Origin of the sequence: Micromonospora sp. NPDC051296 (assembly GCF_040682255.1) — a bacterium.
GTDB classification, from domain to species: domain Bacteria; phylum Actinomycetota; class Actinomycetes; order Mycobacteriales; family Micromonosporaceae; genus Micromonospora; species Micromonospora craterilacus.
The window spans coordinates 1-43,768 of sequence record NZ_JBFBAO010000011.1 but is presented as its reverse complement, the minus strand read 5'-3'; the positions used below and the strand labels follow the sequence as shown (position 1 = coordinate 43,768).

The 43,768-nt window shown below is 72.3% G+C and carries 38 protein-coding genes and 1 pseudogene; 21 read left to right on the top strand and 18 right to left on the bottom strand.

Going from position 1 to position 43,768, the window contains the following annotated elements:
- From AB0M52_RS02485 to AB0M52_RS02475, 3 genes are all read left to right on the top strand, one after another.
- On the top strand, nt 1–1,157 hold a 1,157-nt coding region (locus AB0M52_RS02485), incomplete at its 5' end, for a glycoside hydrolase family 19 protein (protein WP_363947841.1).
- A gap of 20 nt (nt 1,158–1,177) precedes the next feature.
- Complete coding sequence (locus AB0M52_RS02480; protein WP_363947838.1) at nt 1,178–1,639, top strand: DUF4913 domain-containing protein; 462 nt, start codon at nt 1,178–1,180, stop codon at nt 1,637–1,639.
- Between the two features lie 137 nt (nt 1,640–1,776).
- Entirely contained in the window at nt 1,777–2,328 is a 552-nt protein-coding gene (locus tag AB0M52_RS02475; protein WP_363947835.1) for a sigma-70 family RNA polymerase sigma factor, read from the top strand.
- On the opposite strand, the gene AB0M52_RS02470 is transcribed toward AB0M52_RS02475, so the two are convergent.
- From AB0M52_RS02470 to AB0M52_RS02455, 4 genes are all read right to left on the bottom strand, one after another.
- The gene (locus tag AB0M52_RS02470; protein WP_363947832.1) at nt 2,274–2,828 is read right to left on the bottom strand and encodes a response regulator; all 555 of its coding nucleotides are present in this window, start codon (nt 2,826–2,828) and stop codon (nt 2,274–2,276) included. The genes AB0M52_RS02475 and AB0M52_RS02470 overlap by 55 nt on opposite strands.
- 104 nt (nt 2,829–2,932) lie before the next feature.
- Nucleotides 2,933–3,601: a response regulator transcription factor gene (locus AB0M52_RS02465; protein WP_363947830.1), complete on the bottom strand. Its 669-nt coding sequence runs from the start codon at nt 3,599–3,601 to the stop codon at nt 2,933–2,935.
- A gap of 2 nt (nt 3,602–3,603) precedes the next feature.
- Nucleotides 3,604–4,806 (bottom strand): histidine kinase, encoded by a 1,203-nt coding sequence (locus tag AB0M52_RS02460; RefSeq protein ID WP_363947827.1) that lies wholly within the window; start codon nt 4,804–4,806, stop codon nt 3,604–3,606.
- Nucleotides 4,807–4,816: 10 nt separating this feature from the next.
- Nucleotides 4,817–5,608 (bottom strand): hypothetical protein, encoded by a 792-nt coding sequence (locus AB0M52_RS02455; RefSeq protein ID WP_363947824.1) that lies wholly within the window; start codon nt 5,606–5,608, stop codon nt 4,817–4,819.
- Nucleotides 5,609–5,848: 240 nt separating this feature from the next.
- Here AB0M52_RS02455 and AB0M52_RS02450 point away from each other — a divergent pair, with 240 nt between their 5' ends.
- The 3 genes and pseudogenes from AB0M52_RS02450 to polA form a co-directional block, all read left to right on the top strand.
- Nucleotides 5,849–7,087 carry a glycosyltransferase 87 family protein gene (locus tag AB0M52_RS02450; protein ID WP_363947821.1) on the top strand — a complete coding sequence of 413 codons (1,239 nt, stop codon included), beginning with the start codon at nt 5,849–5,851 and terminating at the stop codon, nt 7,085–7,087.
- On the top strand, nt 7,084–8,121 hold the full coding sequence (locus AB0M52_RS02445) for a glycosyltransferase family 2 protein (RefSeq protein WP_363947819.1): 1,038 nt from the start codon (nt 7,084–7,086) through the stop codon (nt 8,119–8,121). The genes AB0M52_RS02450 and AB0M52_RS02445 overlap by 4 nt, the downstream gene beginning before the upstream one ends.
- A 242-nt stretch (nt 8,122–8,363) precedes the next feature.
- Nucleotides 8,364–10,151: pseudogene (gene polA, locus AB0M52_RS02440) on the top strand (DNA polymerase I); the annotation flags it as partial.
- Between the two features lie 40 nt (nt 10,152–10,191).
- Here polA and AB0M52_RS02435 read toward each other — a convergent pair.
- The 3 genes from AB0M52_RS02435 to AB0M52_RS02425 all read right to left on the bottom strand — a co-directional run bounded on the left by AB0M52_RS02435 (nt 10,192) and on the right by AB0M52_RS02425 (nt 11,736).
- Entirely contained in the window at nt 10,192–10,623 is a 432-nt protein-coding gene (locus AB0M52_RS02435) for a DUF3140 domain-containing protein (RefSeq protein WP_363947817.1), read from the bottom strand.
- Nucleotides 10,610–10,828: a DUF2945 domain-containing protein gene (locus AB0M52_RS02430; RefSeq protein ID WP_363947814.1), complete on the bottom strand. Its 219-nt coding sequence runs from the start codon at nt 10,826–10,828 to the stop codon at nt 10,610–10,612. The genes AB0M52_RS02435 and AB0M52_RS02430 overlap by 14 nt, the downstream gene beginning before the upstream one ends.
- 104 nt (nt 10,829–10,932) lie before the next feature.
- Nucleotides 10,933–11,736 carry a class I SAM-dependent methyltransferase gene (locus AB0M52_RS02425; RefSeq protein WP_363947812.1) on the bottom strand — a complete coding sequence of 268 codons (804 nt, stop codon included), beginning with the start codon at nt 11,734–11,736 and terminating at the stop codon, nt 10,933–10,935.
- A 357-nt stretch (nt 11,737–12,093) separates the two neighbouring features.
- Here AB0M52_RS02425 and rpsA point away from each other — a divergent pair, with 357 nt between their 5' ends.
- Together rpsA and coaE are read left to right on the top strand one after the other, a co-directional pair.
- A complete protein-coding gene (rpsA, locus tag AB0M52_RS02420) occupies nt 12,094–13,581 on the top strand; it encodes a 30S ribosomal protein S1 (protein WP_363947809.1) in 1,488 nt (495 codons plus the stop codon).
- A gap of 265 nt (nt 13,582–13,846) precedes the next feature.
- Nucleotides 13,847–15,028, top strand: a complete 1,182-nt coding sequence (gene coaE / locus AB0M52_RS02415; RefSeq protein WP_363947806.1) for a dephospho-CoA kinase — start codon at nt 13,847–13,849, stop codon at nt 15,026–15,028.
- 61 nt (nt 15,029–15,089) lie between these two features.
- Here the strand turns inward: coaE and AB0M52_RS02410 are convergent, their stop codons facing one another.
- The gene (locus AB0M52_RS02410) at nt 15,090–16,790 is read right to left on the bottom strand and encodes a hypothetical protein (RefSeq protein WP_363947803.1); all 1,701 of its coding nucleotides are present in this window, start codon (nt 16,788–16,790) and stop codon (nt 15,090–15,092) included.
- A gap of 305 nt (nt 16,791–17,095) precedes the next feature.
- Here AB0M52_RS02410 and uvrB point away from each other — a divergent pair, with 305 nt between their 5' ends.
- Nucleotides 17,096–19,204: an excinuclease ABC subunit UvrB gene (gene uvrB, locus AB0M52_RS02405; RefSeq protein ID WP_363947800.1), complete on the top strand. Its 2,109-nt coding sequence runs from the start codon at nt 17,096–17,098 to the stop codon at nt 19,202–19,204.
- A gap of 98 nt (nt 19,205–19,302) precedes the next feature.
- A complete protein-coding gene (locus AB0M52_RS02400) occupies nt 19,303–20,157 on the top strand; it encodes a helix-turn-helix transcriptional regulator (protein WP_363947797.1) in 855 nt (284 codons plus the stop codon).
- 101 nt (nt 20,158–20,258) lie between these two features.
- Here AB0M52_RS02400 and AB0M52_RS02395 read toward each other — a convergent pair whose 3' ends face one another.
- Entirely contained in the window at nt 20,259–20,552 is a 294-nt protein-coding gene (locus tag AB0M52_RS02395; RefSeq protein ID WP_363947794.1) for an antibiotic biosynthesis monooxygenase family protein, read from the bottom strand.
- A 235-nt stretch (nt 20,553–20,787) separates the two neighbouring features.
- Between AB0M52_RS02395 and AB0M52_RS02390 the strand changes: the two genes are divergently transcribed.
- Entirely contained in the window at nt 20,788–21,783 is a 996-nt protein-coding gene (locus AB0M52_RS02390; RefSeq protein WP_363947791.1) for a TerC family protein, read from the top strand.
- Between the two features lie 33 nt (nt 21,784–21,816).
- Here the strand turns inward: AB0M52_RS02390 and AB0M52_RS02385 are convergent, their stop codons facing one another.
- Complete coding sequence (locus AB0M52_RS02385) at nt 21,817–22,758, bottom strand: NlpC/P60 family protein (RefSeq protein WP_363947788.1); 942 nt, start codon at nt 22,756–22,758, stop codon at nt 21,817–21,819.
- Nucleotides 22,759–22,792: 34 nt separating this feature from the next.
- Nucleotides 22,793–23,890, bottom strand: a complete 1,098-nt coding sequence (locus tag AB0M52_RS02380) for a dipeptide epimerase (protein ID WP_363947786.1) — start codon at nt 23,888–23,890, stop codon at nt 22,793–22,795.
- A 42-nt stretch (nt 23,891–23,932) separates the two neighbouring features.
- Here AB0M52_RS02380 and AB0M52_RS02375 point away from each other — a divergent pair, with 42 nt between their 5' ends.
- Nucleotides 23,933–24,730 (top strand): tyrosine-protein phosphatase, encoded by a 798-nt coding sequence (locus AB0M52_RS02375; RefSeq protein ID WP_363947783.1) that lies wholly within the window; start codon nt 23,933–23,935, stop codon nt 24,728–24,730.
- On the opposite strand, the gene AB0M52_RS02370 is transcribed toward AB0M52_RS02375, so the two are convergent.
- Together AB0M52_RS02370 and typA are read right to left on the bottom strand one after the other, a co-directional pair.
- Nucleotides 24,684–25,583 (bottom strand): serine hydrolase, encoded by a 900-nt coding sequence (locus tag AB0M52_RS02370; RefSeq protein WP_363947780.1) that lies wholly within the window; start codon nt 25,581–25,583, stop codon nt 24,684–24,686. The two genes, AB0M52_RS02375 and AB0M52_RS02370, sit on opposite strands and share 47 nt — an antisense overlap.
- Before the next feature lie 8 nt (nt 25,584–25,591).
- Nucleotides 25,592–27,460 (bottom strand): translational GTPase TypA, encoded by a 1,869-nt coding sequence (typA, locus tag AB0M52_RS02365; protein WP_363947777.1) that lies wholly within the window; start codon nt 27,458–27,460, stop codon nt 25,592–25,594.
- 124 nt (nt 27,461–27,584) lie between these two features.
- Between typA and AB0M52_RS02360 the strand changes: the two genes are divergently transcribed.
- Nucleotides 27,585–28,940 carry a DedA family protein gene (locus AB0M52_RS02360; RefSeq protein ID WP_363947774.1) on the top strand — a complete coding sequence of 452 codons (1,356 nt, stop codon included), beginning with the start codon at nt 27,585–27,587 and terminating at the stop codon, nt 28,938–28,940.
- Between the two features lie 91 nt (nt 28,941–29,031).
- Entirely contained in the window at nt 29,032–29,940 is a 909-nt protein-coding gene (locus tag AB0M52_RS02355) for a lytic transglycosylase domain-containing protein (protein WP_363947772.1), read from the top strand.
- Here the strand turns inward: AB0M52_RS02355 and AB0M52_RS02350 are convergent.
- Entirely contained in the window at nt 29,934–32,015 is a 2,082-nt protein-coding gene (locus AB0M52_RS02350; protein WP_363947770.1) for an MMPL family transporter, read from the bottom strand. The genes AB0M52_RS02355 and AB0M52_RS02350 overlap by 7 nt on opposite strands.
- Before the next feature lie 186 nt (nt 32,016–32,201).
- On the opposite strand from AB0M52_RS02350, the gene AB0M52_RS02345 reads away from it, so the two are divergent.
- The 3 genes from AB0M52_RS02345 to AB0M52_RS02335 all read left to right on the top strand — a co-directional run bounded on the left by AB0M52_RS02345 (nt 32,202) and on the right by AB0M52_RS02335 (nt 35,442).
- On the top strand, nt 32,202–32,714 hold the full coding sequence (locus tag AB0M52_RS02345) for a MarR family transcriptional regulator (protein ID WP_363947844.1): 513 nt from the start codon (nt 32,202–32,204) through the stop codon (nt 32,712–32,714).
- Between the two features lie 7 nt (nt 32,715–32,721).
- Complete coding sequence (locus AB0M52_RS02340; RefSeq protein WP_363947767.1) at nt 32,722–34,389, top strand: CocE/NonD family hydrolase; 1,668 nt, start codon at nt 32,722–32,724, stop codon at nt 34,387–34,389.
- A gap of 162 nt (nt 34,390–34,551) precedes the next feature.
- Entirely contained in the window at nt 34,552–35,442 is an 891-nt protein-coding gene (locus tag AB0M52_RS02335; RefSeq protein ID WP_363947764.1) for a hypothetical protein, read from the top strand.
- Nucleotides 35,443–35,510: 68 nt separating this feature from the next.
- Here AB0M52_RS02335 and AB0M52_RS02330 read toward each other — a convergent pair whose 3' ends face one another.
- Nucleotides 35,511–35,714, bottom strand: a complete 204-nt coding sequence (locus AB0M52_RS02330) for a cold-shock protein (RefSeq protein WP_111219891.1) — start codon at nt 35,712–35,714, stop codon at nt 35,511–35,513.
- 238 nt (nt 35,715–35,952) lie between these two features.
- Between AB0M52_RS02330 and AB0M52_RS02325 the strand changes: the two genes are divergently transcribed.
- Complete coding sequence (locus AB0M52_RS02325; RefSeq protein ID WP_363947760.1) at nt 35,953–36,561, top strand: VTT domain-containing protein; 609 nt, start codon at nt 35,953–35,955, stop codon at nt 36,559–36,561.
- Nucleotides 36,562–36,579: 18 nt separating this feature from the next.
- Here AB0M52_RS02325 and AB0M52_RS02320 read toward each other — a convergent pair whose 3' ends face one another.
- Nucleotides 36,580–37,233 carry an MBL fold metallo-hydrolase gene (locus AB0M52_RS02320; RefSeq protein ID WP_363947758.1) on the bottom strand — a complete coding sequence of 218 codons (654 nt, stop codon included), beginning with the start codon at nt 37,231–37,233 and terminating at the stop codon, nt 36,580–36,582.
- Between the two features lie 6 nt (nt 37,234–37,239).
- Nucleotides 37,240–37,956 carry a maleylpyruvate isomerase family mycothiol-dependent enzyme gene (locus AB0M52_RS02315; RefSeq protein WP_363947755.1) on the bottom strand — a complete coding sequence of 239 codons (717 nt, stop codon included), beginning with the start codon at nt 37,954–37,956 and terminating at the stop codon, nt 37,240–37,242.
- A gap of 169 nt (nt 37,957–38,125) precedes the next feature.
- On the opposite strand from AB0M52_RS02315, the gene rsgA reads away from it, so the two are divergent.
- The 3 genes from rsgA to AB0M52_RS02300 all read left to right on the top strand — a co-directional run bounded on the left by rsgA (nt 38,126) and on the right by AB0M52_RS02300 (nt 42,846).
- The gene (gene rsgA / locus AB0M52_RS02310; RefSeq protein WP_363947753.1) at nt 38,126–39,151 is read left to right on the top strand and encodes a ribosome small subunit-dependent GTPase A; all 1,026 of its coding nucleotides are present in this window, start codon (nt 38,126–38,128) and stop codon (nt 39,149–39,151) included.
- A 108-nt stretch (nt 39,152–39,259) separates the two neighbouring features.
- Nucleotides 39,260–42,199 carry an excinuclease ABC subunit UvrA gene (gene uvrA, locus AB0M52_RS02305; RefSeq protein ID WP_363947750.1) on the top strand — a complete coding sequence of 980 codons (2,940 nt, stop codon included), beginning with the start codon at nt 39,260–39,262 and terminating at the stop codon, nt 42,197–42,199.
- Nucleotides 42,200–42,363: 164 nt separating this feature from the next.
- Nucleotides 42,364–42,846, top strand: coding sequence for a Rieske (2Fe-2S) protein (locus AB0M52_RS02300; RefSeq protein WP_363947748.1), 483 nt, complete (start codon nt 42,364–42,366; stop codon nt 42,844–42,846).
- Between the two features lie 60 nt (nt 42,847–42,906).
- Here AB0M52_RS02300 and AB0M52_RS02295 read toward each other — a convergent pair.
- Nucleotides 42,907–43,768 (bottom strand): discoidin domain-containing protein (locus AB0M52_RS02295; RefSeq protein ID WP_363947745.1); only part of this gene is annotated, 862 nt, incomplete at its 5' end.

The window sequence follows — 43,768 nt, the reverse complement described above, 5'->3', positions numbered from 1 at the left end:
CGCCGATCAGGGCCGCCGCCAAGAAGTGCGACCTGCTCACCCCGGTGATCATCGCGGCGCAGATCGAGTACGCGTCCGGCTTCGACGCGGACAAGGAGGGCCCGCAGGGCCGCAAGGGGCTCTCCCAGCTGACGCCCGAGGTGTTCGACGAGTACGGCGAGGACGACGACGACAGCGGCGAAGCCTCCGTGCTCGACGCCGAGGATTCGATCCACGCCCACGCCCGGTACTTCTGCCATTTGGCTGACGAGACCAGGCGGTTACTGAAGGCGAACGAAGTGGTCGGCGACCACCTCACCCTGACCCTGATGGCCTGGGATGTCGGCCTGGAGACCGTCAAGGCCCAGGGCGGCATGCCCGTCCTCGCCCTGGGCAGCTACCCGTTCCAGATCCGCGGGCTCTTCGCGCAGTTCACCACCGACGGCTCGGATTCGGAGTCCGACCCCGACGGCTCGGAGCCGGAGCCCGACGCCGACTCCGCCACCGCCCTGCCCGTGCAGGACGACTCGGACAATGCTCCGGACGCCGACGGGACGGCGCTGCTCAGCGGGTCGGACTTCGCCGCGATGTTCCCCAGCCGGAATTCCTTCTACAGCTACGCCGGGCTGACCGACGCGATGGGTAAGTTCCCCGCCTTCGCCGGCACCGGCGACGAGCAGACCCGCAAGCGGGAGTTGGCCGCCTTCCTGGCCAACATCGACCACGAGTCCGGTGGCCTGGTGCACGTCGAGGAGATCAACCGGGCCGCGTGGGGCAACTACTGCGACACCGGCCAGCCCTACGGATGCCCCGCCGGCCAGACCGCCTACCACGGCCGCGGGCCGATCCAGCTCAGCTGGAACACCAACTACAAGGCCGCCGGCGACGCGCTCGGTCTGGACCTGCTCAACGAACCCGACCTGGTGAAGACCGATGCCTCGGTCGCCTGGCAGACCGCGCTCTGGTTCTGGATGACCCAGAGCGGTGCCGGCACGATGACCGCGCACGACGCGATCACCGGCGGCGGGGGATTCGGCGAGACCATCCGGACCATCAACGGCGCCCTGGAATGCGGCGGCCGGAACACCGCCCAGGTGCAGGCTCGGGTCGACGCGTACCAACGGTTCGCCGCCACCCTGGGCGTCGATCCCGGCGACGAGAGCAGCCTGAGGTGTTAGTACGAAGTGGAGTGACCACGATGACGCAGGCGACCCCCATGGACGTTCCGGAGCTGGCCCAGATGGCGACTCCGCCAGCCCCGGGCGACGATCCGCAGCCCGCGCAGCAGGCCAGACCCTTCTTCATCCTCTACCTCGACGGGCCGGAGTACGTCGAGGAACTGCGCCGTCTCTCGTCCTGGGTGGAAGACCTCCTGCTTCCGGTGTACGGCGGGGAGGTCACCTCCTCATCACCCTGGTGTCCCCGCTGGCGGGAACACCCGGAGGCGATCGCCTACCTGCACGGGCTCTGGCTCGCCTGGCAGGAGCGGACCGGCCCGCAGGCGCAGGCGTCCGACCCGGCGACGTGGCACCAGAGCTACCTCTGGCCGACCATGGAGGCGCTGCGCAACCCCAACGGTCCGTTCGCGGGCTGCAAGCCCGGGTCACACCGCCCGAAGGAGCGTCCGAAGGTCGAAGAGGACGACTTCCGGGACTGGTGACCGACTCCGCTGATCGACGTCCACCCGGGACGGACTCTGGGCCGTCCTGGGCCCTTCGCCTCAGGCGTCCCGACCTCACCGGTGGCTAGCGTTCGAGGCACCGCGTAGATCGCCGAGGCCGGAGGAGGCGTACAGCCGTGGACACCGATGTGTGCCCGACCCGACCGATCGGGACCGACACCGACGGCGCATGTCGGATGCGGGCGATCTTCACCGCGAACGCCCAACCGCTGTTCCACTTCCTGCTGCGGCTGACCCGTGGACAGCGTGAACTCGCCGAAGATCTGCTGCAGGAGACCATGCTGCGGGCCTGGCGTCGGCTGGGGGAACTGCCGGTGGAGGCGGACACCGTCCGCCGGTGGATGTTCATCGTGGCCCGGCATCTGGCGATCGACGCCGCTCGGGCCCGTGCCGCCCGACCGGCGGAGGTCTACGGGGTGGACGTGGGGTGGATGCCATCCCCGGACAACGCGTTTGACGGAGTCGTGGACCGGTACGCACTGGCCGACGCGCTCTGCCGGCTTACCTCTGAGCACCGGGCCGTGCTGGTCGAGCTCTACTACGGTGGCGCCTCGGTCGCCGAGGCGGCCAACCGGATCGGGATCCCGGAGGGGACGGTGCGGTCGCGGTCGTTCTACGCCCTGCGGGCCGCGCGGGGATTCCTCGACAACGCCGACGAGCTGGTGTGATGGCCCCTGGCAGGCGGGTCCAGGGTGACTGCTGCGCCCGCCCGGTTCCGCAGCTGCCAGCTGGCGGCGGCCACCGCCACCGGCGACAGCCAGCCCAGCCCGGCGGCGACCGCGCGGACGGCGCCGAGTAGGTCGGCGGCGTCGAACTGGCCGTACACCAGACAGCCACGCACCGGCCTGCGGAGCAGCGACGTGATCGCCCGGGGGGCGGTGGCCCCGGTCAGGATGATCACCCGCGACCGTCGGGCCAGCGTGGCGACCAGATCCTGACCGTCCGGCGTGGTGACCTGGTCGTCCAGCAGGGTGACGGCGGGGTGTAGCCGGTGTGCCAGGGCCATCGCCTCGCCGCCATCACCGGCGACAGCGACGACCCGCATCCGTTCGCCGGAGTCGAGCACCGCGCGCAGGGCGGCCCGCTCGGACTCGTCGGGATGGGCGATCAGCGCAGTGACCACCACGGGCCGGCCGTCGGTCTGTTCGCCGGCGTCGCTGATGCTCATGACAACCCCATCCGGGCGGTGATGCCGGGCGGAAGAGCCCGTCGCCAGTACGACGACCGCTCGGGCCGTGATGTTCAGCCGGTGGCGCGCCGGATGGGGGAACGTCAGGCGGACCCCTGCCGTGCCGTCCACCGCACCACCGCTTCGGTGCGGTTGCTGGCCTGCAGCTTGGCAAAGATGTGCGCGAGATGGTTCTTGACCGTCTTCTCGGTCAGCAGCAGCCGGCGGGCGATCGCCGCGTTCGAATGTCCGGCAGACAGCAACGCCATCACGTCCTGCTCGCGCCGGGTCAGGCCGAACCCTTCGCGCCTCGCCCGGAGGTCCTCCGCCCGGTCCGCGCCCTCCTGCTCGCGGGCTGCCTGCTCGCGCAGCACCGAGATGGTGACCGATGCGCTACGCGGTGACAGCCAGCCCTGGCCGGCCGCCACGGCCCGGACCGCACGCAGCAGCTCCGCCGGTTCGAACTCACCGTGGACCAGGTAGCCGCGGGCGCCGCCGCGCAGCATCCCGGCGATCAGCTCGTCGGCGTCGTCACTGGTCAGGACGAGGACACGAGAGCACTCCGCGAGCTGGCTGACCACGCTGAGCCCGTCGGCGATCGGCATCCGGTGGTCCAGCAGGGTCACGTCCGGACGCACCCGCCGTGCCGTGGCCACCGCGGTCCGCCCGTCGGGTGCCTCACCGACCACGGTCACGTCCTCGGCGCTGGCGAGGTATCCGCGCAGGGCCATCCGTACGATGGGATTGTCGTCGACGATCATGACCTCGATCACGGCTACCACCCACCGGATCGGTTCGTGGCAGCGTCGGTGACAGCCGAGAGCGGAACCTGGGCCACCACTGCGGTGCCCGCCCGGCTGCCGGAGTCGAGCCGCAGCGTGCCGCCGACCGCCTGGGCCCGTTCGGTCATCCCGATGATGCCGAAGCTGCCCGCATTGGAGAGCGCGGTCAGTTCGCCGGGAAGGGCGAAGCCCACACCGTCGTCCTGGATGGTCATCACCACATCTCCCTTCCGTTCGTGCAGGCCGACCTGGACCAGTGTCGCGTTCGCGTGCCGGGCCACGTTCTCCAACGCCTCGTTGAGGATCTGGGCCAGCTCGTACCGGACCGCCGGTGTCGGCTCGACGGCGGTGACGGCGAGGCGTACCGGTATGCCGGTCCGCTCGGACCAGATCCGGCACGCCTGCCGTAGGTACTCCGGGAGCGGCCGGTCCAGCGCGTCGCGGCGCAGCGCGGAGAGCAGCTCGTGGGCCTCCCGGATTGCGGTGTCGGCCCCGGCGGAGACGGTGCTGGCGAGCTCCTCGGCCAGGTCGGGCTGGCGGCGCAGCAGGCTGGGGAGCGCGACGGCGGCGAACGACACCCCGCGCAGCGTCTTCGCGACCGAGTCGTGCAGCTCGCGTGCCAACCGCGCCCGCTCCGAGGCCGCCGCCGAGTGGTGGGCGGCGGCCACCGCCGCGACCGAGGCGTCGAGGTATCGGGCCAGGGCCGCGGTCACGACGGCGGCACCGTACCCGCTAACGATGTCGATCATCGGAAACGCGAGTACGAACGGGGCGGCCATGGAGTCTGCCGCGTCCGTCCCCTCGGCGCGCAGCAGCTGCGCCGCCACGGCCAGCCCGAGCCCCGCGTTGACGATCCACAGTGGTAGCGCACGGGTGCCCAGCAGGGCGCCGGTGAGAGCGGCGAAGCCGGCGGCGTAGCAGAAGAAGGCCACGCCGCCGCGGCTGAGCACCAGAACGGTGATCATGAGGGCGGCGTCGACGGCCAGGAAGCACAGCCGCCACCGGATGACGGCCGGCCAACGGCTCAGCACGGTGACCTGCACGGTCGTGGCGACGGTGATGACGACGAGGGTGCCGACCGTCTGCCAGCTGTCGTCGACGACACGGATGCCGACGCCGACCGCCGCCAAGGTCAGCGCCAACCTGCCGAGCAGGATGGCTCGGCACAGGGCGACGTACGCGACGAAGCGGCTCATCCGGGAGCGGTCAGCTGATGGTGATCTTGTCGATGTCGGGGGGTGGGCCGGTGTCGTTGTAGAAGGCGAAGCTGACCCGCCCGGCCGGGACGACGTCGGTGTACTGGAAGGTGTGGGGGGTGTCCCAGCCGGTCCCGGTGAGGCGGTGGGTGGTCGGTGCGGCACCGTTGATGGAGATCTTGAGGTCGCGTTCCCCGTTGAGCTCGTAGGTGACGGTGATGGTGCGACGACCGGCGGTTGGCGTGGTGAGGTAGGCGGTGAGCCTGCCCAGGTAGCGGACGCGGGCACCGCCCTCGCAGGCGGGGCAGGTGACGACGCTGGCGCCTTCGCCGAGCAGGTTGCCGGGGTCCTCGGCCTGCACACTGACCGGGCGGAACGACGGCGTCGGAGTGGAGCGGCCCGTCGTGGCGGACGGCGACGGCACCGGGGCCGCCGCCGTCTCGGCCGGCCGGCTCGGCACCGGTCCCGAGGTCGGTCCGGCGCTCTGCGCGGTCGGGTCCGACGCCGGTCCGGCGCCTTCCGCGGTCGGGCCCGACGCCCGGGAGGCGACGGGGGAGGGCGACGCGGTGACCGTTGGGGCGCTCGTCGCCGCGGGTGCGGCGGCTCCGCCCTGAGGTCCGTCGGGCCGCTGCTCGTCGGGGGTCAGCAGCGGTGGGATCGCGATCGCGGCCAGTGCGATCGCGCCGGCCAGTGTGCTGATTCCCACCCAGTTCGCGGTGCGGGTCGAGCGGTCCGGATCTGGTGCACCGCCGAGGACGCGTGAGGTCGGATCGGCGGCGTCGGACACTGCTTCGTTGGGCACCGTTCAATCCCCCACGGAGTGCCATGAGCCCTGCACGTAACGCGCCCACCGTACACAGGGGAATGAGCACCGACAACGCCGGACCGGCCCTATCCGGGACGGAATGGGCGGCTTTGCTGCTACGGGTGCACACCGAGGCCGCCCGCGTCGGCGCTGGCCGTGGGTAATCCAGATCAGTTACAGAAAGCGTTGACACATCGATTGTTACCGTCTTCCCGCCGACGTTCGAAGGGGGAATTGGTGACGATCCTCTCGCCGGCGGCGGGCCCTCGGTCGGATCGCCGGTCCGGTGTGGCGCTGCCCGCCACCGCGCTGCTGGTGCTGCCGGTGCTGGTGGCCACCGCCGCCGTCGTCGTGCACCGGAGCACCGGCCGGTTCTGGGGCGACCTCGCCGTCTACCGGGCGGCCGCGATCGCCGCCGCCGGTGGCGACGGAAAGCTCTACGACATCGCCCACCGTGGTGTGGACGGCATCGTGCTGGGCTTCACGTACCCGCCGTTCGCCGCGCTGCTGCTGCAACCGCTGGCCCACGTCGACGCGTCAACCGCGATCGGGCTCTGGACGCTGGCCTCGGTCGTCGCGCTGGCGGCCGTGGTCCGCGCGTCGCTGCGGGCCGCCGGCGCGGGTGCCGGCGCGGGTACCGTTCTGCTGGGCACGGTCGCGGTGCTGCCGGTCTTCCCGGTGGCGGGTCACCTTCAGGTCGGCCAGGTGGGCCTGTTCCTGATGCTGATCGTGTTGCTGGACCTGACCGGTGCACCCCGCAGCCGGTGGCGCGGTCTCGGTATCGGCATCGCCGCCGGGATCAAGCTCACCCCGCTGATCTTCGTGGTGTACCTGCTCTGCCTGCGCCGGTGGCGAGCGGCGGGGGTGGCCCTGGCCGGATTCACGGCCACCGTCGGGCTCGGCTTCGCCTGGCGGCCGGTCGACTCGGTCCGGTTCTGGGGCGGTGGCGTGTTCGACACCGCCCGCGTCACCGGCGATCCCCGTACGGTGCTGAACCAGTCGCTGCACGGCGCGCTGGCCCGCCTCGGCGACACCGCCGACGTACGGGCCGTCTGGCTGCCGCTGGCGGTGCTCACCGCAGTGGCCGGGATCGTGGTCGCGGTCCGGTGCGTACGGGCCGGTGACCAGTTCCTCGGCGTGCTGGCCTGTGCGACGACCGGCCTGCTCGTCTCGCCGGTCTCCTGGCACCACCACTGGGTGTGGTGCGTACCGGCGCTGGTGCTGCTGGTGGTGCGCGGCCGGCGGGCCGGCAACCGGGTCTCGGTCGTGGCCGGCGGGCTGCTCTGGGCCGGCTTCGTGGCCAGCGCCGCCTGGACCCTCGTCGGGCTGCGCGGCGCGGATCTGCACTTCCGGGGCTGGGAGTTGCTGCACACCAACCTGTACGTGCTGGCCGGGTTCGTGGCGCTGGGCTGGCTGGCGCTGCGCCCGAGCGGCGGCCGGGCCGGCGGCGACGGCACCGAGGGGTGGGTCCGGTGAGGGTCTCCGTGGTGGTACCCAACTACAACAAGGAGCGGACCCTGCGCGACTGCCTGTCGGCGGTCTGCGCCCAGACCCCACCGCCGGCCGAGGTGATCGTCGTCGACGACGCGAGCACCGACCGGTCCCGACGGATCGCGGCCGAGTTCCCCTGCACGGTGCTGGCCTTCCCGAGCAACCGGGGAGTGTCGGCGGCCCGCAACGCCGGTGCCGCCCGGGCCGCCGGTGACGTGCTGTTCTTCGTCGACTCGGACATCGCCCTGGCACCCGGCGCGCTGGCCGCCGCGATACGCACCCTCGAGGCGTACCCGGACTGCGGTGTCGTGCAGGGCATCTACGATCTGCGCCCGCTCTACGACGACGGCCCGGTCGAGGCGTACAAGACGTTGTTCGAGCACTTCTGGCGACGCCGGGCCACCGGGGTGACGGCAACCACGATGTTCGCGCTCACCGCCGTGCCCAAGGCGGTCTTCGAGCTGGTCGGCGGCTTCGACGAGCGGCTGCGTGACGCCGAGGACGTGGAGTTCGGCACGCGGCTGCCCCGGCGGTACGAGATCCGGGTGAGCGATGAGATGGTCGGCCGCCACGACGACGTGGACCGGCTGCGGCCGTACCTGTCGGAGCTGTTCCGCCGCGCGGTGACGTACGCCGGTGCGGTCGTCGCCGCCCGCTGGGAGCGTCCGGCCGCCGGGTCGGGCGGCGAGGGGCGGACCCCGCACCGGGTCGACCTCGGGTCGGTGGTCGGCATGGTCTCCAGTGGACTGACCGTGGGCACCGCGCCGCTGATCCTGCTGTCACCCTGGCTGGCCGCGCTGCCGGTGACCCTGGTCGGTGCCGCCATCGTGGCGGACCGGGAGCTGCTGGCGTTCGCGTTGCGGCACCGCGGCCCGCGGTTCCTGCTCTACGCCGCCGGCCTGCGGTGGCTCACCCATCTCACCGAGTTCGTCGGGATGGGGCTGGGGGTGTCCGGCGCGCTGCTGCGGCGGGTCCGCGCGGTGCGGTCCCGGCCCGTCACTGTGGAGTCGCGCCGGTGAAGGGGCGCTGGTGGCGACTGGTCAACCGCGCGTTCACCGTCGTGTTCGTGGTGGCCCTGGCCGTCGGTCTGGTGCTGTTCGTACGCTCGCAGGACTGGGCGCCCGTGGCGACGTTGGCCGGCCAACTGGACCCGTTGCGGGTGGGTGCCGCCTTGGTCGCCGCCCTGCTCGTCAACGCCGTCGGGTTGCTGCTCGGGCTGGCCTCCTGGCGGGCGCTCTTCGTCGACCTCGGGGCGCCGGTCGACCTGGCCGGCGAGGTGCTCGCCGGACCCGGCGCCCTGGCCGGTTGGCTGGCGACACACGCCCCGGCGGGCACCCCGGTCGGCGTCGCGGTCAAGCTCGACACCGGTCCCAACCGGCGGCACACCGCCACCGTCAGCGGCATGGCCCTGGCCACCGCCGACGGCGCGGCGGCCTGGTTCGACCCGAGCGGGCTGGCGGAGGCCGACGAGGTGGCCCTCGCGGGCTGGCTGGCCGACGAGACCCGGCCCAAGGTGCTGCACGACAGCAAGCCCGCCGTGCTCGCGTTCGCCGCGCACGGCTGGTCCCTCGCCGGCATCGCCCGGGACACCCAGATCGCGGCCTACCTGGCCCGCCCCGACCAGCGTTCCTACGACCTGACCGACCTGGCGCTGCGCTACCTGCACCGCGAGTTGCGCGTCGACACCCCGGACGACGGCCAGCTCACGCTGGACGGGCTCGGCGGCGACGGCGAGGCCGAGCAGAACCTGATGCTCCACGCCCGGGCCACCCTGGACCTGGCCGACGCGATCGACGCGGAGCTGTCCCGCGACGGCGAGCAGTCGGCCCGGCTGATGGCCGGCGTCGAGCTGCCGCTGATGCGGGTGCTGGCGAACATGGAACGCACCGGCATCGCCGCCGACACCGAGTACCTGTCCGAGTTGGAGGCGCACTTCGCCGCCGAGGTGAAGGCCGCCGCCCAGGGCGCGTACGCGGCCGTGGGGCGGGAGTTCAACCTCGGCTCGCCCAAGCAGTTGCAGGAGATCCTCTTCGGCGAGCTGAACCTGCCCAAGACCAAGCGGATCAAGACGGGCTACACCACCGACGCCGACGCGTTGCAGTGGCTCCACGCGCAGAATCCGCATCCGGTGCTGACCCACCTGCTGCGCCACCGCGACGTGGCCAAGCTCAAGTCGACCGTGGACGGCCTGCTCAAGTCGGTCTCCGACGACGGGCGCATCCACACCACCTTCAACCAGACGGTGGCCGCCACCGGCCGGCTCTCCTCCACCGAGCCCAACCTGCAGAACATCCCCATCCGCACCGAGGAGGGGCGGCGGATCCGCCGTGCCTTCGTCGTGGGGGAGGGGTACGAATGCCTCCTCACCGCCGACTACAGCCAGATCGAGATGCGGATCATGGCGCACCTGTCGGCGGACGACGCGCTGATCCAGGCGTTCAACTCCGGCGCCGACTTCCACGCGGCGACCGCCTCGTCGGTCTTCGGCGTCCCGGTGGCCGAGGTCGTCCCGGACCAGCGGCGCAAGATCAAGGCGATGAACTACGGCCTGGCGTACGGGCTGAGCGCCTTCGGCCTGTCCCAGCAGCTCGGCATCAGCGCCGAGGAGGCGCGCGGGCTGATGGAGAACTACTTCGCCGGCTTCGGCGGCGTCCGGGACTACCTCCAGGAGGTCGTCGCCCGGGCCCGTCAGGACGGCTACACCTCCACCATCCTCGGCCGCCGGCGCTACCTGCCCGACCTGGTCAGCGACAACCGGCAGCGGCGGGAGATGGCCGAGCGGATGGCGCTCAACGCCCCGATCCAGGGCTCGGCGGCGGACATCATCAAGGTCGCCATGCTGCACGTCGACACCGCCCTGCGCGACGCCGGGCTGCGTTCCCGGATGCTGCTCCAGGTGCACGACGAGCTGGTCTTCGAGGTGGCGCCGGGGGAGCGGGCGACGCTGGAGGAGCTGGTGCGGCGCGAGATGGGTGGGGCGTACCCACTATCGGTGCCGCTGGAGGTGTCGGTCGGCGAAGGGCGGGACTGGAACAGCGCCGACCACTGATTCCCTCGCTGTCGGGCTTCCGGTCGTCGGGTGGTGGGGATCAGCGGGCCGGCCCCCGGCGTGACTTCGGCGGGGCGCCGTGCCGTTCCAAGGCGCGTCGTGACGGACCGCCGGGCGGCGGCAGCGGGGCCTTGACCGGGTCGTGGCCCCAGTTCATCAGCGAGTACCGCCACCGGGTCTCGCGGACGTCGCCGCTCGGTCGCTGCGCCATGTGCCGCCGGACGTACCCGACGACCTTGCGCATGTGCTTGTAGTCGGCGGCGGTCAACTCGTCGCGCTTGCGCCGGAGCAGGTCGACGATCTTCCGGCCGGACTCGTGGCCGACCGACTCGCCGCCCTCGGTGCCCTTCTTCTGCCAGCCGACGTGCTTCGACTCCGGGGTCTCCAGCCACTCCCGGAGTTCGGCGGGCTTCATGTTCACCGCCTCGGTGAACTCCTGGTAGGTCTGCTGCGGATCGTCAATTCGGCTCATGACGCAGCACCTCCGGCCGGTGGGCGACGTCCCGGCCCGAATCGTCGTTGCGGATGCGGTACTGCGGGGCCTCCGGTGACGCGTTCACGGCGTGTCCGCGTACGTGCGTGCGTTCGGTCAGTTTCTCCTTCACCACGCCGTACGCCCGGCCGCTGTGGCTGGCCCAGGAGACGTGGTCACCCCGGCGGAACTCCATTTCGGCCATGCCGCCCGGTTACCCGGGGTCGTCCGGCGAAAACGACCAGGGCGAGCGGCAGCTTGATTCGAAGGGCTCGGCCAGCGCGGTTCCGGTCGCCCCGGCGGTGCGGGTCACGGGCCGGGCTTGTCGGCGACGAAGATGGCGGTACCGGGGAAGAGCCGCCCGCGCAGCGGGCTCCACTGCCCCCAGACGCCCTCGTGCCCCGCCGGCCACTCGGGTTCCACCAGGTCCACCAGCCGGAACCCGGCGCCGACCAGTTCCCGGACCCGGTCGCCGAGGGTGCGGTGCTGCTCGACGTAGGTGGCCACGCCGTGCTCGTCCTGCTCCACGTACGGCTGGGTGTCGAAGTACGAGTGGACGGCGGTCAGCCCGCCCTCGCCGGGGTCGTCGAGGAAGATCCAGCGCATCGGGTGCGTCACCGAGAAGACCCAGCGGCCGCCGGGCCGCAGCACCCGGTGCACCTCGCGCATCAACGCCGCCGAGTCCTCGACGAACGGCACCGCTCCGAACGCCGTACAGGCGATGTCGAAGGCCGCGTCGGCGAAGGGCAGGGCCAGGGCGTCGGCCTGCACCAGCGGTACGCGTACCCCGCTGCGGGCGGCGGCCTGCGCCGCGTGCCGCAACATGCCGGCGGACAGGTCCACGGCGACCGGCCGGGCACCCTGGGTGTCCAGCCAGCGGGAGCAGGACGCGGCGCCGCAGCCGACCTCCAGCACCCGGCGTCCGGTCAACTCGCCGAGCAGCCGGGCATCCGCCTCGCGCAACCCCTCCGGGCACCAGACGAAGTCCACGTCGCCCAGGAACGCTCCGTGCTCGGCCTGGTAGTCGTCGGCGTCCGCGTCCCACCAGCCACGGTTGGCCCGGCGGACCTCGTCGGCACCGACCCGGCGGCGGGTCACCCTGTCGTCGTCCACTCGCTTACGCTAGGCCCCCGGTCGCCCGGGGACCGCGCCGGACCACCGGGACGAATGGTGCTCCTGTGACGGACGAGACGGCCGCAGCCCCTTACCGCATGAAATCTCCCCTTTCGCAGGTGGCGAGGTCGCGAGGAGACGGGAGGGCTTGCACGCTGTGGTAATGCAGCGGGTAGGCTAGAGGATGCGCTCGCGGATCGTGTGCCTCGGCAGGGAGCAGGTGCGCGGTCGACGGAGTCACATCAAGATCTCGTTCAGCGATTTCCGGGTGGGCCCGCCGGCGGATCCGTTGGCGCGCACAGGTCACCGCGACACCAGCCTGCTGTGACACACCATCCGACCGGAGCAACCGCCCACATGACGAGCAGCATCGAGGCCCCCTCGAGCGCCACCAGGGTCACCGTCGACGATCTCGGCTCTGAGGAGGCTTTCCTCGCCGCGATCGACGAGACCATCAAGTACTTCAACGACGGCGACATTGTCGAAGGCACCGTCGTCAAGGTCGATCGGGACGAGGTCCTGCTCGACATCGGCTACAAGACCGAGGGCGTCATCCCCTCTCGTGAGTTGTCGATCAAGCACGACGTGGACCCGGCAGAGGTCGTCTCGGTGGGCGACCACATCGAGGCCCTTGTCCTCCAGAAGGAGGACAAGGAGGGTCGGCTGATCCTCTCCAAGAAGCGGGCGCAGTACGAGCGGGCCTGGGGCACGATCGAGAAGATCAAGGACGAGGACGGCGTCGTCCGCGGTTCGGTCATCGAGGTGGTCAAGGGTGGCCTCATCCTCGACATCGGGCTGCGCGGCTTCCTGCCCGCCTCCCTGGTCGAGATGCGGCGGGTGCGTGACCTGCAGCCGTACGTGGGCCGCGAGCTGGAAGCCAAGATCATCGAGCTGGACAAGAACCGCAACAACGTGGTTCTGTCCCGCCGGGCCTGGCTGGAGCAGACGCAGTCCGAGGTGCGCACCGAGTTCCTCAACAAGCTCCAGAAGGGGCAGGTCCGCAAGGGCGTCGTCTCCTCGATCGTCAACTTCGGCGCGTTCGTCGACCTCGGCGGCGTGGACGGTCTGGTGCACGTCTCGGAGCTGTCCTGGAAGCACATCGACCACCCGTCCGAGGTCGTCGAGGTGGGCCAGGAGGTCGAGGTCGAGGTCCTGGACGTCGACCTGGACCGCGAGCGGGTCTCGCTGTCGCTGAAGGCGACCCAGGAAGACCCGTGGCGGCAGTTCGCCCGCACCCACGCGATCCAGCAGATCGTGCCGGGTAAGGTCACCAAGCTGGTGCCGTTCGGCGCCTTCGTCCGGGTGGACGACGGCATCGAGGGCCTGGTCCACATCTCCGAGCTGGCCGAGCGTCACGTGGAGATCCCGGAGCAGGTCGTCCAGGTCGGCTCCGAGGTCATGGTCAAGGTCATCGACATCGACCTGGAGCGTCGCCGGATCTCGCTGTCGCTCAAGCAGGCCAACGAGGGCTTCGTCGAGGGCGAGGAGCACTTCGACCCGACCCTCTACGGCATGGCCGCGACCTACGACACCGAGGGCAACTACATCTACCCGGAGGGCTTCGACCCGGAGACGGGCGAGTGGCTCGAGGGGTACGACAAGCAGCGCGAGACGTGGGAGCAGCAGTACGCCGAGGCGCGGCAGCGCTGGGAGGCGCACCAGAAGCAGGTGCAGACCTCCCGGGCCGCCGAGGCCGAGGCCGCTGCCAACCCGCAGCCGGCGCCGACCGGCACCACGACCTCGACCAGCGCGGCCCCCAGCCGCCAGGCCGAGGAGCCCTCGGGCACGCTGGCGACCGACGAGGCGCTCGCCGCTCTGCGGGAGAAGCTCGCCGGCGGCAAGTGACCCCGTGACAACTCCAGTCCGGCGCGTCTGACGCCGCGACGCGGAGCTGTCGCTGATTGACGACGGGCCCCGCCCCGACCCGGTACCCCGGGTCGCGGCGGGGCCCTCTTCGTCTGTGCCCACGGCCTGCGGGTGTCCCCGCTGGCCTGTGCCGTCGGCGTGCACGGCCTGGCTTGCTCGTCGCCCGCGGTCAGCCTCGCTTGCGCCGCCCTCGGGCGGGTGGTCCCGTTTGGCGGGGCCGGCATGATCGGGTTGACTGGGTGACGTGCTGAGGGTGGGATTGACCGGCGGGATCGGGTCGGGAAAGAGCGCCGTGGCGCGGCGGCTGGTCGAGCGGGGCGCCGTGCTCGTCGACGCCGACCAGATCGCGCGGGAGGTGGTCGCCCCCGGCACCGAAGGGCTGGCCGAGGTCGTCGCCGCCTTCTCCGAGCGGGTCCTCGACGCCGACGGTGCCCTCGACCGGGCCGCCCTTGGCGACCTGGTCTTCGCCGACGAGGCGGCCCGCCGCCGGCTGGAGGCGATCGTGCACGGCCGGGTACGGTCCCGTACCGCGGAGCTGGTCGCCGCCGCACCGGCGGACGCGGTGGTGGTCAACGACGTGCCGCTGCTGGTCGAGGTGGGGTTGGCGCCCACGTACCACCTGGTGGTCGTGGTGCAGACGGCGGTGGAGACCCGATTGGAGCGGCTGACCCGCGACCGCGCGATGAGTCGCGCGGACGCCCAGCGGCGGATCGCCGCCCAGGCCGACGACGCCCGTCGGGCTGCCGTGGCGGACGTGCTGCTCAGCAACGACGGCACCCTGGCGCAGTTGCACGCGGCGGTCGACGCGCTCTGGTACGACCGGCTGGTGCCGTTCGAGGCCAACGTGCGGCATCGCCGGGTGGTCCGGGCGCGCCGGGTGACGTTGGCCGAGCCGGATCCGACCTGGCCCCAGCAGTACGCCCGGCTGGCCGCCCGGATCCGGCACGCGATCGCCCCGGCCGACCTGCGGATCGATCACATCGGCTCGACGGCGATGAGCGGGCTGGCCGCCAAGGACGTGATCGACATCCAGCTCAGCGTGCCGTCGCTGGCCGACGCCGACGGTCCGCTGGCCGAACGGCTCGCCGACGCCGGTTTTCCCCGGCTGCCGGGCGACTGGTGGGACAGCCCCCGACCGCCCGGCAGCGGCCGGTGGGCGAAGCGGCTGCACGGCAGCGCCGACCCGGCCCGCCCGGTCCATCTGCACATCCGGGTGACCGGCTCGCCCGGCTGGCGGTACGCCCTGCTGATGCGCGACCACCTGCGGGCCGACCCGGACCGCCGGGCCGCGTACCTGATGCTCAAGCGGGAACTGGCGGCGTCCGCGCCGGACAGCGGCGCGTACGCCACGGCGAAGGACCCGTGGTTCGACGAGGAGCACCTGCGGGCGGAGGAGTGGGCGGCCCGGACCGGTTGGCACCCCTGATCCCACCCACCGCTCAGCGCGTCGCGCCCGGTTGGGGTGAGCGCGTCGCGCCCGGTTGGGGTCAGCGCGTCGCGCCGGATGAGGTCAGTGGCGGCACCGGGCCGGGAGTCAGGTCGAGCTGCGCCCAGGCACCGGCCCGCGTCGGCAGTTCCACCCGGCGCAGCAGCCCGGTGCGGTCCACCCAGTAGCGCGTCGGGCCCCGGGCGGTGTCGACCTCCACGATGTCGATCGGAGTGCCGGCGAGGCTGTCGCCGCGTACCCGTCGGATGCTGCCCTGCGGCCCGGTTCCCCGGGCGGTCCGCAGCGCGGCGTCCACCAGCGGATCGAGGGCTTCGGTGCGGTGCGGGTCGGCCCGCCAGCCGGTGTTCGGTGGGGGCAGCGGCGGAAGATCTGCCTCGCCGCCCGCTGACGTCTTCTCGATCCGGGTGAACCCGGTGCGGTCGCGGCGGACCAGGGTCCGTGCGCCGTCCGCGTCGAGGTCGGTGACGCCGAGGTACGCCGTACCCGAGGTCCAGCTCAGCCAGCCCGCGCCGCGTAGGTTGGTGCCGGCGGACACCGGAGCGGTCAGGGTGACGGCGGCACCGCCAGCCGACCGCAACCGCTCCGGCAATCTGCGCCAGCGGTCCCGTTCGGCGGCGCTGAGGGCGCGGGGCAGGCCGGGCCGGCCGCCCAGCGCGTCGACCGGCCGAAGCGTGGGCCGGTCGGTCCGGTTCAGCTGTATGTTCACCGGCCCGACCCCGGGCAGGCTGGCCGTCAGCCGGTGCAGCCGGCCAGCCGGGTCCAGCCAGTAGCGCGCGGCCTGGCTCTCGCCGGTCGGGCCCGCCGGGGCGGCGGAGCCGGTGGTGGTGGGCGCGGCGCTCGGCAACGGCCCCTCCAGGATGTCGACCGTCTCCCCGTTGACCCGGTCCCGGCCCACCCAGCGGCCCACAGGCCCGTCGGCAGGCTCCGGCCCGTCGGCGGCCAGGGCGAAGATCAGGCCCAACAGCGGGTCGAGTCCACGATCGGTGGGCAGCCGCCAGCCGTCGGCCGGCGGTACCAGGGGCGGCGTGGCGGGCGTCGGTACCGCCGCCGGATCGGGCCGGACCACCAGCACGGTGGGGGTGGCCTGGGCCAGGCCGCGCAGCGCGCCCGCGCCGGGCCCTCCCACGTCCAGGTAGACCAGCTGCCGGGCCCAGTCGACCCAGCCGACGAGATCGGTGCGGGCCGTCCCGCCACCGACCGTGACGTGCAGCCCGGCGCGCAGGTCGCGGTAGTTGATGACCCGCATCCCGGCCACCCGTTCCCGCTCGGCCGCCGTCATCTCCCGCGGTGCCGGCCCGTCGGGTGCCCAGTTGACCAGCGTGGCCACCAGCATGACGGCGGAGAGCACGGCGGTCAGGGCGAGCGCGGTCAGGATGAGCCGGCGCCGGCGGGTGGTGCCGCGCCGCGCCGCGCCGGCCTCCTCGGTCGCCCCGGTGAGGTCCTCGTCCACCGCCGGGTCGCCGGCGGCGAGGTCGAGCCCGCCGAGGGACACCGCGGCCCGACGGGTCCCGGGTCGCCGCCCTGGCTGGCCGGGCGCGGGATCGGGCTCGGTGAGACCGAGGATCGCGGGCGGCACGATGCCGCCCCGGTGGCGCAGTGGCCCGGTGCGGTGCCGGCGGCCGGTGGAACCACCGTGAGCTTTCGCCGGGCGGCCGGAGCGGGTCGGGCCGGCGGCCGGGTCGTCCGGACCGGGATGGTCGGTGTCGCGGGCAGCGGGTGTCGGTCGTGAGGTGTTCTCCACGGGAGGATGAACGGGCCGGACCGGGATCGGGTGACGAAACGAGCCGACGGCGCTCGCGGCGGCCGGTCTGCGCGTTCGGCGCGACCACGTCGGATGCGCACGCCGGGCATGCCGGGTGCTGCGACCTTCTGTGCCGGGGGCGGCGCGGCCTGTGCGGCTCGCCACCGGCCCGGTCGGCCGCCGCGAGCGGCCTACGGCAAAAGCGTAGCCGGGTGAGAAGAACCACACAATGCGAATATCGAAGCGGATCACGTGCCGGCCGTAGTCGGCACGGACTGTCGGGCCCCGGGCGTACCGTGGGGGTCATGGCGCTCGACATACCCCGGCTGGACGGCCGCTTCCAGGTCATCAGCGAGTTCCAGCCGGCCGGCGACCAGCCGGCGGCGATCGACGATCTGGAGCGGCGGGTGCGCCGCGGCGACCGGCACACCGTGCTGCTCGGCGCGACGGGCACCGGCAAGAGCGCCACCACGGCGTGGTTGATCGAGCGGTTGCAGCGCCCCACGCTGGTGCTGGCCCCGAACAAGACGCTCTGCGCGCAGTTGGCCAAGGAGTTCAGCGAGCTGCTGCCGGACAACGCGGTGGAATACTTCGTCTCCTACTACGACTACTACCAGCCCGAGGCGTACATCCCGCAGACCGACACCTACATCGAGAAGGATTCCTCGATCAACGAGGAGGTCGAGCGGCTGCGGCACTCGGCGACCATGTCGCTGCTCACCCGGCGCGACGTGGTGGTGGTCGCGACCGTCTCGGCGATCTACGGGCTGGGCACCCCGGAGGAATACCTCGACCGCGCGGTGCGGGTCGCGGTCGGCCAGGAGCTGGACCGCGACCAGCTGCTGCGTCGGCTGGTCGACATCCAGTACACCCGCAACGACATGGCCTTCCAGCGGGGCACGTTCCGGGTCCGCGGCGACACGCTGGAGATCATCCCGGCGTACGAAGAACTCGCCGTGCGCGTCGAGCTGTTCGGCGACGAGGTGGAGAAGCTCTACTACCTCAACCCGCTCACCGGCGACGTGGTGCGCGAGGTCGACCACCTGCTGATCTTCCCCGCGACGCACTACGCGGCCGGTCCGGAGCGGATGGAGCGGGCCGTCCGCGACATCGAGACCGAGCTGGGCGAGCGGCTGGCCGAGCTGGAGCGCCAGGGCAAGCTGTTGGAGGCGCAGCGGTTGCGGATGCGCACCACGTACGACATCGAGATGATGCGGCAGGTGGGTTTCTGCTCCGGCATCGAGAACTACTCGATGCACATCGACGGCCGGTTGCCCGGCAGCCCGCCGCACTGCCTGCTCGACTACTTCCCCGACGACTTCCTCACCGTGGTCGACGAGTCGCACGTGACCATCCCGCAGATCGGTGGCATGTACGAGGGCGACGCCTCCCGCAAGCGGATGCTGATCGACCACGGCTTCCGGCTGCCCAGTGCCGCCGACAACCGGCCGCTGCGGTTCGACGAGTTCCTGGAGCGGGTCGGCCAGATGGTCTTCCTGTCGGCCACCCCCGGCCCGTGGGAGCTGGAGCACGCCCAGGGCGAGTTCGTCGAGCAGGTGATCCGCCCGACCGGCCTGGTCGACCCGGAGGTCGTCGTCAAGCCGACCAAGGGCCAGATCGACGACCTGATGCACGAGATCAAGCTGCGTACGGAGCGGGACGAGCGGGTGCTGGTCACCACACTGACCAAGAAGATGGCCGAGGACCTGTCGGACTACCTCCTGGAGAACGGCATCCGGGTGCGCTACCTGCACTCCGAGGTCGACACGCTGCGCCGGGTGGAGTTGCTGCGTGAGCTGCGCCGGGGCGACTACGACGTGCTGGTCGGCATCAACCTGCTGCGCGAGGGCCTCGACCTGCCGGAGGTGTCCCTGGTGGCGATCCTCGACGCGGACAAGGAGGGCTTCCTGCGCAGCGGCCGGTCGCTGATCCAGACCATCGGCCGGGCGGCCCGCAACGTCTCCGGCCAGGTGCACATGTACGCCGACAAGATCACGCCGTCGATGGCGGACGCGATCGAGGAGACCAACCGTCGGCGGGCCAAGCAGACCGCGCACAACGAGGCGCACGGCATCAGTCCCGAGCCGCTGCGGAAGAAGATCCACGACATCCTCGACGACATCTACCGCGAGGCTGAGGACACCGAGGCGACCCGGGTCGGCGGGGCGGTACGGCAGCTGTCCCGGGGCAAGGCCCCGGTCAAGGAGACGCGCAGCCGCGTCCGGGCCGGCACCGGCACCCCGGCCCGGGAGGGGATGGCGCGGGCCGAGTTGGCGCAGCTCATCCAGGAGCTCAACGACCAGATGCTCGCCGCCGCGCGGGAGCTGCAGTTCGAGTTGGCGGCCCGGATCCGCGACGAGGTCGCCGATCTGAAGAAGGAGTTGCGGGGGATGGACGCCGCCGGGGTGCGGTGAGTCGGGCTCACCTCCCAGGTGCGGGGGATTGCGGAATGCGAGCGTCCTATTGCGCTGGGTGATCGCCGTGCGTACTCTCCCTCGGTGGGGAGGCGGGAATGCCGTTGCCAACGAGTCCGGTCATTCGACGCGCGCGACTCGGCGCCGAGCTACGCCAGCTCCGGCGGCGGGAGGCGCTGACGCTGGAACAGGTGTGTGAGCGGCTCGGTTGGGCGTCCACCTCCAAACTGTCCCGCATCGAGTTGGGGCAGAGCCGCCCGGATCTGGCCGACGTGCTCGACCTGCTCGACGTCTACCAGGTGTCGCCGACGCAGCGGGATGCGCTGATCGTCATCGCCCGCGACGCCGCGACCAGTCGGGGCTGGTGGAAGTCGCTGGGTGAGATGGGCGAGCGGCAGCGCACGTACGCCGAGCTGGAGGCCGGCGCGGCGGGCATCGTCGAGTATCAGCCGGCCGTCGTGCCCGGCCTGTTGCAGACCCCGGAGTACGCCCGCCTACGCATCGCCGCCGGCCAGCTGCTCGATCCGGGGGTGGACGTGGAGGCCGACCTGCGGGCCCGCGCCGCCAGGCACGCGGTGCTGCGGCGGGTCGATCCGCCCCGCTACACGGCACTGATCACCGAGGCGGCCTGCGAGCCCGCCGGTGACCCGGTGGAGGTCTGGCGCGAACAACTGCGACACCTGCTCGACCTGGCCGCGTTGCCGCACGTGGCGATCCGGCTGCTGCCGGCCGGGGCCGGGCGGGCTCCGGCGCCGCTGACGCCGTTCTCCTGCTACTCGTTCCCGGATCCGGCGGACCCGAGGACGGTGATGCTGGAGGCGCTGACCGCGGATGTCCGGCTGACCACCGCGACCGACGTCGACCGGTACGAGCGGATGGCCGGATGTCTGTTGGCGGCGGCGCTGCCGGAGGACGAGACGGCGCGGGTGCTGGCCGGCCGGCTCGACGAGTGACCGCTTGCGCGTCGGCACCGGGCCCGGCGCCCCCGTAGCCGTCGGGACCGGTGCCGACGCGAGGCGCAGGATAGGCCGACGGTGTGACAGATTCTCCGGTGTCAGGCCGTGACGTCGACGAAGTGCTCGACCCGGGGCGGTGCGGCGAAGTGCGGGCCGATCAGCTCCCGCCACCGGACGAACCGTTCGGTGGCGCGGAAGTTCTCCTCGTGCGCCTCGACCGAGTCCCACTCGACCAGCAGCACGAAGCGGGACGGGGACTCGACGCCCCGGGTCATCCGTACCGACCGGCAGCCGGGGGTGTCGGCGAGCACCTTGTGCCCATCCGCGTACGCGGCGGCGAAGGCCTCCTCGTTGCCGGGAACCACGTCGATGAGCGCGACCTCAAGCACCATGCCCCGTAGCCTGCCATGCCGTGGCGGGCCAGACCCCGGCACGGGTGGCGGTTCCCACCGTCGGCACCGGCCCGTCGGGATGGCCGACGGCAGGGGGGCGGCGACAGTCGTCCACCTAGCCTCCTAGGAAACTCAGGGATGGTGACGGCCATCTCTGCGTCACCGGGCGTGCGGCCCACTGTCGGCGAGGCGTACGGTGTGCCGGTTGCTGGGTGCCTGCCGGAGGAATGAGACTGTGAACGTGTCCGGACTGGTGTGGGCGGTTACGCTCGTCGCCCTGACTCTGGTGCTCCTGGCGGACCTGCTCATCATCGGGCGCCGTCCGCACGAGCCGAGCGTGCGGGAGTCGAGCCTCTGGGTCACCTTCTACGTGGGGTTGGCCCTGCTCTTCGGCGCCGGGCTCTGGCTCACCGCCGGGGCGAGCGTGGCGGGGCAGTTCTACACCGGCTGGCTGACCGAGTACAGCCTCTCCGTGGACAACCTCTTCGTCTTTCTGATCATCATGGCCCGCTTCGCGGTGCCCCGGAAGTATCAGCAGAAGGTGCTGCTCATCGGCATCGTGCTGGCGCTGATCATGCGCGGTGGGTTCATCGCCGCCGGCGCGGCGCTGATCTCGCAGTTCAGCTGGGTCTTCTACCTCTTCGGCGCCTTCCTGATCTACACCGCGGTCAACCTGGCCCGGCAGGGCGACTCGGCCGAGGAGGAGTTCAAGGAGAACGTGCTCATCCGGTGGAGCCGGCGGGCGCTGCCGATCTCCCGGGGCTACGACGGCGCCAGGCTGACCGCACGGGAGAACGGTCGGCGGATGTTCACCCCGATGCTCATCGTCATGATCGCGATCGGCACGACCGATCTGATCTTCGCCCTCGACTCCATCCCGGCGATCTTCGGTATCACCCATGAGCCGTACCTCGTCTTCACCGCCAACGTCTTCGCGCTGATGGGGCTGCGACAGCTGTACTTCCTGCTGGGCGGGCTGCTGGACCGGCTGATCTACCTGAGCTACGGCCTGGCGGTGGTGCTCGGCTTCATCGGGGTCAAACTGATCCTGGAGGCGCTGGCGGAGAACAAACTGCCGTTCGTCAACCACGGTGCGCCCGTCGGCTGGGCGCCGCACATTCCGATCTGGATGTCCCTGTCGGTCGTCCTGGGCACGTTGGCCGTGGCCACCGCGGCCAGCCTGATCAAGTCGTCCCGGGACCGGCGCCGCGAACTCGCCGGGGTGCGCTAGGCCGACACAGGGCCTGAGGGCGGCTCGCGCTCCTCAGACCCGGTGGGCGCCGACCAGGGTGGCGGTGCGCTCGGCCGGCAGCCGTTCCTCCAGCACCCGTCGATGCCGGTAACAGGCGTGCAGCATGCGCCGCTCGTCGGGCTCTCGGGGAGGGGCGGTGACGATGCCGATGTGCTGGATCCGGCCCCCGGACCGGGCGAAGCTGTACAGGTCTCCGGGGCGCTCCGCGCCCAGTTCCAGCGGATGGGCGGCGTTGGCCTGGTCGTCGGCGTCGCGGGACAGTGCGACGCCGAGTCGCCGCCAGACCAGGTGCACCAGACCCGAGCAGTCGATCCCGTACGCGGACAGCCCGCCCCACAGGTAGCCGACGTCGACCAGCCGCGTCGCCACGGTCAGCACCTCCTCGGCGGTCGGCGGCGCGGTCGGCACGAGTGCCACGTGTGCCGCCGGCAGCCACAGCGGCTCGGCGCGCCCGGGGGTGTGGACCGGACGCCAGCCGTCGACCGGCGGGCCCGCCGGGGCCAGCCGGGTGCCCAGGACGACCCCGGGCAGGATGACCTGGCCGCCTGGAGTGGCGTGGAGGGCGGTGACCGTGGCGTCGACGACGAGCTGCGGCGTGGCGTCGGTGCCCGGCGCGGCCGGGGCCAGTTGCGCCACGGGCAGCCAGCCCGGATAGCCGCGCGGGTCGAGCCGGGCGGCCGGCTGTTCGACCGCCACCACGTGCGCCCAGCCGTCCGGGCGGATCTCGGTGACCAGCACCCGCTCGCCGAGCAGAAGCTGGCTCAGCACGCCGGGGCTGACCTGCTGGTCGGCGTCCATGCCGGCGACCCACGCCCCGACGTCGGCGGGTGTGCCGAGCGCCGGGGCGTCGACCGGTCGGACCGCGCTGGGGGACCTCCACAGGGTGGCGATGGCGACCCTGACCACCGCTTCCGCACCCTGCTGCACGCCCACCCCCGGCCGGTTGCCCCCCATCTTCTCCGGACCCTATGAAACTTTCCGACTGCTATCAATCCTCAGTCTGCATCTTTACTTCGGCAACCGAGGTGATGCCGAGACCGGGGGAGTCCGGTAGGACGACGCTCGCGGCGTCGTACCGGATGCCGCCCGCGACCGGCGACCAGGCCAGCCACCAGGCCGCGTCGAGGTCGGCGACGGCAGTGCCGGGGCTGGCGGCGGCGAGGCTGGCGGCGGCGCCGATGCCCACCTGGCTCTCCATCATCGAGCCGACCACGGTGCCCACGCCGTGCGCGGCGGCGACCTCCAACAGGGTTCGCGCGGTGGACAGCCCACCGCACTTGGCCAGCTTCACGTTGACCAGGTCGGCTGCCCGGCGGCGGATCATCTCCATCAGGTCACGCAGGTCGAAGACCGATTCGTCGGCGAGGATCGGGGTCCGCACCCGGTCGCTGACCCAGGCCAGCCCATCCAGGTCCCGCCGGTCGACCGGCTGCTCGACCAGCTCGACGTCGAGCCCGGCGTCCTCGATGCCGCGGATGACCCGGACCGCCTCGCGCGGGGTCCAGCCCTGGTTGGCGTCCAGCCGGATGCGTGCCCCGCCGCCGATCGCGGCGCGGACCGCGCGGACCCGGTCCAGGTCGCCGGCGGCGTCCGTGCCGACCTTCACCTTGAGTACGCCGAAACCCTCGGCGTGGCGCCGGCGGGCCGCCGCCGCGACCTCGGTCGCGTTGCCGGCGGCGAGGGTGATGTCCGTGGGCATCCGCAGGCGGGTGCCGCCGAGCAGCCGGACCAGCGGTACGCCGAGGCGTCGGGCGGCCAGGTCGTGCAGGGCGACATCGACGGCGCACCGGGCGGCCTCGTTGCCGGCGACCGCCCGCCGCACCTCGACGCACCGGGCCGTCAGGTCGTCCGGGTCCCGGCCGGTCAGCGTCGGGGCGAGCAGTTCGCGTACGCACGCCTCGGCCCCGGCCACGGAGGCGCCGGTAACCTGCCAGACCTGCGGGGCCTCGCCGAAGCCGGACCGACCGTCGGCGTCGATCACCTCCACCACCAGGGTGTCCACCGTGGTCGCCCGGCGCAGTGCGGTGACGAACGGGGTGTGTAAGGGGGCGGTGAGGCGATGGGTGCGTACCGCGGCGATCGTCATGTGCGGCAATCTATAGGCGCGACAACGGCAGAGGGAGGTGCGATGAGTGAGCGTGCGTGGGAGCTCGTGGGCGCGCCGAACGCGCGGGACCTGGGTGGAATGATCGGTGCTCAGGGGCGCCGGGTGCGTGCGGGACGGCTGATCCGTACCCCCGCGTTGGGCCGGCTGATCGACGAGGATCTGCCCGTGCTGGCCAAGCTCGACCCGGCCTGTGTGGTGGACCTGCGGGCGCACTCGGAGGTGTCGGTGGCCCCGCCGGACCGGCTGCCCGGCGAGCCGCGGTTGGTGCACCTGCCGGTGCACGACCCGGCGCATCCGGTCTTCACCTACGTCTCGGCGGTGCTGCTCGGCCACGACCTGGGCGCGTACGCGGAGCTGGCGCGGCAGGGCACGCCCGCGGCGATGGCGGCGATCTACCGCTGGTTCGTCACCGGGGACTCGGCCCGCGAGGGGTTCGCCACGGCGGTGCGGTTGGCGGCCGACGGGAGCAACCTGCCGCTGGTCTACCACTGCTCGGCGGGCAAGGATCGCACCGGCTGGCTGACCGTGGTGCTGCTGCACGCGCTGGGCGTGGACGAGGCCGCGATCCGGGCCGACTACCTGGCCAACAATCCGCTGACCGCGAGCCTGCGCGAGGTGCTCATCGAGGCGATGCGGCGGCGTCACCCCGGGCTGGACGAGGCGGCGGTCCGGCCGGTGCTGGAGGTCCGCCCGGAGTACCTCGACGCCGGGTACGCGGAGGTACGGCGGGTGCACGGGTCGTTCGGGGCGTACCTGCGCGACGGGCTGGGGATCACCGACCGGTTGGTGGCGGCGTTGCGGGCGAACCTGCTGGAGTGAGGTCGTGGCGGGCCTGCCAGACCTGGGCGGAGATGTCGGCCGCCAACCGGCGGGCGTCGGCGTCGGCCCGGCCACTGGGCTGGCCGTCGGCGGGCGGGGCGGTGGTGCACACGACGAGCAGGTACGGGTCGGCGTCGTCGGGGAAGACCACCGCCGCGCCGTGCCGCACGCCGCGTACCCAGCCGTTCTTGTGCGCGAGGCGGACGCCGGCGGGCAGCCCCTCGGCGACGTCCTGGCGGATCTGTTGGGCGCAGAGCACGTCGAGCATCGCGGCGCAGTCGGCCGGTGTGGCGATCGGTCCGGGGCGGGTGGCGCCGGTGGCGACGGCACCGAGCAGGGCGGCCAGGTCGGCGGCGGTGATCAGGTTGGTGATGCCCGCCTCGCGGGCGGCGAAGTCCTCGATGCCCCGTCCGGTGACGCTGTGCCGGGCGCCGGCCAGGGCCCAGACCTCGGCCACGGCGGGCAGGCCGACGTGTTCGATGACCAGGTTGGTGGCGAGGTTGCTGGATCGCACGATCATCCGTTCGGCGAGCCAGCGCAGCGGGACGCGGCCTCCGAGCCGGTCCCAGACGGCGGCGTCGTTGTCCTCCTGACGGGTGCAGGAGAACGGGGGCGCGTCCGGCCGGGCCGAGGTGAACCGGTTCCGGATCTCGACCGGGGCGTCCGGGTCGAGGCGACCGGCCTCGGCGGCGCGGTGCAGCGCGGCGAGCACGGCCAGTTTCATCGTGCTCGCCGCGTAGTGGGTGACCTCGGCGTGCCGGGTCCAGGTGGGCGGGGCGGCGAGCCGCCCCGCGTACACCGAAACCGTGCCGGACTCCCGGTCCAACCGCGCGTCGAGGTCGTCCCAGCCCATCCGGTGGGTCAGCCGGCGTGCTTACGGCGGGCGGCGGTACGGGCCCGCTGGGTCTGGTCAAGCACGACCTTGCGGATGCGTACGGCGGCCGGGGTGACCTCGACGCACTCGTCCTCGCGGCAGAACTCCAGCGCCTGCTCCAGCGACAGCTTCCGCGGCGGGATCAGCTTCTCCGTCTCGTCGGCGGTGGAGGAGCGCATGTTGGTGAGCTTCTTCTCCTTGGTGATGTTCACGTCCATGTCGTCGGAGCGGGAGTTCTCCCCGACGATCATGCCCTCGTACACCTCGGTGCCGGGCTCGATGAAGAGTTGGCCGCGTTCCTGGAGGTTGGTCATCGCGAACGCGGTGACCGCGCCGGACCGGTCGGCGACCAGCGAGCCGTTGTTGCGGGTCCGCAGCTCGCCGAACCACGGCTCGTACGACTCGAAGACGTGGTGCAGGATGCCGGTGCCCCGGGTCTCGGTGAGGAACTCGGTGCGGAAGCCGATCAGGCCGCGGGCGGGGACCAGCCACTCCATCCGGATCCAGCCGGTGCCGTGGTTGACCAGCTGCTCCATCCGGCCCTTGCGGGTGGCCAGCAGCTGGGTGATCGCGCCGAGGTACTCGTCCGGCGCGTCGATGGTGAGTCGCTCCACCGGCTCGCAGGTCCTGCCGTCGATCTCCCGGGTGACCACCTGCGGCTTGCCGACGGTGAGTTCGAAGGACTCGCGGCGCATCTGCTCGACCAGGATGGCCAGCGCCAGCTCACCGCGGCCCTGCACCTCCCAGGCGTCGGGACGCTCGGTGGGCAGCACCCGCAGCGAGACGTTGCCGATCAGCTCCTTGTCCAGGCGGTCCTTGACCATCCGGGCGGTGACCTTGGCGCCCTTGACCCGACCCACCAGCGGCGAGGTGTTGGTGCCGATGGTCATCGAGATGGCCGGCTCGTCGACGGTGATCAGCGGCAGCGGCAGCGGGTTCTCCGCGTCGGCGAGCGTCTCGCCGATCATGATGTCCGGAATGCCGGCGACGGCGATGATGTCGCCCGGCCCGGCCGAGTCGGCGGGCTTGCGCTCCAGGCCCTCGGTCATCAGCAGCTCGGAGATGCGGACCCGCTGGGTGCTGCCGTCGGTGCGGCACCAGGCCACCGTCTGGCCCTTGGCGATGGTGCCCTGGCGGACCCGGCACAGCGCGAGCCGGCCGAGGAACGGGGAGGCGTCGAGGTTGGTGACGTGCGCCTGGAGCGGGGCCTGCTCGTCGTACGCGGGCGGCGGGATGGTGTCGAGCAGGGTGCGGAACAGCGGCTCCAGGTTGTGGCTGTCGTCCGGCACCGAGCCGTCGGCGGGCTGGGTCAGCGAGGCGATGCCGTCGCGGGCGCAGGCGTACACGATCGGGAAGTCGATCTGCTCCTCGTCGGCGTCGAGGTCGAGGAAGAGCTCGTAGGTGTCGTCGACGACCTCCTTGATCCGGGCGTCGGGACGGTCCACCTTGTTGATCACCAGGATGATCGGCATCCGGGCCTTGAGGGCCTTGCGGAGCACGAACCGGGTCTGCGGCAGGGGGCCCTCGCTGGCGTCGACCAGCAGCACGACCCCGTCGACCATGGTCAGGCCGCGCTCGACCTCCCCGCCGAAGTCGGCGTGGCCGGGGGTGTCGATGATGTTGATGGTGACCGGGTCGGAGCCGTCCGCCGGCAGGTAGCGCACGCCGGTGTTCTTGGCCAGGATGGTGATGCCCTTTTCCCGTTCGAGGTCCATCGAGTCCATCACCCGCTCGGTCACCTCGCCCCGGGCGCCGTAGGCGCCGGCCTGCCGCAACATGGCGTCGACCAGGGTGGTCTTGCCGTGGTCGACGTGAGCGATGATGGCGACGTTGCGGAGGTCGGTGCGAAGCTGCATGGGATCCATCCTCCCGCCTTCGCGGTTGCGGCGTGGCGTCGGGGTCATCCCGGGTGGTGAAGCTCGCCACCGAGACCGCTGTCACACTTGCAGGGCAGTCTGGCTTGGGTGATCCGGGGGCGCCATGCACGATCTGCTCAACTCGGTGCAGAGCCTGCCCCCGTGGCTGATCTACGTGCTGGCGGCGCTGGTCGTCGCCGCCGAGACGGCACTGATCATCGGGCTGGTGGCGCCGGGGGAGGCCACCCTGCTGCTGGTCGGCTTCCTCACGTACACCGGGACGTTGCGGCTCGGTCCGGCGCTGCTGCTGATGATTCTGGCAGCCGCGGTGGGGGATGCGGTGGCGTTCCGCTCCGGCCGGCGCTACGGGCCGCGGCTGCGGGCCAGCCGGTGGGGTGCCCGGGTGGGTGCGCACCGGTGGGCCCGGGCCGACGCGATGCTCGGGCGGATGGGCGGTCGGGGGGTGTTGACCGCGCGCTGGGTCGCGTTCGCCCGCACGCTGGTGCCCCGGCTCGCCGGGGCGGCGGGCATGCCGTACCGCCGGTTCGCGCCGTGGAACCTGGCCGGAGTGGTCAGCTGGGTGGGCGGTTCGGTGCTGGTCGGCCACCTGGCGGGCGAGTCCTACGACACCGTGTCCCGCCTGTTGGGCCGAGCGACCGGGGCCGTGCTGGTGCTGGTGGCGGCGCTGGTCGCGGTGGTGCTGGCCGGCCGGTGGCTGGGGCGCAATCCCGACCCGGTGCGGGCGCTGGCGGCGCGGGCCGGGAGACTGCCGCCGGTGCGTTGGCTGTCGGCCCGGTACGGGCTGCTGTTCTTCCTGCTCAGCCTGCGGCTGGGGTCGGCCTGGGCGTTGCTGGCGAACCTGGCGGCCGGGGTGCTGCTGCTGTTCGTGGTCGGGTTGGCCATCGCCTGGACGTTGCGGGCGGTGGTCCGCCACAGCGGGCTGGCTCTGGTCGACGGGGCGATCGCGAGCTGGTTCGCGGTGCGGCGTACGCCCGACGCGGTGGAGGCGACGCAGGCCGCGGTGTCGGTGCTGCGCGGCTCGTCGCTGATCGTGGTGGTGGGGGTGGTGGCCGCGGTGCAGGCCTGGCGGCACCGGCCCTGGCGCGCCGACCTGCTCAGCGTGGTCGGCACGATCGGTGCGTTCGTGCCGCTGGTGGTGCTGGCGTTGGTGGCCGACCTGGCCGGCGGTGGCCGGGTGGCGCTGTTCTCCACCCAGAACGCGGTGGCGACCGCGAGCCTGTGCACGCTGGCCTGGCTGCTGTCGCGGGGGGCCCGGTGGCCGGTTGCGGTGGCCGTGTGGACCACCGCGGCGGCCGGCGTGATCGGTGTCGGCGGGGCGCGGCTCTACCTGGGGTTGAGCACCGCCAGCGGTACGGTCGGCGCGGTGCTGCTGGGAGCGGCGTGGACTGCGGTGTTCATGGTCGCCTGGGCCACCCGGGACCGGGCCGTGGCGGCCGGTGGACCGCCGGCGGCGGGGTGAGACGGGCTGGCGGTGCGGGTGTGCGGGGCCCCCGCGTGACGGTCGACAGCTGTTAGGGTCGGCGGGTTCGTCAGTGCCGAAGGGGGTCGACATGGGACGGATCGTCACACAATTGGGCATCACGCTCGCTGCCGGGCTGCTGCTCGTGACGGCGGGCGGATGCGCCAGAGTGGACGCCCCCGCTGGGGAGGTGCCCGCCCCGGTCGCGCTGCCCGAGAAGCTGGAAGAGTCGACGGCGGCGGACTCCGCCGAGTCGGACGATCCGGGCCAGCCGAGCGCCACCCCGGCCGCGGTCGAGTCGATGGGCGCCGCGCCGCGCGCCAGTGCCAGCGCCAGTGCGTCGCCGTCGGCGTCGGCGAAACCGAGCCCGAAACCCAAGCGCACCTCCACCGCCCCGCGGGCGGTGCCGAAGCCGCCGACGGAGACCAAGGTCCCGCCGCCGCCGCCGAAGCCGGCGCCGTCCAGCTGCAAGCCGAGCTACCAGGGCGAGCAGGCCAGCCGGGCAGAGGTCAAGGCCGCGCTGGCCGACGCGGCCGGGCGCGTCTACTGGCCGACCTCGGCGCCGGACATCCGCATCCCGTTGAATCTGGTCAAGGCCACGGCCTGGCAGGAGAGCGGCTGGCAGTCCAACATCGTCGCCTGCGACGGCGGCATCGGCCTGATGCAGGTGATGCCGGACACCGCGACCTGGATGAACCAGCGGTTCGGGCAGAGCTACGACGTGTGGGACTACCGGGACAATGCCTATCTCGGCGGCACCTACCTGGCGTGGCTCACCAAGTACATCGGTGACATGTACTTCGACTCCGACTACCGGCTCGACGCCAGCCTGTGCACCTCTGGCGTGCTCGACTCCTGCCTGCTCAACGCGGTCATCTCGGCGTACAACTACGGTCACGGCGCGGTCGCTCGGGAGGGGCAGCCGCTGGCCATCCCGAACCCGAGCTACGTACGCAACGTTCGCGCGTTGATGACGGAGTGCGTCTGCCTGGGCTATTGATCGGTCGTGACCCGGCCGGGCCACCAGAACCGTTCCCCGAGCAGGAACGCCAGGGCCGGGACGACGACGGTGCGGACGAGCAGGGTGTCCAGCAGTACGCCGAGGCAGACGATGATCCCGATCTGGGTCAGCGTGATCAGTGGCAGCACGCCGAGGACGGCGAAGACCGCGGCGAGCAGGATGCCGGCGCTGGTGATCACGCCGCCGGTGACCCGCAGCGCGGAGAGCATGCCGTCCCGGGTGCCGGCGGTACGGGCGTCCTCGCGGGCCCGGGTGACCAGGAAGATGTTGTAGTCCACGCCGAGCGCGACCAGGAAGACGAAGGCCAGCAACGGCACCCCGCTGTCCAGCGCCGGGAAGCCGAGCACATGGTCGAAGAGCAGCCACGCGCCGCCGAGGCTGGCGAAGTACGACGCGACGACGGTGAGCACCAGCAGCACCGGGGCGAGCAGGCCGCGTAGCAGCAGGACCAGGACGGCGCCGACGAGCAGCAGGATGAGCGGGAGGATGAGCCGCAGGTCCCGGGCATCGGCCGCGGCCTGGTCGTACGTGCCGGCGACGGTGCCACCGACAACGGCGCCGGGCAACTCGTCGACCCCGTCCGGGGCGGGCGGGGCGGAACCGGGTACGGCGGCGACGGCCGCTCGCAGCGCCTCGACGGCCCGGTCGGAGGCGGCGGTTCCCGGCTCGGCGTCGAGGACGACGTCGACCTGGGCGACGGTGGCTCCGGCCGGGCCGGGGCGCGCGGAGGCGACCCCCGGCACGCCGGTGACGGCCGCGGTGACAGCCGGTACGGCGTCGGGCGTGGTCAGCACCGCGATCGGCTGGGTGGTGCCGGCGGGGAAGGCCCGGGCCAGTGTCTGCGCGCCGGCCACCGCCTCCGGCTGCACCCGGAACTGCTCGGTCTCCGACAGGCCGGTGCGGATGCCCAGGCCACCGAGGGCGAGACCGGCCAGCAGCAGGGTGGCCAGCGCCGCGACGGGCGCCGGGCGGCGGACCACGGCGGCACCGAGCCGGCCCCAGATCCGGCCCTCCCGGCCGGCGCTGCCGACCGTCGGGACGAACGGCCAGAACAGGCCGCGCCCGCAGATCACCAACGCGGCGGGCAGGACGAGCAGGGCCGAGGCCATGGCGAGCAGGATGCCGGTGGCGCAGGCCACGGCGAGGGCGCGGTTCAGTTCCTGCTCGCTCAGCAGCAGCGTGAGGACCCCGAGCATGACGGTGCCGCCGCTGGCGAGGATCGGCTCGGCGGTGCGGCGCAGCGCGGCGCGCATGGCGGCGAAGCGGTCCGGTTCGCGGCGGAGTTCCTCGCGGTAGCGGGCGATGAGCAGCAGGGCGTAGTTGGTGGCGGCGCCGAAGACGAGGACGCTGGCGATGCCGGTGACGGCGCCACCGGCGAAGTTGATGCCGACCGCCGGGATGATCGTGTCGAGGGCGCGCAGGGTGACCTGTTCGGTGGCGGCCACGACGGCGAGCGGCACCAGCCACAGCAGTGGGCTGCGGTAGGTGACGAGCAGCAGCAGCGCGACGACGGTGGCGGTGACGGCGAGCAGGGTGGTGTCGGCGCCCTCGAAGACCTTGGTGAGGTCGGTGGTGAAGGCGGGCGCGCCGGTTACCTCGACGGTGAGGTCCGCGGGCAGCGCGGTCAGTTCCGCGCGGAGCCGGGTCACGCTGCCGGCGACCGCGTCCTGACCGCCGGTGGCGGACAGCGGTACGGCGACCAGGGCCACCGTGCCGTCGGGGGAGAGCTGTGGCGGGGCGACCCGACCGGCGGCGGCGAGCCGACCCAGGGCGGCGGTGCCGGTGGTGACCGCGTTGCGGTCGGCGTCGGTGAGCGGTGTGCCGTCGGCGCGGCTGACCACCACGACGGCCGGCTGGACGTCGCTGCCGGGCAGCTCGTCCTGGAGCCGCTCGACCTGGGTCGACTGCCACCGCTCGGACAGGCCGGTGGCGGACACCGGCGCGGGATTGTCGGGGACGGGTAGCCCGAAGACGAGCGCACCGCCGACGATCGCCACGACGACGGTGAGCCACGCGGCCCGGCGGCTGGCGGCGACCCGGCTGAACATGGACATTCCGGCGGCCCCGATCCGGTCTCTAGACCCAGGATTTCTCGAACTTCGAGAGTTTCGCTCATCAAGAGAGTTGGCGCAACAGCTCTCCTTCGCCGAGATTCTCGGCCCCGAAGTGATCGGGGTCTGCTCGGTTATGCTGCGACCCGGGGCCTCGGGAGGAAGCGGCGGGACGTGGCAGCTCACGGGATGTACCGGCGGCGGGACACGCGCCGGGAACTGCTGGTCGCGGAGATCACGGCCGAGCTGCGGCGCTACTGCGGGGACGCCCAGCACGTCGGTCACGCGTTCGCCGGGCAGCACGGCCTCAACGCCACCGACCTACAGGCGCTGATCGCCGTGATGGACGCCGAGCTGGTCGGCGAGCCGCTCACCCCCGGCCGGCTCGGTGAGCAGCTCGACCTCTCCTCCGGTTCGGTCACCGCCCTGATCGACCGGCTGGAGCGGGCCGGGCACATCCGGCGCGACCGCGACACCACCGACCGGCGCAAGATCCTGCTGCACTACGCCGACCGGGGCGCCGCCCTGGCCACCGACTTCTTCCGACCGTTGGGCGAGCGCACCGACCAGGTGATGGCGGGCTTCCGCGACGACGAGCTGGAGGTGGTGTACCGGTTCATGACGGCGATGGGAACGTCGATCCGGGAGCACCGGGACGCGGTCCGCTCCGCCCGCGTCGAGCCCCGGCGTCGGGCGGGCTGAGGCCCCGGTGCTGGATCGGCTGGCATCCCGGCTCGCCGCCGCCGCGCTGCGGCTGCCCCCGGCGCGGGTCCGCAGGATCGCCGTCACCCGGGACATCCCGCTGCGGGTACGCGACGGAGTGACCCTGCGTACCGACCACTACGCCCCGGACCTGGCGGGTGCGCCCACCGTGCTGATCCGGACCCCGTACGGCCGGGGCGGGCCGATGCGGCTGCTCTGCCGGCTCGCGGCCGAGCAGGGATTCCACGTGGTCATCCAGTCGTGCCGGGGTACCGGCGGCTCGGGCGGGTCGTTCGACCCGTTCGTGCACGAGCGCGACGACGGGCTGGACACTCTCGACTGGCTGCGCCGGCAGCCTTGGTGGGGCGGCGCGTTCGGCATGTTCGGCGCCAGCTACCAGGGCTTCGTGCAGTGGGCCCTGGCGGCCGACGCGGGCGACGAACTGCGGGCGATGGTCGCCGTGGCCACCGCCTCGGCCACCCGGGACTCCACCTACGCGGGGGAGTCGTTCGCCCTGGACACGGTGCTGACCTGGACGGAGCTGCTGCAGGCGCAGACCGTGCCGTGGCTGGCCCGGCAGTGGGAACTCAAACGGGGGCAGCCCCGGCTGGCCGCCGCGCTGTCCCACCTGCCGCTGATCGAAGCGGACCGGGTCGCCACCGGGGTGACCGTGCCGTTCTTCCAGGAGTGGCTGCGCCACCACACCCCGCAGGCCGACTACTGGCGCAGCCGGGTCTTCGACGAGCGGCTGCACCTGGTCCGGGCCCCGGTCGCGATGGTCAGCGGCTGGCACGACATTTTCCTGCCGGCCCAGCTGCGCGACTACGCGGCGCTGCGCGCCACCGGCGCCCGGCCGCGGCTGACCGTCGGGCCGTGGACCCACGGCAGCCCGGGGCTCTTCGTGGCCGCCCTGCGTGAAGGGCTCCGCTGGCTCGACACGCACCTCGGCGCCGACGCCACGGGTACGGTGCGCGAGGCGCCGGTGCGAGTGCACGTCGGTGGCGCCGGTGGCGGCTGGCGCGACCTGCCCGACTGGCCCCCGCCCGCCCGGCCCACCCGGTGGTACCTGCACCCGGGCTTTGCCCTGCGCACCTCGGCCGCCGTGCCGTCGGCGCCGGACGGGTTCTGGTACGACCCGGCCGACCCCACTCCCTCGCTGGGTGGCCCGCTGCTGGTGGCCCAGCGCGCCGGACCGGTGGACAACCGTCCGGTCGAGGCCCGCCCCGACGTGCTGACCTGGACCAGCGAGCCGCTCAGCGACGCGGTCGAGGTGGTCGGGCCGGTGCGGGCAGAGATCCACCTGCGCAGCGAGCTGAGCTACCTGGACGTCTTCGTGCGACTGTGCGACGTGGACCGCCGGGGTCGCTCCTGGAACGTCTGCGACGGGCTGGTCCGGCTCGACCCGCAGCGATTCCCCGCCGACGCCACGGGTGCGGTCGTGGTACCGGTGGAGCTGTGGCCCGCCGCCCACCGGTTCGCCCCGGGTCACCGGCTGCGGCTGCAGATCTCCGGCGGCGCCCACCCCCGGTACGCGCGCAATCCCGGCACCGGCGAACCCCTCGGCGCGGCCGTCACACTCCGTGGTGGATATCGCGAGATCGTCCACGATCCCGATCATCCGTCCGCAGTGGTCCTACCGGTGGTCCACTCTGCCTCACAGCCTCTTCCAAGGTGAACAATGCGCCTCTGACCTGGGCATTCATCTGAGAGCGGGTTATCGTGGGGGCACGCCCGGCGCTGTGCACCCGATGGCCGGGCTCGCCTGTGAGGCCTCCCCACCGCGTACGCGGTGTCACCGTCGTGCCCGGCTCACGACGAGACCGCTGAGGGGGGACCCATGACGCGGGCACCGGCAAACCTACTGGCCGTCCGCCGCCTACTACTCGACCATCTCAATCGCGACCCCAACCGGGTACGCGACGAGGACCTCGAACCCAGCGAGGTCGGCATCGTCGGTGATGCCAACCACCGCGGTGGCTACCACTGCGGATCCGACCGGGTCGTCCCGAACGACTACTCCGTGGTCGAGTCGCCCCGGGACCGCAACGGCCTGACCCTCGACGCCGCCGCCCTGGACGTGGGCATGTTCCGGGTCAGTGCCGGCGGAAGCAACCACAACCTGATCACCTTCTCGACCTGGTGCGTGGCGCAGTGCGTCGCGAACGCCCCGGACACCCGGGACCTGCGCGAGATCATCTACTCCCCGGACGGCAAGGTGGTCCGGCGCTGGGACCGGCTCGGTCGGCGTACCACCGGCGACCGCTCCCACCTGTGGCACACCCACTTCAGTTTCTTCCGCGACTCGATCAAGGCGAACCGCGACCAGACCCCGCTGTTCCGTCGCTACCTGAGCACCATCGGCCTATTGAAGCAGGAGGAGCCTGACATGACACCCGAGGAGCACAACTGGCTGAAGACCGTGCACCGCAACCTCACCGTCCTCGACGGGCGTAACCCGGTCGGCCAGATCTACACCCGGATGGCCATGGGCGAGGATCACACCGACCCGAAGTTCCAGGTCTCGCACCCGACGCTGCGCAGCCTCGGCTCACAGCTCACCGCGCTCCAGACGGCGCTGGACTCGCTGTTGAAGAAGGACTTCACCGACGAGCAGGCGATCATCGCCGGGGTGCTCGCCGGCCTGACCCCCGAGCAGATCGCCGCGGCGATTCCGCCCACCGTCGCCCGGCAGGTGGTGGAGGAGCTGGGCCGACGCCTGGCCGCCTGACCGGCGCCGGCCGAGCGCGGCAGGGTCATGTGGCGGCGGCCACCGGGCCGCCGCCACCCCGGCACGGGTTACATCGGGCGGACGTTGTCCGCCTGCGGGCCCTTCTGACCCTGGGTCACGTCGAACTCGACCTTCTGGCCCTCGGTCAGCTCCCGGTAGCCACTTGACGCGATCGCCGAGTAGTGGACGAAGACGTCCGGTCCACCACCATCCTGCTCAATGAAGCCGAAGCCCTTTTCCGAGTTGAACCACTTTACGGTGCCGGTTGCCATGCGTTCTCTCCCTGTTCCATGCGGGCGACCGTCGGCTCTGCGCCGGTGATCGCCCAATACCCTCACGACAGTAGCCGGTGGGAAGCGTGTTTGCGGGCCGAAGCGCCTCAGGCGGTGGCGGCGGAATGATGTACGCCCCGGGTCGGACCGGGATCAGGGATGACCCCGAGTGTGTCCTGGCGAACTTCGGGAGGAAACCCGATGTCCGCGCCGGCGGCCAGGCCCTAGCGTACGAGGCATGTCAGACCAGCTGGCCCAGGTCGGAGAACTTCCCGTCGCTCTGCTGATGGGGGTGCTCGGGGTGGTCATGCTCTTCGACGCGGTGCCGCTGTTCGGCGTCCTGGTCCCCGGAGACGTCGCCGTGCTCGCCGCGGTGGCGGTCGGCAGCCCCACCACCGGGCTGGCCACCTTCGTCGCCGTGGTCACCGGCTGCCTCGCCGGCTGGTCGCTGAGCTTCCTGGTCGGCCGGCGGTGGGGTGACCGGTTGCGGCGCAGCCGCTTCGGCGGCTGGGTCGGCGAGGCCCGGTGGGGGGCGGCCGAGCGCATCCTGCGCCGCGACGGCGGGCGGCTGGTGCTGGTCGCGCCCTTCCTGCCGGTGTTCAACGCGTTGCTGCCCCTGGCGGCGGGCGGTCTGCACATGTCGTACCGGCGGTTCCTCGGCTTCGCGGCGCTCGGCGCGGGCGCGTGGGCCGGGCTCTACCTGGCGGTCGGCCTCGCGTCGCGGTCGCTGGCCGGGCTGCTCCCGGCCGGCGCGAGCCCGCTGCTGGTCACGATGGTCGGGGGCCTGCTGCTGGCCGCACTGGTGCTGCTCAGCACCCGGCGCCGGCTGCGTACGATCACCGGCTGACCCCCGCCGCCGGGCCGGTCACCAGCCGCGGGCCCGCCACTCGGCGAGGTGCGGGCGCTCCGCGCCGAGCGTCGAGTCCCGGCCGTGCCCCGGGTAGAACCAGGTCTCGTCCGGCAGCCGGTCGAACAGCTTGTGCTCGACGTCGTCGATCAGCTCGGCGAAGCGGTCCGGGTCCCGGTTGGTGTTGCCCACCCCACCCGGAAAGAGGCTGTCGCCCGTGAACAGGTGCGGAATGCCGGCCGGATCCCGGTAGAGCAACGCCACCGAACCCGGCGTGTGCCCCTTGATGTGGATGACCTCCAGCGGGCAGTCGCCGACCGGCACGATGTCGCCGTCGGCCAGGGTCTGCGCCTCGATCGGCAGCCCGGCCGCGTCGTCGGCGTGCACCAACGCGCGGGCACCGGTCTTGGCGACCACCTCCTCCAACCCCACCCAGTGGTCCATGTGCTGGTGGGTGGTGACCACCGCGCGTAGCCCCGCGTCCCCGACCAGCTCCAGCAGGCGGGGTGCCTCGTTGGCCGCGTCGATCAGCACCTGGTCACCGGTGCTCCGGCAGCGCAGCAGGTACGCGTTGTTGTCCATCGGCCCGACCGACACCTTGGTGATGGTCAACCGGTCGAGTTCGCGTACGGCCGGCGGGCCGCCGGGGGTGACATCTCCGCGGTAGGTCATGGCTCCCTAGATCCATTCGGGTGGGCGGGGCAGGTGACCGTCGGGGGTGACGGACAGGGTGGTGCCGGTGCTACGGCCGGTGAGCCAGGCGCCGAGTTCGGCCGGCGGACCGGTGACGACGGGGGCCCGCTCGCGGTCGCCGACCACCAGTTCGTGGCGGCTGCCGTCGAAGCGCAGCACCATCGATGGTGCGTCGTCGCGGCCGGCGAAGGCGGTGGTCACCTCGTGCAGCAGCCGGTGGCCGAAATCCTCGGACCAGTCCGTCGGCCGGTAGCCGGCGGCCAGGTCGACGTGGTGGATCTCCAGCTCCCGCAGCCGCCCCCAGACCAGCAGGGTGGCCGGCCAGGGACCCCGTCGGGTCTCGACCGTGGCGCCCCACGCCGGCGCCGGCATCGCCGCGACCGCCTCGGCGAACCGGTCCGCGCTGCGCCGCAGGTCGTCCAGGTGCTCCTCGGGTGGCCGGGGTGCGCCGGCCTCGATGTCGGCGGTCCGCGCCTCGGCGCTGGCGTACATCGGGATCTTCTCGCCGGTGCGGGCCGAGGTGAGCAGGTTGACGAAGCCGTCGGCGTTGCGGGCCAGGTGGGCGAGGACGTGACCGCGGCTCCAGCCCGGCAGCAGCGACGGTGCCGCGAGATCGGTGGCGTCGAGCCGGGCCGCCGTCCGCAGCAGGCGAGTCGTCGCGTCGTCCACGTCGCCGATCAACAGAAGGGGGTCCATGGTCACGTACCCGACCCTAACCGTCCGCGCGTGCCGCGTCGCCACGGAATTCACTTCCGGCGCGGCACCGCCGGCCCTACCGTCGAGATGGTTCGCGGCGCCGGAGCGGAGGAGGTGGTGGTCATGCCGGTCACCGCACGTCTGTACCACCCGCACCGACACTGAACGAGGAGCCATGACCATCACGCTGACCGCCCTGGGTTGGGACACCGACCGGGCGGCGTACCTGCGTCGTATCCGCACCGATCACCGTCCGGGCCGGGTGGCCCGGGTCGACCGCGGCGTCTGCACCGTGTTCACCGAGGACGGGCCGCTGCGCGCCTCGCTGGGCGGGGCCGTGCTGGCCGCCGCCGCGGGCGATGCCACCAGACTGCCCTGCGCCGGCGACTGGGTGCTGCTCGGCACCTGGCCCGACGGGCGGGTGACCGTGGAGGCGGTGCTGCCCCGGCGTACCGCACTGATCCGCCGGACCGCCGGCAAGGACGCCAGCGGCCAACTGCTGGCCGCCAACCTGGACGCCGCCGCGGTGGTGGAGCCGGTGCACCCCGCGCCGGACGCCGGCCGCATCGAGCGGCTGCTCTCCCTGGTGCACGAGTCGGGCGCCCGGCCGCTGGTCGTGCTGACCAAGACCGACCTGGCGGCCGACCCGGCGGCGGTGGCCCGCCAGTTCGCGGCCCTCGCGCCCGGGGTGCCGGTGCTGCCGGTCAGCGCCGAGCGCGGCACCGGGCTGGACCCGCTGCGCGCCGAGGTGGCCCCGGGACGGACCCTGGGCCTGCTCGGGCCCTCCGGGGCCGGCAAGTCGAGCCTGGTCAACGCGCTGGCCGGGGCGGTGGTGATGCCCACCCAGGCGATCCGCCGGGTCGACGGCAAGGGGCGGCACACCACCACCTGGCGCGCGTTGGTGCCGCTGCCCGGCGGCGGCGCCGTGCTGGACACCCCCGGCGTCCGGGCGGTCGGCCTGCTGGACGGTTCGGCCGGGCTCGACCGGGCCTTCGTCGACATCGCCGACCTCGCCGCCGGCTGCCGGTACGGCGACTGCGGGCACGAGGCGGAGCCGGGCTGCGCGGTGCGCGAGGCGCTGGAGTCCGGCGCGCTGACCGCCCGGCGGTGGGAGAGCTGGCGCCGGCTGCAACGCGAGATCGCCCACGAAACCCACCGCCGCGCCGCCCGCCCGATCCGCCGTCGGGGAAAGTTGTCGTAGGGCGGGTCTACAGTTGCCGGGGCGCGCTTTCCGCGCCGGCACAACCGCTCGGATTCGCCCGAAGCGGACAGATCCTCCTCTTCATCCTCACCCGGGAGTACACGGACCGTGGCCGACCGTCTGATCATCCGTGGCGCACGTGAGCACAACCTGCGTGACGTCAGCCTCGACCTGCCCCGGGACGCCCTGATCGTGTTCACCGGGCTGTCCGGGTCGGGCAAGTCGAGCCTGGCCTTCGACACGATCTTCGCCGAGGGGCAGCGCCGGTACGTCGAGTCGCTGTCGTCGTACGCCCGGCAGTTCCTCGGCCAGATGGACAAGCCGGACGTCGACTTCATCGAGGGCCTGAGCCCGGCGGTCTCCATCGACCAGAAGTCGACCTCGCGCAACCCCCGCTCCACCGTCGGCACCATCACCGAGGTCTACGACTACCTTCGGCTGCTCTACGCGCGGGTCGGTGAGCCGCACTGCCCGGTCTGCGGCGAGCGGATCTCCAAGCAGAGCCCGCAGCAGATCGTCGACCGGGTCCTCGCGATGGCCGAGGGGACCCGGTTCATGGTGCTCGCCCCGGTGGTGCGGGGCCGCAAGGGCGAGTACGTCGACCTGTTCGCCGAGCTCCAGGCCAAGGGTTACGCGCGGGCCCGGGTCGACGGCGTGGTGCACCAGCTCACCGAGCCACCGAAGCTCAAGAAGCAGGAGAAGCACACCATCGAGGTGGTGATCGACCGGCTCAGCGTCAAGCCGAGCGCCAAGCAGCGGCTGACCGACTCGGTCGAGGCGGCGCTCGGCCTGTCCGGTGGTCTGGTGCTGCTCGATTTCGTCGACCTGGCGGAGGACGACCCCGACCGGGAGCGCCGCTACTCCGAGCATCTGGCCTGCCCCAACGACCACCCCCTCGCGATCGAGGATCTTGAGCCCCGGGTCTTCTCGTTCAACGCGCCGTACGGCGCCTGCCCGGAGTGCACCGGCCTGGGCACGAAGAAGGAGGTCGACCCGGAGCTGGTCGTCCCGGACCCGGAGCGCACCCTGCGCGAGGGCGCGATCCAACCCTGGGCGACCGGGCACAACCTGGAATACTTCCTGCGCCTGCTGGAGGCGCTCGGCGAGGCGGAGCACTTCGACGTCGACACGCCCTGGCGGGCCCTGCCGTCGCGGGCGCAGAAGACCATCCTGCACGGCGCCGACGACCAGGTGCACGTGCGCTACCGCAACAAATACGGCCGGGAGCGCTCGTACTACGCCGGCTTCGAGGGCGTGGTCCAGTGGATCGAGCGCCGGCACGCGGACACCGAGTCGGAGTGGTCGCGGGACAAGTACGAGGGCTACATGCGCGACGTGCCGTGTGCGGCCTGCGGCGGCGCCCGGCTCAAGCCCGAGGTGCTCGCGGTCACGCTGGCCGGGCACAGCATCGCCGAGGTCTGCAACCTGTCGGTGGGCGAGTGCGCCGACCTGCTGGCCGGCATCGAGCTGACCGACCGGCAGAAGCTGATCGCCGAGCGGGTGCTCAAGGAGATCAACGCCCGGCTGCGGTTCCTGCTCGACGTCGGGCTGGACTACCTCTCCCTGGACCGGCCGGCCGGCACCCTCTCCGGCGGTGAGGCGCAGCGCATCCGGCTGGCCACCCAGATCGGTTCCGGTCTGGTCGGTGTGCTCTACGTGCTGGACGAGCCGTCGATCGGGCTGCACCAGCGCGACAACCACCGGCTGATCGAGACCCTGATCCGGCTGCGCGGCCTGGGCAACACGTTGATCGTGGTCGAGCACGACGAGGACACCATCCGCACCGCCGACTGGATCGTCGACATCGGGCCCGGCGCGGGCGAGCACGGCGGCCAGATCGTGCACAGCGGTTCGGTGCCGGCGCTGCTGGCGAACCCGGAGTCGGTGACCGGGGCGTACCTGTCGGGACGCCGGGAGATTCCGACGCCCGAGGGCCGACGCCCGCAGACGCCGGGGCGGGAGCTGGTGGTGCACGGCGCCCGCGAGCACAACCTGCGCAACCTGACCGTGAGTTTCCCGCTGGGCCAGCTGATCGCCGTCACCGGGGTCAGTGGCTCCGGCAAGTCGACCCTGGTCAACGACATCCTGTACGCCGTGCTGGCCAACCAGGTCAACGGTGCCCGGCTGGTGCCCGGGCGGCACACCCGGGTCGCCGGGCTGGAGCACGTGGACAAGGTCGTCGGGGTAGACCAGTCGCCGATCGGCCGTACCCCACGGTCCAACCCCGCCACCTACACCGGCGTCTGGGACCACGTGCGCAAGCTGTTCGCCGAGACCACCGAGGCCAAGGTCCGGGGGTACGGCCCGGGCCGGTTCTCGTTCAACGTCAAGGGTGGCCGCTGCGAGGCGTGCTCCGGTGACGGCACGATCAAGATCGAGATGAACTTCCTGCCCGACGTGTACGTCCCCTGCGAGGTCTGCAAGGGCGCCCGGTACAACCGGGAGACCCTGGAGGTGCACTACAAGGGCAAGACCGTCTCCGACGTGCTTGAGATGCCGATCGAAGAGGCGGCCGAGTTCTTCTCCGCCATCCCGGCCATCCACCGGCACCTCAAGACGCTGGTCGACGTGGGCCTCGGCTACGTACGGCTGGGCCAGCCGGCACCGACCCTCTCCGGCGGTGAGGCGCAGCGGGTCAAGCTCGCCTCGGAGTTGCAGAAGCGCTCCACCGGGCGGACGGTCTACGTGCTCGACGAGCCGACCACCGGCCTGCACTTCGAGGACATCCGCAAGCTGCTGCTGGTGCTGGAGGGCCTGGTCGACAAGGGCAACACGGTGATCACGATCGAGCACAACCTCGATGTGATCAAGAGCGCAGACTGGCTGATCGACATGGGTCCCGAGGGCGGTCACCGGGGCGGCACGGTGCTGGCCACCGGCAGCCCCGAGGAGGTCGCCGAGGTCGCCGAGAGCCACACCGGGCAGTTCCTGCGTACCGTGCTCAAGCTCGACGGTTCGGCGAAGGGCGCGGCGGCGGCCACCGCCCGCGCGGCCAAGGCCAACGGCAGCAGGTCACGCGGCGGCCGGAAAGCCGCCGCAGCCCGCTGAGCCGGCGTCCCGGTGCGGTGCGCTGGCGGTCGTGGCGTCCCGTTGGCCGTCGCGCCGCCGCCGGCGAGTAGCCGATCGGGTGAACCGCCGGGCAGAGTGGTCCGGGTAGGTGAACGTAGCCACGGATCATGCACGGTGGTGGCCGAACAGACAGGAGTGCTGGCATGAGTGACGATCAGGTGCTCGCCGGACCGGAGATGCGTACCCGCCGGGCCCTGCTCACCGGTGCGGGCGCGGTCGGCGCGGCGGTGGTGCTGGCCGCGTGCGGCGGTGAGGGCACCGGTGACGGCTCGGCTCCGACCAGCGGCGGACCGCAGGTCACCAACACCGGCGACGCCGGCGGCGCGGACCGGAAGGACGCCCAGTCGCTGGCCAAGACCCAGGACATCCCGGTCGGCGGTGGCGCGGTCTTCGCCGCCCAGGGCGTGGTGATCACCCAGCCCACCGCCGGCCAGTTCAAGGGCTTCGATCCGATCTGTACGCACCAGGGCTGCCCGGTGTCCAACGTCGACGGAGGCACCATCAACTGCACCTGCCACGGCAGCAAGTTCTCCATCGAGGACGGCTCGGTCAAGGCGGGCCCGGCCCCCATGCCGTTGGCGGCCAAGGAGATCAAGGTCAGCGGCGACCACATCTCGCTGGCCTGAGGCACCCAGCGACGGTCGGCAGCGGCCGGGGCGAAGTCGCCCCGGCCGCGATTGCCGTTCTCAGTGGGCGTACCCGGACAGCTCCCACAGCGAGAAGCCGTACGAGGTGGCCCGGGTCAGGCCGTACATCCGCACGTACCGGGCCTGCTGCGGGGCGAACGCGATGACGTCGGTGCCGCCGTCGCCCGCCGTGGTCGACCAGACCTCCCGCCAGCTGGTCCCGTCGGTGGAAACCTCGATCCGGTACGACCGGGCGTACGCCGCCTCCCAGGCCAGCACCACCCGGCCGATCTGCCGTACGGTGCCCAGGTCAACCCTGATCCACTGGTTGTCCGACCAGGAACTGGCCCATCGGGTGCCGAGGTCACCGTCGACGGCACGGGCGGTGCCGTTGCCGAGCTGGCTGCTGGAAGCCGTCACCGGCCGCCCGACGGTGAGGTTGGTCAGGTCGTCGCCGCGCCGGGCCGGGAACGAGACCACCTGCTGGTAGGTGGGGCGGTTCTGCCAGGCGATGGTGGCGTGCTTGATCCCGCCGAGCGGGGACTGGATGATCGCGTCCGCGCACCACTGGTTGCCGGCGGCGCAGCTGGCGTCGCCCGGGTAGACCTGGGCGGCCGGCGTTGCCGCCGCCGTACGCAGGGTGTCGAGCAGGAGCTGCCGGCAGGAGCCGAGGTTCCCGTCGCCGCAGAAGGCCCGCCCGGGGCCCCCGGCAACCGAGTCACCCAGGACCGCCCGTAGATCCTTGTCGACGTATCCCCACCAGCCGTACTGGAACGACGAGCCCTTGTGGGTCTGGGCGCTGTTCGCCGACGACGGCAGGTTCGACACGTCGCCCTGCTGAAGGCCGGACGGGGACTCGTTGACCTGCATCGCGTTGACCAGGGACTGGTAGAGGTCCGCGCCGAGCGGGTCGCGGAACATG

Coding starts and splice junctions, on each gene's coding strand:
- AB0M52_RS02480 (WP_363947838.1), top strand. CDS start 1,178: ATGACGCAGGCGACCCCCATGGACGTTCCGGAGCTGGCCCAGATGGCG.
- AB0M52_RS02470 (WP_363947832.1), bottom strand. CDS start 2,828: ATGAGCATCAGCGACGCCGGCGAACAGACCGACGGCCGGCCCGTGGTG.
- AB0M52_RS02460 (WP_363947827.1), bottom strand. CDS start 4,806: ATGAGCCGCTTCGTCGCGTACGTCGCCCTGTGCCGAGCCATCCTGCTC.
- AB0M52_RS02435 (WP_363947817.1), bottom strand. CDS start 10,623: ATGAGCCGAATTGACGATCCGCAGCAGACCTACCAGGAGTTCACCGAG.
- AB0M52_RS02430 (WP_363947814.1), bottom strand. CDS start 10,828: ATGGCCGAAATGGAGTTCCGCCGGGGTGACCACGTCTCCTGGGCCAGC.
- rpsA (WP_363947809.1), top strand. CDS start 12,094: ATGACGAGCAGCATCGAGGCCCCCTCGAGCGCCACCAGGGTCACCGTC.
- uvrB (WP_363947800.1), top strand. CDS start 17,096: ATGGCGCTCGACATACCCCGGCTGGACGGCCGCTTCCAGGTCATCAGC.
- AB0M52_RS02400 (WP_363947797.1), top strand. CDS start 19,303: ATGCCGTTGCCAACGAGTCCGGTCATTCGACGCGCGCGACTCGGCGCC.
- AB0M52_RS02395 (WP_363947794.1), bottom strand. CDS start 20,552: ATGGTGCTTGAGGTCGCGCTCATCGACGTGGTTCCCGGCAACGAGGAG.
- AB0M52_RS02385 (WP_363947788.1), bottom strand. CDS start 22,758: ATGGGGGGCAACCGGCCGGGGGTGGGCGTGCAGCAGGGTGCGGAAGCG.
- AB0M52_RS02380 (WP_363947786.1), bottom strand. CDS start 23,890: ATGACGATCGCCGCGGTACGCACCCATCGCCTCACCGCCCCCTTACAC.
- AB0M52_RS02375 (WP_363947783.1), top strand. CDS start 23,933: ATGAGTGAGCGTGCGTGGGAGCTCGTGGGCGCGCCGAACGCGCGGGAC.
- AB0M52_RS02370 (WP_363947780.1), bottom strand. CDS start 25,583: ATGGGCTGGGACGACCTCGACGCGCGGTTGGACCGGGAGTCCGGCACG.
- typA (WP_363947777.1), bottom strand. CDS start 27,460: ATGCAGCTTCGCACCGACCTCCGCAACGTCGCCATCATCGCTCACGTC.
- AB0M52_RS02360 (WP_363947774.1), top strand. CDS start 27,585: ATGCACGATCTGCTCAACTCGGTGCAGAGCCTGCCCCCGTGGCTGATC.
- AB0M52_RS02355 (WP_363947772.1), top strand. CDS start 29,032: ATGGGACGGATCGTCACACAATTGGGCATCACGCTCGCTGCCGGGCTG.
- AB0M52_RS02350 (WP_363947770.1), bottom strand. CDS start 32,015: ATGTCCATGTTCAGCCGGGTCGCCGCCAGCCGCCGGGCCGCGTGGCTC.
- AB0M52_RS02345 (WP_363947844.1), top strand. CDS start 32,202: ATGTACCGGCGGCGGGACACGCGCCGGGAACTGCTGGTCGCGGAGATC.
- AB0M52_RS02335 (WP_363947764.1), top strand. CDS start 34,552: ATGACGCGGGCACCGGCAAACCTACTGGCCGTCCGCCGCCTACTACTC.
- AB0M52_RS02330 (WP_111219891.1), bottom strand. CDS start 35,714: ATGGCAACCGGCACCGTAAAGTGGTTCAACTCGGAAAAGGGCTTCGGC.
- AB0M52_RS02325 (WP_363947760.1), top strand. CDS start 35,953: ATGTCAGACCAGCTGGCCCAGGTCGGAGAACTTCCCGTCGCTCTGCTG.
- AB0M52_RS02320 (WP_363947758.1), bottom strand. CDS start 37,233: ATGACCTACCGCGGAGATGTCACCCCCGGCGGCCCGCCGGCCGTACGC.
- rsgA (WP_363947753.1), top strand. CDS start 38,126: ATGACCATCACGCTGACCGCCCTGGGTTGGGACACCGACCGGGCGGCG.
- AB0M52_RS02300 (WP_363947748.1), top strand. CDS start 42,364: ATGAGTGACGATCAGGTGCTCGCCGGACCGGAGATGCGTACCCGCCGG.